Here is a 57,671-nt window from a genome sequence, read left to right as displayed (position 1 = left end):
CCCCTTGCGTTAAAAAATCCTTCTTTCTTCTGGTAGTCTGGTGCAGCGTCCCATTTTCCGAAGCTCCTGTCACTCCTTCCTAACTCTCGTCATATGTCCATGTCGGGATAATATATGAAGCGCTTTCATTGCGAGAACAAAAATAGACCTCCACATCGTGCCGTGCCGACCACGCTAAACCGAACTTCATCTTTTCTGGCTGCATCTCTTCATCCGTACAACGCTCTCATCTGTACTTGCCTGCGGATACCCAGTGACTTGTTTCTTCCGGTTGAACTGCCGTCTATTGCTCCGATATGAACGCCTTATTTTGCTGCTCTGATCCATCTGCTTCATCCACTTCGCGCTTCTTCGTAACCCATCGTTGACAACGACATGAACGTATTTTATGATGGATACAAGAAATGAATGAGTATTCATTCATAATTTTAACTGTATTCTAACATCGGGGTGAGCATATGACAAGTAAAAAAAATGAAAAATACTACCTTATTCTCCAGGGCGCCCTAAAAGTATTCGCCGAGAACGGCTACCACCGGTCCCAAGTATCCAAGATCGCCAAGGCCGCCGGCGTAGCTGACGGCACCATCTATTTATACTTTAAGAGGAAGGAGGATATCCTGATCCGCCTGTTCCAGGAGAAGCTTGGCGAGCTGGTCGGCAAATTCCACGAAAGCGTTGAAGGAACCACGGACGCCGTGGAAGCACTGCGGACGGTGTGCAGCATCCATTTCTCGGAGCTCGAGAGCAATCCTGAGCTTGCTTATGTCACGCAGATTGAGCTGCGGCAGAGCGATTTGGAGCTGCGCAAGGAAATCGGTAGCGCATTGAAGCCATATATTGTGCTGATCGAGAATATCCTGGAACAGGGCATCAAAGAACAGAAATTCCGTTCCGATCTGAACGTCAAACTGGTGCGCAACCTGATTTTTGGCGCGATGGATGAAGCGGTAACCTCTTGGCTGATCTCCGGCCATAAGTATTCTCTCTCCGATCAGGCGGATGAGACACTTAGCTTTTTCCTGAACGGTGTTTCCAGCGGACAATAAGTCCCGCTGATATTCATATTGAAGGGAGCGTTTAACCGATGAAGATTGTGGTATTGCTTAAACAGACCTTTGACACGGAGGAAAAAATTACGATTGAGAACGGATCGATTGCCGAGGATGGGGTGAAATTCGTAATCAATCCGTATGACGAATATGCGGTGGAAGAAGCCGTGAAACTTAGGGATGATCACGGCGGCAGCGTGACACTCCTGTCCGTCGGACCGGATCGTACGGCAGAGGCCCTGCGCACAGCACTGGCAATGGGCGCCGATGACGCGGTGTTGATCGCAGACGAGCGGATTCCGGACGATGAATATGCGGTATCCAAGGTGCTGAACGCATATTTGTCCAAGGAAAGCCCGGATCTGATCCTGGGCGGCAACTTCTCCGTGGACCGCGGTTCGGGTCAGGTGGCTATTCGCCTGGCGAGCCTTCTCGGTATTTCGCATACCGGCTCCATTACCAAGCTTACGCTGAACGGCACCACGGCTGAAGTGCATCGGGATGCCGAAGGCGATCTTGAAGTGCTGGAGGTTCAGCTCCCGGCGATCTTCACGGCACAGCAGGGATTGAACGAACCCCGCTATCCATCGCTGCCTGGCATCATGAAGGCCAAGAAGAAGCCTTTTCAGACGTTGACCCTGGATGATCTCGGGCTATCGGAAGCTGATATCCAGCCGGCAACAAAGCAAAACGAGCTGTCCCTGCCGCCGGAGCGAGGTGCCGGACGTATTCTGAAGGGTGAACCCGCCGAAGTGGCACATGAGCTGGTATCCTTGCTCCGCACCCAGTCGAAAGTGATCTAATGAACGGGTGTACGGTTGTACCCGTTTGACTCCCACTATTGAATGCGGTTACACGGTGCCGACAGAGGGCCATGTCATCATTCCTTATGTATTCTGATTGTATGGTTGACGGGATGTCCGTCATGCACGCTTTTCGCTTGGTACGTTTCGCAAATCCGGAGCAGCAGCGGTCGGAGGAAATCTCCTGAATTCGCTTAGGTTGCTCAGGCTGGTTAAATCGTCAGACTCTCTTCACTTCAATCTCAAATGGATCCTAGGAGGTTATGATATGAGCAAAACGATATTAGTGTATGCCGAGAACCGAGATGGGAAGCTGCGCCAGGTTGCCCTCGAGACGCTTGGTGCAGCTCGTTTGATTGCTGGTGACGGTGACAGCATCCGCATTCTGGTCGCAGGCTCGAATATTACCGAGGCCGTATCGGCCCTGAAAGCCTACGGTGCCGACACGATCTATACGGTTGAGCATGATGATCTGGAGAGCTATAATCCCGAAGCTTATATATCGGCCATTGAAGCGGTCATCGGTCAAGCGCAGCCCGATGCCGTCCTCTTCGGACATACGGCCATCGGCCGCGATTTAGCACCGCTTGTCGCCGCTTCCCTGAATGCCGGGCAAATTTCCGACGTAACCGCGATCGAGACTGAAGGTGGAGAAGCGGTGTTCACGCGTCCGCTCTATGCGGGTAAAGCTTTTGAGAAGCGCGTCTTCCAGAACGGACCGTGGGTGGTCACGGTGCGTCCGAACAATATTCCTGCAGCGGAAGCCATCGAAGGAACGAGCACCAGCATTGAGGATATCGCTTATCCGGCTCCGTCCCTTCGTTCCGTGGTAAAGGACGTCGTCCGCAAAACCACGGGGAAAATCGACCTCTCGGAAGCCAAAATCGTCATTTCCGGCGGTCGCGGCGTTAAGAGCGCGGAAGGCTTCCAGCCGCTGGAGGAGCTCGCGGACCTGCTCGGCGGGGCCGTCGGCGCATCGCGCGGAGCCTGTGATGCCGGCTACTGCGATTACGCGCTCCAGATCGGGCAGACCGGCAAAGTGGTCACGCCCGAGATCTATATTGCCTGCGGCATTAGCGGCGCCATCCAGCATCTGGCCGGCATGAGCCAATCGCGGGTCATTATTGCGATTAACAAAGACCCTGAGGCACCGATCTTCAAGGTAGCCGATTACGGCATCGTCGGCGATCTGTTCGATATCGTTCCGCTGCTAACGCAGGAATTCCGCAAAGTACTGGTACCCTAGCATGATTCCAGCTCATTAGAAGATGTAATATGAAAAGGCTGTACCCCAAGGTCGATTGGACCCTGTGGTGCAGCCTTTTACTGTTCCAAACCCTGACGTACCCTTTCGGCTTTCTGGCTATTACCATAACTCCTGCAATGCGCTATCCAGCCGGTTATGTATGTTGCCATTTACCATTCAATGACTCCGACCCACCATGCTGTTGATAGGAGTGGCCCCGCTTTCGTTCATTTTAAGAACCAAACCGCTTCAGCAGCTTCTGCTGATGAGCCGTAAATGCTTCTTCCAGCGAAATGCCATAGAGATCCGCCAACAGCGAAATGTTGCCGAGCACGTCGCCGATCTCCTCCACCAAATCCTGCTTGAGCTGTTCCTTGGATTGAACCTCCTCGTCTGGGCGGTCCCTGCCGATCTCATAAGCGCGGACGGCACGCGCCGTTTCCCCTGTCTCCTCCATCAAAAAGCCAACGCGAATAAAGGGGCCGTACTGGGTCCATCCTCGCTCCCCGTAAAACTGTTTAATCCATTGCTGCGCTTCATTCATATCCATGCTTGTCCTACCTCCGCAATTCCCTGGGATGACTTAACTATACTTTTTACATAATTCAAGAACAAACTCATGATAATGCTAACATGTATGCCATAATATAAGTAGGTGCCGTCTGATGAGCATTAACAATATAGTCCATCGATGCCATGACATAAATCACTATATATAGTATAATTACTCAAATGAAATATCAACATCTTGTCAAGGAGTGTGCGAATTGAAATCTATATGTGTATTTGCAGGATCGAACATGGGGGAACACCCAGACTATAAAGCGAAAGCTGCCGAGCTCGGCAGACACATTGCCCACAACCAATACAAGCTCGTATACGGCGGCTCCAAAATCGGATTGATGGGTGAAGTAGCTAATGCCGTTCTGCAGCATGGCGGTGAAGTTATCGGTGTGATGCCGAGCGGACTGTTTAAAGGTGAGATTGTACATACCGAGCTGACCCAGCTCATTGAAGTAGCGGATATGCATGAGCGCAAAGCGACGATGGCGAAGCTGTCCGACGGGTTTATCGCCATGCCGGGCGGTTTTGGAACCTTTGAGGAATTGTTCGAAGTATTGTGCTGGTCGCAAATTGGAATTCATCAGAAGCCGATCGGACTGCTGAATGTCCGGGAGTATTATGAACCGTTCATGAAGCTGATTCAGTACAGTATCACAGAAGGTTTCTCCAATGCCTCCCACTTAAACCTGATCAACATCTCCGATGACCCGCTCAAGCTGCTCGAGCTCATGGATAGCTATACACCTCCGACGCTGGACTTGAAGTGGAAGGACCTAGATTAAGGGACGTTTACGGAAAATAGCGATCATTCCCCCACATTCAGGGGAAGCCTCGTACTCACAAGTAGGTTGATGCGTATTTATGACCTTCTCCACGGATCGACCATATCCCGTAACGAAAGGCACCGGACCCCCGGTGCCTTTTTGTTTTTGCAATATTGACGAGTATTACACAAACCCGCCGTTCACGCGGATCGTTTGACCTGTGATCCATTTCGATTCTTCGCCGGCCAGAAAAAGGACGGCCCCTGCGACATCGTCCGGCTCCCCCAGACGTCCGAAAGCATTCGTGCTCACGATCCCCGCAATCTGTTCCTCCGACTTACCTACGGTAAAGAGCTCCGTATTAATCGGCCCCGGCGCCACCGCGTTAATTGTAATTCCTTTGGGTCCGAATTCTTTGGCTAACTGACGCGTAAACTGCTCCACAGCGCCCTTCGTGCCTGCATATACGCTGTATGCCGGGAACATTTGCCCAACTACAGACGTCGAGAAATTGATGATACGCCCGCCCGAATTCATATGGTGAAAAGCCTGCTGGATCGCAAAATAAGTCCCCTTCACATTAATCGCAAACTGCTGATCGAAATCTTCCTCCGTCATGGCCGCAATCGGCTTGGTTGTCATGATGCCGGCATTGTTCACGAGAATATCGATTCCGCCATAAGCCTCGATTGTTTCACTAAACAAACGTTCAATTGCTACTACCTGACTTATATCGGCTTGAATGGCCCGAGCTTCGCCGCCGCCTTGCTTAATGGCGCTCACCACTTCCTCTGCTTTAGCGGGGCTGCTCGCATAGTTTACAACCACCTTAGCCCCTTTTTCCGCAAGCATCTCCGCAATTTCACGCCCGATGCCTCTTGATGCTCCCGTTACGATAGCTACCTTGCCCGATAAACTCTTTGTCATGATACAACCTCCCGCATAGGAATTAGGTGAATTAGGTGTACGAATATCTCATCAGATGGATCCTCTGATCTGTACGTCTTTTTTGTAATTTGATTATATGTCTCCACATAACAAATTACAAGTGACAATTTTATATTTTTGTCATTTGTAATTGAATGAGAACAAAAAAGACGCTATCCCATGCGAGTATCGCCAAGAATAGCATCTTTTTAACGTAGGTGGTGATCTTACCGCGCTAGCTCCACGGAGCTTTTGCGGTATCGCATAACGGCGGCCGCGAGCACTGCTTAGTTCCCGCTTACTATTATTCTCGCCTGTTTACTGTTTCGTGATTCCAGATAACAATAGCGCCCACACCGAGTCAAAATCGGCTTCAATCTCCTTCGAGGTCCACTGAGAGGCATGCGCCGGATGGTGAAACAGGGACGTTGCCATGAAAAAAGCTTTTGCCACCGACTCCGACTGACCGGGCTTAAATTCACCGGCAAACATGCCATGATCGATGATCTGGGCAATCTGTCCGATTAACAGCTTCACATGCGTATCAATCACCTTGACGGCTTCCAGCGTCACGGTCGTATACATGGCAAACATCTCGGGATCCTCAAGGACATAAGCCCGTTTGGCCCGGATGAGGGTATCCGTCCATAGCCGCAAGCGATCAGCGGCGCTGCCTTCCGTTCCGTCTGCAATCTTCTGTAACGGATCCGCAATCCGCTGCAGCCATCGTTCCGTTACGGCTTCTCTCAGAGCGGCCTTGCTGGGAAAATGCCGGTATAGAGATCCATGGCTCACTTGAAGCGCCTTGGCAACATCGACAACCGAGGTCTTGTCAGGGCCATAGCGCCGAAGCGTCTGCTCGGCAGCGTCCAATATGGCTTCTTTCGTTAATGGTTGATCATGTGACATAGGTTCAATGAGCATAGAGACCTTGGATTTTCCTCCCAACTGCCCATCTTTACGCCCCCTCTCTGTTGAACACATTATAACAAACCATCATTCAATATCAATATTGAACTTTTGTTATTTGTTATAACTGGAATCCCGGCTTCATACCCTTGATTACACCCCCTCATGGATTGTTATAATAGCTTCATTAATCCGGATTTAACCTAAATAACATGAAGAAAGCGAGTGCTGTCCATGGCTAAGCTGGACTATCTGTTATCCATACTATGGCTGCTTCGATCCCATAAAAAAATGACAGCCGAGCAATTGGCGGAGAGACTTGAGCTAAGTGTCCGAACGGTCTACCGATATATCGATACGCTGGGTATGAGTGGGGTACCCATCATATCCGAATCCGGGCATGGCGGGGGATTCAGGCTGCCCGACTCTTTTTTAAGCGTGCCGCTGTTCTTCGAACTAACCGAGCTTAAAGCCATGGAACATAGTGTGCTTCTTGCCCGACAAGCCGACTATCCATTTACGGATGCTCTTGAAAAAGCACGAACTAAAATTGAACACCGTCTTCAAGAATCCCAATTGGAAGACTTGAGGCGTCATGTCGGCAGCATCCATATCCCCTCGCCATCCCAGAGTGCCTTGCTTCACCCTATGTTGCGCGAGTTAGAGCAAGCCATTGCCAGTCGGGAGACCCTGATCCTTCAATATGCGAAGTCCTTCAGAGGCTCCGCGGAAGAGCGCCACATTGATCCCTATGGGCTGATCTACCGGCTCGGCAAATGGTATTTGATTGCCTATTGCCATCAACGGGAAGCCCTCCGTGTATTCCGGGTAGACCGGATGAACAGCCTGTCCTTAACAGGCCGCACATTTGAAATGCCGGAGCATTTCTCGGTACATGATTACATGAGCCGTATTCATGAGTATCAGGATCAGAATACGAAGGAGAAGGAAACGACGTTGGTAACCGTTCGCCTTCAAGGTCTCACCGAGGTCCTGGACGCGATATGCAACCAGTGGTTCCTGCAGCCTTATCTTGTCACAAGAAGAACTGACGATGAAGCTGAATTCCGTATGCATCCGGATTGGATGCTGCAATACATGCCATATCTGCTGCTTTCTTATGGCAGAGGAGTTAATGTACTTGAGCCTCAGCAGCTGCGAACCATTCTCTCTGAGACGGCCCGAGACCTGGCCGCATATTACGAGGACTGATCCTTCGATAACTTCACTGACTCCTATGCAGTCAGTGAAGTTGGTTTATGATAGGCGTAAATCATGACCATAAAGGAGAGATTTACGTATGACCCTTCCTAAACTCGATCTGGCCAAAAGCGATAAAACCTACTACACAGCCGGGAACACCCCTGAGCTTGTGCAGTTTGATCCCTTGCCCTATCTGTCATTCGAAGGTCAAGGGGCACCCGAAAGCTCTCTTTTCGAGGATGCTACCGAGGCGTTGTATACCGTTGCCTATGGCGTTAAGGGACATTGCAAGGCGGAAATTCAGGATTTTACCATTCCTAAACTTGAAGGACAATGGTGGGTTAACTCGGATCGGTACGGTTTGGAGGTTCCGAAAGAAGAATGGCATTGGAAGCTGCTCATTCGGATGCCGGCGTTCGTCACCCCGGAGATCGTAAGTTCCGCGCGGGACAGGGCCTTCTCCAAAAAAAATCATCTGGAACCCATTCAGCAAGTGGTATTGGAAACGATCCATGAGGGACTATGCGTCCAAATCATGCATATCGGCCCCTACAGCACGGAGCCTGATACGTTGGCGAAAATGTATGCCTACATGGAACAGCATCATTACGTCCAGGACGGGCTGCATCATGAGATTTATTTGTCCGATCCACGAAAAGCCGCCTCCTCCTCCATGAAAACCATTCTCCGTGCTCCTGTAAGACAGGAGAATTAGAACAGACAGAGGATTAAAGAGCGTCCTCTCTGAAAAGGACATCCGCGCAAAAAGAGGGAGCCGGCATTGGCCGGCCCCCTCCCGTATTTACATTCATTCTATATCTTAATTTTATACGTCTGTCTATCTCTTACGAATGCTTAGCAGCGAATTGCCGTTCTTCATAAACTCATAAGGCACAGTGACTTCCGCTACCCGAAAGCCTTCTGCCTCCAGCTCATGAATCAAGCGGTCCAAATGGCCGTAACGACTCCCCGATAAATCGGTCAACGGGAAGATGCGCACCTCTTCCGAGGCCACTCGCAGCAGCTCCCGAATCGTCTGGACATGAAAGTCATAATCCAATCGGTCACTGTACATAAACAGAAAATGGGCGGACAGCACCAGGTGAAACTGTTCGTTAGCAAAAGGCAGCTCCGGCAGTACTGCAGCGACATAACGATCCGGAAACTCCCTCATATCCTGGACGCAGTCACGGAGCGCTTGCTCGCGATGCCGACGAAGCCCCTGCACATCTCCGTAATAGTCCCAAACATAATTACTCTTCGCCTGTTCCATCGTTTCCATCGCATGCCCGATATCCTGCAGCCCCTTGGCCTCCAGGTCATCCGGCTTGTGATCATAGGCAATATCACTGGCCGTGATATCGAGACCATGCTTCGAACCGTGAGCGGTGAACGAACACGCACCGGAAGGGCAATCCAATACCCTTTTGCCGGCAAGCTCCGACATTTCCAAATCAAACATATGCGTGTACTCTTCAAACGTGCGGCCAATAAATACAACCCGGTCCAATTCCTGTTTGGTCTTGCCTTGACTCTGCTCAGCTCTACTCATCTCTTCTCACCTCAGCTATTTATTGTGGGTGCGGGTGCGACAACTACTCCCCACATCCGCAAGTATATATTACCATATGGTGGAATGCCGGATAACCCTTATATTTATTCACAGAATCCCAAACTCCACTCCTCTTTTAACCGTTCTATTTATATTATAATATAGATAACTAACTTTCTTCGGAGGGGATTACCTTATGTTACCTTATCCTGCGGCTACGACCAGAGAAGAGAAAATGAACATCATTCATCAAATCAAAGACCGCCTGCTTCACTTGCACGGCGATGACATTCTGGCCATTGGCCTGTACGGTTCGATCGCGCAAGGGATTGATGGCCCTTACTCGGACATTGAACTTCAAGTTGTTACACAGGACGGAGTCTCCCTGACCGGACACGAATTCATATACCCCCCTTTCAAAATCGAAATCGGCATGGAACAAAAACAGGACATACTGAAGGCTGCCGCGTCTGTGGACGACTCATGGGCGATTACAGCCGGCCCTTATGTCCATCTACAGGAAATCTACGATCCGGCGAACCTGCTCGCTGAGATTCGGAAGCTGCCCCTCCAGGTTTCAGAGGAAGCCATCAAAGAAACGATGCGGGGATTCATGATCTGGGAACCCTACGAAACGATGGGCAAAATACGAAACAACGTCCAATCCGGTAACTTTAGCTACCTCCCGCTTGGCGCCAAAGATCTGACCTGGCAGGCGGCCAAGCTGATTGGACTTGCCAACCGAACATTTTACAATACAAGAGCCAAGACATTGGAGGAATCACTGTCCCTGAAATCCAGGCCTTCCGGATACGATGAACTGGCGCAATTGGTCATGCGGGGTCAGCTTCTCCAGATCGATCATGTATATGAGCTTTGTGAACAGCTCTGGACCGGACTGAATGCATGGTATGAAAAAATGAATATTGAATATAAATCTAAAGAGCTTCCATTCTGATGGAGGCTCTTGCTTTGTGTTATGCATGAAAAGCTGATCATTCTCAATCTTATATTGACACATGTCATATTCTGGAACTACGCTGTGTAAGAGCACGTTTCTTACATACGATGAAAGATCGCTTTACGAAACGCCTGAATGATCATAAAAGGAAGTGAGTATTTATCATGCAAATTCAATTGAGTAGACCGCCGGATTACAAACCTCCTTATTGGCTGCCGCTTACAACCATCCTCACCGTCATACTCTTTATCTCCCTCATGCTGTGGTTCGAGAAGCCGCCGCAGGCCAGTAGCATCGATGCACCCGCAACCGAATTCTCTGCCGAACGCGCGATGGCGCATGTCGAGCAGATCGCACAGCAGCCCCATCCGATGGGTTCGCCTGCCAATGCGGAAGTCAGAGCTTACTTGGTGGAACAGATGAAGCAACTCGGCTTGAACCCGGACGTTCAAGAATTTAATGACCGCCTGACAACCAAGCACATCGACACCGACATTCAGCTAACGAACATTCTGGGCGTCATTAAGGGCACCGAATCGGGCAAACCGCTCCTGCTTATGTCCCATTATGACTCGGTCCCTACCGGACCCGGAGCGAATGATGCTTCGGTAAGCGTAGCTTCATTGCTGGAGACGGCAAGAGCAATCCAGGCCGGGCCTCCACCGCAGAATGACATCTGGATTCTGCTGACAGACGGGGAGGAGAAGGGCCTGTTGGGGGCTGAAGTATTCTTCCGTGACCCACAGCATCGTGAGGTTGGCATGATTGCGAATTTTGAAGCCAGAGGATCAAAAGGCTCCTCCCTCATGTTCCAGACCAGCGACAGCAATAGTCGGATCATTGAAGAATACGCCAAGGCCGTATCCAATCCTGTCAGCAACTCGCTCTTGGTGGACCTCTACAAACAACTGCCGAACGATACCGATCTGACGGTGGCGCTGGAGCATGGTCTCCCGGGACTGAACTTTGCCTATGGCGATGGGTGGGTAGCCTATCATACCCCGATGGACAACACGGAGAACGTCTCCCTTGAAACCATGCAGCATCAAGGCGAGAATGCACTCGCCATGGCAAAGCATTTTGGCAATCTCGACTTGACTGACCTGACTTCAACAGACAACCGTATTTACTTCAATTTATTTGGCCTGCTGGTTCATTACCCTGCAAAATGGGCGGTCCCGATCACCGTGGTGTTCGCGGCGATATGGCTGGCTTTCGCGGTATTGTTTGCCCGCATCTCTAGACTCTCCCTAAAGGGAAGTTTGATCAGCTTGCTAACCCCGATTCTGGCCGTCGTGCTCTCGGCAGCGCTAAGCTTTGGCTTGTGGTCGCTGGTTGATACGTTGTGGGCCGGCAAAATGACGCAGCCCACAGGCGCAACCTATGATTCGTTTCTATACAGTGTCAGCTTTATACTGGTAACCTTCATCATTCATGTTGCGCTCACCCGCTGGATCGTGCGGAAAGTGAATGAATTGGAGATGCTGCTGGCGGGCGCATTCCTGTTCCTGCTGCTGCTTGTCGGTTCAACCTGGTTCCTGCCGGGCGCAAGCTATTTATTTGCGATTCCGCTGCTGGTCCAGTTCGCGGCATTGACATGGGCGGCATTTACCCGGGACCCGATCGAATCCTTAAACCATCCGGCTGTTGTACTGGGAACGTCCCTTATCCCTGTTCTGTTGTTCACTTCGGTCTTTCATATTGTGTTCCTCATGCTGCCGCCAGGGATTCACCTATTCAGCGTTGTACTGATCGGGCTGATACTTGCCATGATGTCCCCGGCTGTACGAATGCTCGCATATGCCTGGAAATGGGTACTGCCGGCTGCCTTCATCGCCATCGTCGTTCTGCTCGCCATCGGCTGGATCCAGGCCGAACCCGGACCGGATCGACCGATTTACGAGATGCGATAATTATTGCAGGCACCCTGCCTGCTGCTCAATGCTTGAGGGTGTGACACCCGATAAACGCACCGTTATGTCCATGCCAAACAAGCAAACGCGCGAGCTGCGTTTGCTTGTTTTTTTGGATGTGATATTGGATTGGTTTCGCCGCCGTTACTTCAACGATATCTTGCCAATGCGGGGGGAGCTCATACGTCTCCATATGTTTGTATTCCACCAGCTTGACCATACCGCCGGGAATCGTCGGAGCCACCTCAAACACAAGCCGGTCCTTTCCCACCGTAATATGAGGACCGACCGTCGGGCTGGCCTATAGAATCTGCCTATGAATGATATAGCATTTCCATCTTTCATTCTTTCCAATGAAAGATGGATAATAGACCCAGAGTAGCTTTTCTGTTCTTCCATAAAAAATCAGCCCAATTTAAAAGGAAGGAGTGAATGGATTATGGTTATTTCCAAAAGCGGGCGTGAATCGTATCTGACCTGTATTGACAATGAAACGGATCATATCTATTCGGACGTTACCGCTGACAAAGGAGGAAGCGGAAATCACTTCAGACCGCATGACCTCATCGAAATATCACTACACGAATGGTACTCGATGCCATGCGAATATCTTATGAAGAGGTTACCGTGAAAGTGGAATTGGACCGAAGCGACGAAACCAAAACGATTTTTAATTATCAGATTGATATTGCAGGCGATTTGGATGAAGCAAAGAAACAGATCGTATTGAATATGGTAAAAAACTGTCCTGTCAAAAAGACGCTGTCGAAACCGCTGGAATTTATTATGAATGAATCCATGTCATCTTAGGGCAGATACCAGCAAAAAATGCCGCCCTCTTCGTCATGAAGCTAGGCGGCATCTTTCTGCCGTTACCTTTGTATTCTATACATAAAGTTTGCGCCGTTCAGGATGAATCCGCAGCGTCTCGCCATAGTGCATCACCTTGATTCGTTCTTAGTCCAGCGGCTGCCCCTTCAACGTATGGATATAATGCCCGCGAACCGCCTCATCGATATGAGGAAGCAGAAATAACATCAGCATATACTGATATTGCAGCTGCGCACTATCTTTCTTCGGTGAAGAGTAGGTCCCCTCGGCATGGGACGGCAGCGGTAAACCCATAACCGTAACGACGGCAAGGATTAGGCTGACGAAGGGTTTGTCATATTTCTCTCTCGCCTCCTTGCTGCAGCTCTTTATATTTAGGCTACCCCAACCGATAGGATTGATGTAACACCCGCGAAACGAACGTGATCCGCGATATAGATTAATCAGGGTGTGTGCGATATGATAGGTGGAAGCAACGATCTCGTATCGGCATATGCCTTCCTTATCACCTTCATTCATCGTGGTCTACGGATACGGGGAGGATATACAATCAACATGAAAAAAAGGATTAAAATCATGTCAGCAGCTATCATCGCATTTCTAATTGTCATTATTATCGCAGCAAGCTTCTACTTCTATAATGTCGCTATTGCCCGCGCCGACAAGGGCTTTCTGAACGGTAACCCGGACCTGGAAGCCAACTCGAATATCGACAATCCCTTTGCGGACAGCAAGGATTGGTGGGCCCAGCAGAGCTTCGAGGAATGGAACCTTACTTCAGACGACGGTCTGAAGCTGCATGCTTATTTTTTACCTGCCAAAGTATCTACGGATAAAACCGTCATCATTGCCCACGGCTACTCCGGTCATTCGAAGCAGATGAGCGGATTCGCCCAAATGTACCATGAGGACCTGGGTTACAACGTGCTTCTGCCCGACGCGCGCGGCCATGGACGAAGCGAGGGCGATTACATCGGCTTCGGCTGGCCGGAGCGCAAGGATTATCTGAAATGGATTGATCAGGTCATCGGGCATACGGGTGAAGACACTCAAGTCGTCCTTCATGGCGTGTCCATGGGCGGTGCAACGGTCATGATGACCAGCGGCGAAGAGCTTCCTCACCAGGTAAAAGCCATTGTGGAGGACTGCGGGTATACCTCGGTCACGGATGAGCTGACCTATCAGCTGAAGCGCATGTATAAGCTTCCGTCCTTCCCGCTGGTTCAATCCACAAGCCTGTTGACCAAGATCCGCGCCGGATACTCCTTCGGCGAAGCATCCGCACTGGAGCAGGTCAGGAAATCCAAAACACCGACGCTGTTCATTCATGGCGGCGGCGATTTGTTCGTACCTACCGAGATGGTGTATGAGCTGTACGAGAATGGTCCGGAGCAAAAGAAGCTGTTCATCGTCCCCGAAGCAGGTCACGGCATGGCGCGCCAGTTCGATCCCAAATTGTGTTAGGTGGTAGTGTATTTTTTGATAAAATAAACTTTAGTTAGACTGAAGCAGCTCATTCACCATACGAATTCCCTCAGCATGCTCCGGGTCCAGCTCAACCGATTTTCGATAATGCTTCAGCGCAAGCGCGCGTTCACCCGCAAGCAGATACATCTCTCCAAGACTATCATGGATGTTCGAGGATTCCGGGAATATCTGCACGGACAGCTCGAGCAGCCGGATTCCCTCTTGAAGCCATCCGCCCCGCATCAGCGTATACGCACCTGCATTGAATTCGCCTTCAAGCACCAGGAAGCGTTCCGGGCACGACTGCTGAATCTCGTTATACTCCCTGACCGCTGCATCTACCCCAGACCTGATCGTAAGCTGTGATAAGTGATGGGCGAGTGATCTTTGTACATAAAGAACGTCATCCCCCAGCAAAACATCCAGAATTGCTGAACTGAGTATTTTGCCTCCAACATGATCGGCATTCATCATGAATACGATGCCCATTCCTTCATCTGGCAGCAGCATCAAGTTGCTGCGAAACCCGATATCCCGTCCCATATGGGACATGACACGGTGCCCTCGATATAACCCCATAAACCACCCTAGGCCGATGTCCTCCAGACCATCACCATAATCAGTTGAAGCCACACTGCACCACATCTCACTGTAGCTGCTAGCTTCAAGAATCGATTTCCTTGCTCCCCGAGGCGTACTGCTCCCACTTAAATGAGCCAATGCATAGTTGCACATATCCACCACATTGGAGTAAAGAGTTGAGCTTGGCGCATGGGCACGATGGTATGGGAATATGCTGCTGAATTCAGCTCCGTAGCCTCCCTGAAGCCCGAGCACATGGGGGCTTGCCAGAGGGTAGTCTGTTGCCTCTGCTCTTAGAAAAGTGCTATTTAACATGGAAGCAGGCCTCAGCAGCTTCTGTTTCATATATTGTTCAAACGGAAGGCCGGTGGCCTTCGCTATCACGTCGCCTAATATTTCGTAGCCGATGTTACTGTAATCGAAAGCCTGACCCGGCTCCCTTTGCAGCTTGTAATCCTTCAAGCTCCTTACATATCGCTCCAGGCTTTCCTCATCATATTCAGGACGGTCCCATGCAAAGTCACTTTCATCCGGCAGTCCCGATGTATGGCTTAAAAGCTGGCGTATCGTTAAATCCCGGGCTTCGCCATCCATCATTTCAAAATAAGGCAAGTAATCGGATACCCATCCGTCCAGCCTGATGATGCCCTCCTCAGCAAGCTGCATAATACCGGTGGCAACCAACGTTTTGGAGACCGAAGCCATGTGAAACAGAGTATGCTCCGTAACGGCTTCGCCACTCCGTATATGGGTTACCCCGAATCCCTTGGCATAGATCATCTGGTGATCATATACCACGCCAACGGCCAGGCCGGGCAACGGTTCATCTTGGATAAACTGGGGCAATATCCGATCTAAATTCTCTACAATCCGCTGTATCTCGCTCATTGTATCCTCCCATGGGTATGATATGAAATTATCAAACAGCATGAACATGCAATACAACGCGTTATACCAACGGTTTCACGTCCTTTCAAAAGCATCTGAATACATCTTACTTTATTTCTCTTCGCTTAAGCCGGTAATAATTAACTATAGCTGAACGCTACCCGTCTGCTAATATAATGAAGAGTTGGGCGCTACCTAGCGGTCCCTGGCTCTCTATCAAGGTCAAGGCGGTTCAAATTAGAAATGAAGCCCATATAATGAATAATGAAATGATAATCAGGATAATTTTGTTATTTTACGCGACACCATGCAAGTAGAGGAGGAATAAAGGTTATGAACGTTGGATCAGCACGCGCAGCGGCGACGGATTGGGTATTGCAGCATGCCAGCAGGGAGCCTGGATTTATGGGTGCCTATTTTAGTGGCTCCACGGTCGGAAAGCCGGATGAAGCAGAGATGGCTCCGTCCTCGGACATTGATGTCGTTATCGTTACCCAGGATGCGGAGCCCCCTCTTAAGCCGGGGAAGTTTATCTTCCAGGATGCTTTGATCGAAGCCACCTATCTGTCCTGGCGGGACCTCGCCTCGCCCGAGCAGGTATTAACGTCCTATCATCTTGCGGGCAGTTTCCGTGTGGATACCCTGATGTCCGATCCGACCGGGCAGCTGCGTAAGCTGCAGACGGAGGTTTCGCGTCATTTTGCCGACCGGATATGGGTCGCCCGCCGCTGTGAGAACGTGCGCGAACGAATCATAACCGGACTCCGCTCCATAGATCCTTCTGCCCCTTGGCATCGCCAGGTTACCTCCTGGCTGTTCCCTACCGGCGTAACCACCCATATGCTCCTGGTCGCCGCTCTTCGCAACCCCACGGTCAGGCTCCGCTATGCGGCGGTTCGCGATGTGCTCAAGGAATATGACCAAGAGGAAATCTACGAGGAACTGATAAGACTGCTGGGCTGTAAAGACATGAGTGCCGAACAGGCGCTCCATCATCTTAATGGACTGGCCCGAACCTTCGATGCCGCTGCTGCGATTGCGAAGACCCCCTTCTTCTTCAGCAGTGACATTACGCCCGATGCCAGGCCGATTGCCATTGACGGCAGCCGCGAGCTGATCCTAACCGGAAGCCATCGAGAAGCCGTCTTCTGGATGGTGGCCACCTTCGCTCGCTGCCACAACATATTGGAAGTCGACGGGACTCCTGAGTTTCAAGAGCAGTATGCCCCTGCTTTTGATGCGATCCTTGCGGATCTCGGCATTACCTCCTCCGATGACCTGATGCAGCGGGCCGACGAGGTTCTTCGGTTCCTGCCGAAACTATGGAGCGTCACGGAAGGCATTCTGGATGCCAATCCGAATGTAACAGACGGGCAAGAATCGACCTCATAACTCCTCATTTTATATAGAAAAAGACCACGTCAGGATTATTCCTTGACGTGGTCTTTGTATTAGCGGCCTTTCGGTTATAGAGACAGATAAAATCGGTGCTCCTCTTGGTCTTTGGCAAAGCCAACCGACTGATAGAGTGACAACGCCGCCTCATTGGCTGCCTTCACTTCAAGTTTTACCGAGGCGGATCCCTGATCCTGAAGATAGGACATGGCACGGTATAGCAGATATTTGGCGATTCCCCGTTGTCTCCACGGGTCTCTCACAAACACATCTTCAATCACGCCGACGTTCCCCTCATCCAGCCATGCCATGGTACTGCCGATTATCGTGTCCCCTTCCAGGACATTCGTCGCTGTCCAGCTAGAATGCTCTTTATATTCCCGTAATCGTTCAAGCCCCAGCGGCGTTTCCGGCCAAATCTCGGCCTCGAGCTTTAGATACATCTATTCCTCTTCAGCAGACTCCATCTTCCACAATCGATAGCGATAGCGATCATCTTCTAACGGCAAGGCATGTAAAGGCTCCTTAAGTGACCGCTTCATGGAATACAGCTTCTCCAGCGGCTGAAATCCGATTTCCTCTGTAAAAAAAACGTTATTGCCGATCTCATGGGCATAGTTGCCCACGCACAAATACGTCCCGTATGTCTCCGGCAACATCCTCTTTAACACAAGGGCACGTTCATAGAGCACCTTATACATTTCACCTAACAGATCATAATCCCGCTCCCGCTGCGGTACAGCCTTGAGGTTCACATAAATGTGATGCTTGCAGTTAGTCCCACATCCCGGCGGGATCACGTTAATAATGTCGACCTGTCCCTTGGCCACCATCTTCCCGTCTTCAATAGCACAGACCACGTTACCCCAATTCTCCTGGTCACCCACCCACCAGAACAGTGCATCCGCTGCGGATACCGCCTGATACAGCTCCCCCAGCAGAGGCATATCGTCCTGCTTAAAATTCCGTATGATTCTTTCACCCAAATGAATGTCACCAACCTTTGCGTTCATTGTAAGACGACCCGGGATGATAAACATAGATAAAAAACAACTATAGATAAATAAATCGCTTATTCATGTACCTATTTCCTTAATATCGATTTACAATGTCGGAATTACGTAATATAATAATTACGTAATAACATAATATTGATAAAGTGAGGTTGATGATTCCACATGACACGTGATCTGATCCAAGAGATGGATGTCTTAAAGAATCAAATGACGGAGCTGCAGCAGCTTGTTTATCAGGCACTTATGGAACGAAAACCTGCATCCGCATCAAACCAACACCGCCAAGAGATTGCAACAGCACCTACGATAAATGAAGCAAACCCCGAAGCTGGCTCCGTCTTCTACTCTGGTCAAGTGCACCTGAACGGACAAAACATCCGCTGGGAGCCGCAGGAACGGCGAATGGATCAATTGCTGGACATGAACACCGAGAAGGCTGCCAAAATCCTCGCAGCACTGGGCAACAAGCAGCGCCTGGATATTTTAAAGGTCGTCATGGCAGAGCCCCTATCCGGTTCCGAGCTGGTAGAACGGTTGAATATGGGAACAACGGGTCAGCTGTATCACCATCTCAAGGCGCTGCTCGGCGCGGATCTCCTTGTGCAGGAGCAGGGCGGCCGGTACGCTCTTCCTAAGCATCGGAGCCTGCCGTTCCTGTTGCTGCTGTCTGCTGCAGGCGATCTGCTCGATACAAGTGATTACCTGGAGATGACCGAAACCCGCAACAATGCGGGAATGTATTTCGGGACCTCGCACGGCTTCGATATTCATCAGTTGCTTTGGGCCGTGGTGGAAAATTCAATATTGGAGCACACGAGCGGGTATGGCGATCAGATTGGCATTTTCCTGCATGAGGATGGCAGCGTGACGGTTACCGATAACGGAAGAGGCATTCCCGTGCAAGCACTCCCGAATTCCAACGTCCCTGTTGTGCAGTCGATTCTAACCGATGTCCACCGGTTGAACGCCAGCGCACACTTTCTAGTCCCCGGCGCGGAGAAAGGCATCAGCATCGCCGTAGTCAATGCCCTCTCCAAGCAGCTGACCGTGGAAATTCGCCGTGACGGGAACATATACCGGCAGGAGTACAGGCACGGCATTCCACAGACCGGGCTTCTGATTGTCGGCATGACTCAGCAGACAGGTACCAGCGTGACATTCAAGCCTGAGCCAGAATTATTCAGCTCTGCCTTTGAATTTGACCGCATCATCGAGCGTAAGAGCCCAATTGCCGCGGACTATCCTGGACTCACCCTAACAATCCGCGATACCGCTGAATAAAGGGGCTGGAGAATTCGCGGCTTAGAGCTGCGCATCAAGCTTATTCATAACAGCACACTCAGATGCCACAACGTGGGCACTGCTCCCTGCGCACATGGTGCGTGGTCTGGGGTCCGGGGCATGCTTGGATGGCTGTCGACCGAACACATGTCTGGTGCTATACTGAGCTTGAACGAACGCTAATCGAGGTGATATAGAATGCTGGAACGTTCTATGGAGAATGTAATGGAATCAGAACAGGAAAGGGGATGGTGCGATTAAATAAAAAACGAAACGAGGACGATACACATGAGCATACAGAGTACGGTAATAAGCGAAGGATTTGCATTGAATGTTTCCATTCGTGGAAACGGCAGGCCTATTCTGGTGGTGGGAAGCAGTATTTACTACCCCCGCTTGTTTTCGGAACAACTCTACACTTCATTTCAACTGATTTTCCTGGACCATCGAGGCTTTGTGAAGCCCCCTCGGACACTGGAGCCGGAAGACTATGCGCTAGATAAGGTTCTGGATGATATCGAAGCGGCAAGGCAAACGCTGGAACTGGAGGATTTTATTATATTGGGGCATTCGGGCCATGCCTTTATGGCGCTGGAGTATGCCAAAAAATATCCGGAACATGTCCGGAAGGTGGTCCTGCTGAACACGGCCCCGACCAACAGCCCGGAGCGGAAGCAGCAGAGCATCGCTTTTTTCAATGAAACGGCAAGCCCAGAACGGAAACGGCAGTTTGAAGCGGATATCTCCCTGCTGGCGGGGGACATCCAGAGAGAGCCGGAACGTCGTTTTGCTCATATGTGCATCCGAATGGGAGCGCACAGCTTCTATGACTATGCTTATGATGCGGCTTGGATGTGGGAAGGGGTCTTCACCAGCATGCCCGTCATGGATCATTTATGGGGAGAAGCCTTCGCGCGGCTCAATCTGATCGATTCGTTGAAAGAGGTTGCCAAGCCCGTCCTCATCGGTCTTGGACGGTACGACTATTTGGTCAGTCCCGTATCACTCTGGGATGCTGTAGACGACTCGCAGGAACACGTGAAGAAGGTCATTTTTGAAAAAAGCGGCCATAATCCGATGTTCGAAGAGCCTGAGCTATTTGATGCCATATTAACGGATTGGATTCTTGAAACGGACAACTAACCCGTGAAGATACAACGCATGCCGTTACTGTAATGAAGAGGAGCCCTCAGCATTCCGCTGGGGGCTCCTTTTACGTCTACTTGCGTTTTAACCGGTAAACTCTCGCTTCATACGGCTTCAGTTTCACTTTCTATAACGATTCCGGCAAGAGGCAACGTTACTTCCGTTGCGTATGGGCATCCAAGCGTCGGCAATAACGACTTTAGCCAAGCCGAACAGAGCGGTATTGCGATGGAGAGATACCTTCCCTTTTACGGAACGCGCGCGAGAAATTATTCTCATCAACAAATCCAACCTGCTCGACGATTTCTTTAATGGACAGCGGCGTTGTTTCAAGCAGCTCCTTTGCTTTTTCGATCCGGATTTTCGAGACATATTGCATTAAAGGCAATCCGTTCTTGTTCTTGAAATAGCGCGTTACGTAAGACGGAGTCAACGAGAGCTCTTCAGCAATGGTCGAGAGACTGAGATTGCAGTCCATATACGATCGGGCCACGTACTCCAGCATGGCCGTATACAATCGGTCGTGACTCGAATCCTCCCCTAAGCTGTCTTGAATGCTGTGGGCGGCTTCAAACATATTGCCGCAAGCCTCGTCGATCGTCTTCGACTGGTATTCGGTAAGAGCATCCAGCTTGTATTTAATGGCTTCGCGATGCGAAAGCGGGATGTTATTGACAAGCTGGTTCAAGGTGAAGATCATTTGCTGGTACGTTAAGCGGAAGGCTGATGCATCTTCCAAAAACGTGAACCGTGCTTTAAGCTCGACGATTTGCCGCTCTAGGTTTTCAGGATCTTTGGAGCAGACTGCAGCATGAAGCGCATCTGCCAGCAGCGAAATTTGCCGCACGTCGCCCGTGCCGGCAGCTGCCTCACTCGCGATTCTCGGAGCGGCTGCCGAAGGCGTAATAATCGATTTTTTGCCGGCAAAAATCCGGTATTCCGAAAGTGAAGTCGCCGAATTAAACGATTGATGCAGTTCATTGGTTGGCTGCGGCTCGCCAACGGCACAGGACAAGGAAAGTGCGAAATGCCTTTCCATGAACGCCAAAATCTGCTCGGCAAACGCGCGGCTATGCTCCTCCCAGCGGTCTGCCTCGTCGGTATTCCACGATACGATACCGACAATACCATTGTCGATAGCCAAATCAAGCGCATAATTGGCGCCATGCTCGCCTGATAAGTTCTCAAAAACGTTGCAGATGGCATACTTCATCAACCATTGCTCGCTTAGCGGATCTTTGCTTACTTTGGCATTGTAGTCGTCAAACATAAACATCAGTACATTGCTTGTATTTCGCATGCCAAGCAGCTTGTCCAATGCATTCCGATTGGCCTCGGACGTATTATCTACGTTCAACTTCCCCATCAGTACAGCCAGCAACAGCTGGTTTCTTGTCAAAATTTCCTGATTATGCATCATGTGGGACAAGTGTAGGCTTTCATCTCTCATCTGCTCGATATATTGCGTTAACCGGGTCAGCTCATCCTGCTCGGTAACCTCGGCTTTATCCGTGAACCCGGAAAAACGGTTCGATAGCTCCTGGATCGGCTGATAGCTTTTGAAAGCCGAACGGAAGCAAAGCACCACACCAAGAACAAGCGAGAACAGGAATATTCCCAAGGAAATCGTGAGGGCGGCATAATACTCTTGGTTGTAGGCACTGCGTTGAATCGCGTTAATGACATGGAACTGTTGTTTTTCGGACGTTTCCTGCAGGAGAAGATAGCCTGGAATGCGCATCTTAGCATCATTGATGGCAAGGGCAAGCCTTCTCCAATCCAAGTCGCTATGACCTTTTAAATAGAAAATCGGTGTGCCGCTGCGGTCAAAAGCGATCAAACTGCTTTCGTTATCGGTTATTTGCCGGAAATTATTCAATAAAGCGGAATAGTCCAATTTATAAATCATCACCCCGCTGGAATATGGCGTACCATTGAGCGGGATCAACAATAGAAGAACCTGTTCCTTCCCCGGTTCTTCACTCGTATGGGTCAGCGAGGAAATAAACGCAGGCTCCTTCAGCTTATCCAGTACATCGTATAATTGCTCTGACGCTATTCGGTTATGGCCGATTAAACGAACATAGCTTTCCGGGGTATACATGCCCGTATCCGTAAATATCGTGTTCTCCAGCGAAGGATAAGAGGATTGACGATAGTAAAGGCCTATCGAATCGAGATTTGCTGAAGGCGCTTTCAAATTTGCCAGTTCATTCGCAATAGAATACGGATAAGCCACCTGCTCTTGCAATTGATAAGGGAGCAGCCTTGTATTTCGCGATACGGACAAGGTCAGCATCTGCAAATCGAATATTCGGGTATCGAGCAGTTCGGTCATGTGCGCCATCGATTTCTGCGTGTTGTCCATAAGCCGATTATAGGTGTTCGATAAAGAAATGATATTGGTCAATAAGAATAGAATTCCGGACACGGCCAATATGAGAAGGTACCGGAACAAAAATTTACGATACAGCTTGGACTGGATTGCTTTGCGCACCATCGTCACATCCTTGATGATTTAGGTCTATAGCGTATTTCGAGTATACGGATTTCATATAAGCATATCAATTCTTCTTCGCCAAAAAGCAAAAATTGACTGGGTGCTGAAAGATTTGCAGGGTGTTTTTATGGTTCGAATCGCAATTTTAGCGTGCAAAAGCCGATATCCGCTTGTTGTTGCAGGCCGTAAATTCACTTATTATCGAGCCATACGAAAGCGTTTCAGGCGCCGAACCGCTTTCGGCCACGAAGAAGGAGGCCCGTTAAATGGCTGCTACAGATAAGACTGCCACCTTTTCCGGATCACGGAGAAAAAGGTTTGCACTGCGGAAAAATTGGGACTATCTGATCTTCGTTATTCCGGTCGTCCTGTATTTCCTTATTTTTTGCTACGGCCCTATGTATGGGGTGCAGCTATCCTTTAAACGATTTAATCCAGCCACGGGGATTACCGACAGCCCTTGGATTGGCATGGATAACTTTACGAGGCTTTTTGATTCATACCAGTTTTCCCGAATTCTCACCAATACACTGGTCATTAATTTGTTTAAGACGCTGATCAGCTTTCCGATTCCAATCATCCTGGCTCTCATGTTTAATGAGATTAAACGCGAACGGTTGAAACGAACGTTCCAGACGATCACCTATGCGCCGTATTTTATATCAACGGTTGTATTTGTCGGCATTATTAATTTATTTCTTGCCGGAGAGAACGGATATATTAACCATATGCTGAATATGTTCGGTTTCGGTTCGATTCCGTTTCTGACCGATCCGCAATATTTTCCCGGCGTTTACATCGGGACCGACGTGTGGCGGAACGCAGGCTGGAATTCCATTATTTTTATCGCTGCATTGTCCAGTGTAGATCCGCAGCTGCATGAATCTGCGCAAATCGACGGGGCCAGCCGTTGGAAACGGATTCTTCATGTAAACTTGCCATGCCTTCTGCCAACCATCGTCATTCAATTTATTTTGCAGATGGGAAAAATGATGACACTCAGCTATGAGCGTATCCTGCTCATGCAAAACAGCTTGAATATCGAGTCGTCCGAGGTTATATCCACGTACGCTTATAAGATGGGTCTGATCAACATGGATTACGGATTTTCCACTGCCGTGGGGCTCTTTAACAATGTCATCAACATCATCCTGCTGCTTGCGGCCAACAAGCTCGCCAAAAAATACAGCAGCGGCAGCTTGTTCTAAAGGGAGGAATGACCATGCAGGCTGGTTCCAACAAAATTAAAGAGGCTTATGGAGACCGTTTATTTCTGACGGTTACGTATTCATTAATCGGTATTTTGGTATTAATCATTCTTTATCCGCTTATTCACGTCGTCAGTGCCTCTTTTAGCGATCCCAAGCTGGTCGTAACCGGCAAAATCGGGTTATTTCCGCAAGGGTTTAATTTGGAGGCTTACCGACGGGTATTTATGAACGAAGAAATATGGATCGGCTATCGTAATACAATCCTGTACACGGTTATCGGAACGATAGTGAACATTGCGCTGACGATGATGGGGGCTTACCCGTTGGCCCGCAAAAACTTCCCTTGGCGCAGAGGGTTCATGGTCTTTTTCACGATAACGATGTTTTTCAGCGGCGGTATCATTCCGATGTATTTGCTCGTTAAAAATTTGGGCCTGTACAATTCGATGTGGGCGTTGATTTTGCCAACCGCCATTAACGTGTACAATATGATCGTCGCTCGGACGTTCATCGAATCGACCATCGACGAGCAGATCTATGAATCGGCCTATATGGACGGCTGCAGCAATATACGGGCATTTTTCTCCATCGTACTGCCTTTATGCGCACCGATCATAGCCGTCCTTGTCCTGTTCTATGCCGTCTATCATTGGAACTCCTATTTCGAGGCGATGATTTATTTGAAAGACCGATCATTATATCCCTTGCAGCTGTTCCTCCGGGAAATTCTGGTTATGAATCAGTCGGATAACGTGATGATGGATTCCATTGAGACCGATTCGAGCAAGTTTCTTGTCGCTGAAGGGGTCAAATACGCCGTTATTATTGTATCAAGCGTGCCCATTTTAATGCTGTATCCGTTTCTTCAGAAATTTTTTGTCAAAGGCATGATGATCGGCGCTCTTAAAGGCTGAATAATAAAGGAGATGACAACGAATGACCCAGAAAAAATATGTTTTGCTCTTGTCTGCCTTGCTGAGCGTATCGCTGCTCATGATGAGCGCCTGCAGTAATGGCGGGAATAATACAGCGAATCCGGCGCCTGGCACAAATGAAGGCACAGCCACTATTAATAAAACGGGCATGCCGATTGCCAATGAGCCCGTCCATCTGAAAGGGCTGGTTGCAAAGTACGAGCTGGTCAAGGATTGGAACGAGCATAAGGGGCTGAAGGACTACGAGGCGAAGTCCAATGTCATCATTGATTGGGATTCCGTCCCGCAAAACACCTTCGAAGAGCGGAGAAATTTGCTGTTTGCATCCAATGACCTGCCGGATTTCGTCATGCGGGCGATGCTGTCGCCGCAATTAATAACTTCTTACGCGGCTTCCGGTCAAATCATCCCGCTTGACGATTACATCGAAGCCGGTTATGCGCCGAACCTCTCGGCGTTGATGGAAGCCAATGACGGGATTCGCAAATCCATTACGTCAGCCGACGGTCATATTTACTCACTTCCGAATATTAGCGAAGCAGACGGCCGGATTGCATCCTCGTGGATCAATAAGCAATGGCTGGACAAGCTGGGGCTTGCGATGCCAACAACGATGGACGAGTTCTATGAAGTATTGAAAGCGTTCAAAGAGCAAGACCCGAACGGAAACGGCAAAGCGGATGAACTGCCGATTTCCGGTTACAAGGAAAACAATAGCAGCGGCAATGAGTTTTTCAGATCGTTTTACGGCAGCTGGGGTTTCGGCGGCAATTCAGGCATTATCGCGCCTTATATGGATGTTGATGATGCGGGCAAGATTCGTTATATCGCAACAGACGATACGTTTAAGGATATGCTGACCTTCTTCAGCAAGTTGTGGGCGGAAGGGCTGATCGATAAAGAAATTTTCTCGCAGGATATGAACCAGGTGGTCTCCAAGGTCGATGAAGAACGGATTGGTTACGTAGCGAAAGGCAACAACAATCTTTGGATGGGAGACAATCGTGGCCATTACGTGCAAAATCCTGTTTTTAAAGCAATTGATGGGGACGTGTATTGGACAGGTGTCAGCCCGAAGGTTCGGGATATCGGCTCCTTTGTCATTACGAGCAAAAATCCGAATCCTGCAGCGACGCTTCGCTGGGCGGATTATTTCCTTAGTGAGGAAGGGACCGCGCTGGCACGGCTTGGCATCCAGGACGTTACTTACACGATTGATGGAGACGGCTTCTATAAGCTGAAGGATGAATTCGCCAACAATCCTAACGGGCTTACTGTAGATGAGGCGCTTTCGGAGTATACTATTTTTCAAGGCGGCAATATTCCGCAGCGCGTCACGCAAAATGTAGACCAAAGCGCGGCTGTCCTTCCCGAAATGATTGCCAATAAGGATGTCATTCGTTCATTCCTGGTACAGGACGAGAAGCTGATGATACCGAATTTCACGGAAGAAGAAAACATTCAGTTAAGCACATACGCAACAGATATCGAAGCGTTCACAGATGAACAAATCGTTAAATTTATCACGGGCGCAAGACCGATTGACGACTGGGAAAAATTTGTGGAGACGCTCGACAAGATGAAGCTGGATAAATACCTTGCCATCTATCAAGCGGCTTACGACCGTTGGAATCAGCAATAATAGATGAGAAACCGAGGGAAAGGGGAACAAGTCCATGATCTTTTACGGTACAAGCGCAGCTGAAGGAATTCCGAACCCGTTCTGTTCATGTTCTGTTTGCAGCAACGCTCGAACAAAGGGAGGGCGCGAAATTCGCCGCCGTTCCATGCTTCGGCTTGATGAACGGCTCTGCATCGACCTAGGGGCGGACGCCTTTCAGGAAGCGATCGAATACGGCGACTTTACCAAGCTGCAGCATGTGCTGGTGAGTCATACGCACGAGGATCATTTCAATTACATGATGATGAATGTAAGGAATATGTCGATCGAACGCACGACGGAGCCCTTGCACTATTATTTTACCGATCAAGCGTATGACATCGTTGATTTCTATCGGCAAAGCCGGCCGATTATGAAAGGAATGACTTCCGACCTGGAGGCGCGCGACATTGTCGCTTTTCATAAGCTGGCGTTTAATGATAAGGTTACAATCTCCGGCATGGAAGTGACGCCGCTCCGCGGCAATCACTTGGGCAACATGGGTGAGAGCTGCGCGAATTATTTAATTGAACGGCCGGACGGGCAGAAAATTTACTATGGCGTAGACACCGGTTGGTATTTGCCGGAGACGTTCCGGGCCCTGGAGAATGCGTCGTTGGACGTGCTGATTAGCGAATGCACCTTTGGCCTGACGCCTGGGCGCGGACCCCATCCGAATGGGCATCTGGACGCATTCAGCTGCATGGAATTATTTCACACACTGCTTGAACAAGGCACACTGCATGCCAATTCGCGTATCTACCTGACTCATATCAACCACTTTACCTCCAACCATGCTGAGCTCGTGGATTGGTTTGCAGACCAATCGTTCCCTTGTCCAATTACCGTTGCTTGGGACGGGCTAAGCATATAACAGATCGCTGAAGTTAAACCAAGCCCCCCTTCTAAAGGAGAGTTGGCTTGGTTTGTATTAACCGTCGTCTTCATTGGTCTTGGGCGGTACGATATTTGGTCAGTCCCGTATCGTTCTGGGATGCTGTAGAGGGCTCGCAAGAGAACGTGAAGAAAGTCATTTTTGAAAAGAGCGGCCATAATCCGATGTTCGAAGAGCCTGAGCTTTTTGATGCCATATTAACGGATTGGATTCATGAAACGGGTAACTAATCCGTTGAAGATGAAACGTGCCGCCACTATTCTAATAAAGAGGAGCCCGCAGCTTTCCCGCTGGGGCTCCTCTTGCATCTGCTTTTTAACCGGTAAACTCTCGCTTTATACGGCTTCAGAGGCATCGTCCGGATGTTCTTCTTGCTGAAAACCGCTCCTTTTTTAAGTCCATGCGGACACAGGAGCCGCTATTTGCTGATATTCCATCGTTTTTCAAGCCCATGCGGACACAGAATCCGTTATTTGCTGATATTCCATCGTTTTTCAAGCTCATGCGGACACAGAATCCGTTAATGTAACACAATCACGGATTAATCCCGGAATATTTTGCGAATAGCGGATCTCATGTCCTCAAACCACTACGAAAAGGCTAAAAACACAGAAATAGCGGAACCACTGTCCTTAAAAAGTCACGACCCATTCAAAAAAACCTAGATTTCTTGAATTTTTGATTTTTTGATTCTTTGAGTACGCGACCCTTGATACTTTCATTCCTCGATTCTCGGTTCCCGATATCCTGGTTAATCGCCTCTACTCTTGATTCCTTGATTCCTTAATTCCTTGGACTCAGCTCCCTAGATCCTTATATCCCTTGATCATGCTCCTATTTTACCTCGCAGGGTCATCGTACCAATTGCATCATGACGACAATAGCTCCTCACGCCCTCCCAACTCCATCTGACTCGCTCTTTGGGGTTTGGGAAACGGAGAGCTCCCTCATCAGAGTGATAACTTTCCCAGCCTGCGCGTCTCCTCCTCAATCCGGCTGGTATCGATCCGCTCAAACAAAAGCTCTACGTCATGGATCGGCCTGCCAGCCGGAACATGGTACCACTCCCACGCAGGCTGCTCCAGCGAGAGAAAGCTTCGTACCCTATCGCAAGAGAACGGAATAAACGGCTGCAGCAGGTTCGCCAGATTGGCTATGATCTGAACGCAGGTGTACAGCGTTGTTCCGCACGCTTCGCGATCCTCCTTGACCTGAATCCACGGCTTTCGTTCATCAAAATATTTGTTCGCCATGCGCACCACGCTGAAGATTGACTCCAACGCTTCCTTTAGCCGCCCTTCCTCAATGAGCGCCCCAGCCTCGCGGTACAATGCCTCAACCCTGCCCTGCCACTCTCCGGATATGCTGCCCTCGGGCACTTTCCCCTCAAACGATTTGTTCACAAACACCAAGGTACGGTTGACGAAATTCCCAAATGCGCCAAGCAATTCGCCATTATGGCTGTGAATGAACTCCCTCCAGGAGAAATCCGCATCCCGCTTCTCGGGGCCGTTCGCTATGAGAAAATAACGAATCGAGTCCGGCTGATAACGGCTTAACAAATCCGGCACCCATATAGCCCAGTTCCGGCTGGTCGAGAACTTCTTCCCTTCCAGCGTCATGTACTCGCAAGATATGATTCGGTCCGGCAGATGCAGGTCCCCTACCCCCTTCAGCAGCGCCGGCCAGATCAGCGTATGAAACGGGATGTTATCCTTCCCATGAACATAGTAAGCCGTAACCTCTCCCCGTCCCTTAAGCCAAAAGGATTCCCAATCGCCGCCCGTTTCCGCGGCCCACTGCTTGCTGGCGGATAAATAGCCGCTGACCGCTTCGATCCAGACATAGATTTTCTTATCCTCAAAGCCCGGAACGGGGACATCCACGCCCCAGGTCAGATCCCTCGTAGCCGCCCGGTCCTGAAGCCCTTCCTCCAAGTATCTTCTGGTCATTTGCACGGCATTATCCCGCCAGCCTCGGGCTTTATTCAAATCATCCGCCAGCTCAGCCTGGAAATGTGACAGCGATATATAAAAATGCTCGGTGGGCCGCTCCACCGGAGGGTTTCCGCAGATTTTGCAGGTCCTGTTCGTCAGGTCCGACGGATCAAGTATGGTGGAGCAGGCGTCGCACTGATCCCCACGGGCCCTGCTGCCGCATACGGGACAATCTCCTTCCACGTAGCGGTCCGGCAAAAACCGCTGATCGGTTTCGCAATACGTTTGCAGCACGGTTTTTCGATACAAATGGCCGTTTTCCAGCAGCTTCAAAAACAGTTCCTGCACCACGGCGTGATGAAACGTCTGGTCGGTTCGCGTATATAAGTCGTAGGAGAAACCCAGCCGTTCGAAGCAATCCACAAACTCCCCATGATATCGATCCGCAATATCCCCCGGAGCCACGCCCTCCTGAATGGCTTGAACCGCCACGGGCGTTCCATGACAATCACTGCCGGATACGTACAGGACTTGATCGCCTTTCGCGCGGAAATAACGGGCATACACGTCGCCTGGCAAGAGGCTTGCAAGCCTCCCCAAATGTAAGGACCCGTTGGCATATGGCCAGGCACCGCCGATAAAAATGTTCGTCATATCAATCATCCTCCTTTTTTTGGACAACAAAAAAAGCCCTCATCCCAAAAGGGACGAGAGCTTGCCGCTCACGTGGTACCACCCAATTTCATTCATGCCTTGCGGCATTCACCTCTTCGGATACGACGCCATATATCGCGTGTATACCCTAGCACGTTAACGGGTGCGGGATCCGGTACAGCCTACAACCCTCTGCAGGGTTTCGGTGCACAGCTCAGAGACCATATTCCCAAGGTTCTTTCCTTACCCCTTTTCACCAGCCAGGGCTCTCTGTTCAAAGACGTTACCAAGGTACTCTTTCTCTTCATTGCTTTTGTTTAACGTTATTCAAGTTACTGGAAATCATACCCGAACGCTGCTCAGGAAGTCAAGTGGGTGTGTAGTAAAAAGCCAGCCGGGGTTTAAAACCCCATTCCTTCGATTTTGGGAGCTGAGGTCCCGGAGGCCACGGCTTTGCAGTCTTTTCTTCCTTTATGTCGTATCGTTTTTACTCACTCTGTAAGATAAAAGCACTCATGCACTTTGACTCTATTAGAATATGGTGGGCTGAGTAAGGAGGAGAACTGGGCAGAATTTGGCTGTCGAGAAAGTCTCGATAGCCCGAAGAAGTACGTTCTTCTCGGAGAGACTAAATCTTACGTCTACGTTACAGCAATAGACTTGAGGAACGTTAAAAAAAGATGACCCCACAGGTGGAGTCATCTTTTTGACATGGATAGCTTAACTCCTGCTATCACTTCGATTAAAAGGTAATGGCGGCCGCTATGCCCCGTCCAGCAACAACATCATTAGGCTTTAGGCGCCAGCTCCGCCGCCTGACGGATCGCTTCCATCAAGCTTTTCTCGTCGGCGATGCCTTGACCGGCAATGTCGAATGCCGTACCGTGATCGACGCTGGTGCGGATAATCGGAAGGCCTACGGTAATGTTGACACCTGCATCCAAGCCAAGCACTTTGACGGGACCATGCCCCTGATCGTGATACATGGCCACTACTATGTCAAAGTCACCGCGAACCGTCCGGAAGAACAGCGTATCGGCCGGCAGCGGGCCTACGACCTGGATTCCTTCCGCCTGCGCCTTCTCGACGCCCGGTATAACTTTCTCTTCCTCTTCGCCATATCCGAACAATCCGTTCTCGCCTGCGTGAGGATTGATTCCGCAAACGGCAATCCGCGGAGCGGCGATGCCGGACTTCTGCAGTGTCTCATGAGCAAGCTTAATGACATGGTATACGCGCTCCGGATTTATCGAACGGACGGCGTCGATGATGCCGACATGCGTCGTAACGTGAATGACCTTCAAATTCGGCGCGGACAGCATCATGGAGTAGTCCGTGGTTCCGGTCAAATCTGCCAGAATCTCCGTATGGCCCGGATATTTATGGCCCCCTTTATGCAGGGCTTCCTTATTCAGCGGAGCGGTGCATATGGCCTGGATTTTATGGTTCTTTGCCAATTCGATGGCCGTCTCCAAAAATTTAAACGCGGCGTGTCCGGCTTCCGGGGCAACTCGTCCAATCGGCAAGTCCGCCGGCAGCAAATCCAGATCAAGCACATGAACCGTGCCAAAACGGTAGTCCACCTGCTCCAGCTCATCGGCAGTAATCGCTTGGATAGCCAAGTCACTGCCCACGAAGGACTTTGCCCGCTCCAATATCTTCAGATCCCCGATCACAACCGGGTGACTGATATGATACATCTCCTCATTCATGAGGCTCTTGAGTATAATTTCAGGACCTACGCCTGCGGCGTCTCCCATTGTAATCCCGATAACCGGTTTGTGCTGGCTCATGTTCTCACCTTTTTCTTATTTGTTATATAGTGCAGGGAATCTACCAGGGATTGATCATTTCCGAAGCCCCCGGCTTTGGTGACGGTCCAGTAACCTTTCTCCATGCCCTGAAGCCTTCCGAACGGCAAGCCGGGCTCTACTTCCGAATACAGCTGCATTTCTCCCATTCCAAGTTCCATACAGATAGCTTTAGCCGTATCACCGCCGGTTAATACCAACCCTTGGACCTCAGCGTATGCCTGTAAAATGGATTTTGTCATTCTTCCGAGTCCCAGCGAGATTGCTTCACTTACCTCGGTTGAAGATAATCCCCGCTCATCCCCTGCTTCTTTTGCAAGTCTGCGGTTTTCTTCCGAAGCGTCCACGTACAGGACCAAGTAGCGCTTGTCCATATCTCGAGCGATTTGTCGCAGGACATCCCCTGTGTCGTAAGTTTCACGAATCAACGCGGCCGGATCGATCTCCAGCATCAACGAGTCGGGCATATCTTCGACGGCACGAAGCTGCTGCCGGGTCGTTTGGGACAAGCTTCCTGATACGATCAGCGCCTTATCCGCCTGGGCCCAGTCTTGGCTCCCCTCCTCCACGGAAGTCAGGGACAGCGCCTCCGGCAAGTATTCGATTAATCCGGCAGAACCAGCCCATAAAATCTTCTTGTCCAGCTGTGAAAATAATGCCGATATCGCCTGTAAATCCGCTTCCGTCTCACTATCGCATACAAACCAGGTTTGACCTTCCGCTAGCTTGGATTGGAGCCATGGCAGAAATTGCGCCGCGGGCTGCCGCACTTGACTTGATGAGACCAGCACCGCCTCAGGCTCTCCTTCCTTCTGCAGCAGCTTCGGAATATAGCTTTCCATGACGGGCGTTTTGGGATCCTTAGCAAACTCCGTTTCGGTGATCAGCACACCTTGAACATAGTGATGCCCCTGTACCGTCGTGCGGTTCATTTTGGGAAAAGCCGGGGCGATCAGCACCAAGTCCGGCCGGAATACCTTCTGCACCGCCCGCAGTTCCTCTGCAACATTCCCGCGCAAAGTAGAGTCCAGCTTCTTGTAGATGTGGCGGCAGCCCTGCTCTTCAAGGAATTGAGCGGCTTCGTACGCCGCTTCATAGGCGTCCACGCTGCGTTTCGCCCTGCTATCCGTATCAACGATCAGCACTTCGGCACGGGTGTCCTGACGGTAATGGCGATGATCGAATACGACGGTGGAAACCAGTCCCTTCTTCGCCAATTGTACGCCCGAGTCATTCGCACCGGTCAGATCGTCCGCGATGATTCCAATTTGTTTTATCACATTTCATCACACCTTCTATGATTCGGCATCTGCTGTATTTGTATCAAATGAGTGCCCTTTCTTCTCTAGACGCTTCACTAAAAATCCGACATATAAAGGAAGCAGGATGGCGGTCGTTACGACGGACGCCGCAACCTGCACCGTCGCGATATCGGTAAATGCAGCAAAAGATGCATTCGCCGCCCCAATCGCAGCAGGCGTAGCCACGGCATTACCGGCTGTAGAGCCTTCCGCCGCCCCCACGATCGGGTTCCATTTCAACGCTTTAAACACAAAGTATCCTGCGGTACCTGTAACGAAAACCGTCAGCAGTCCAAGAATGATACCCGACAAGCCACCATCCACGATCGCTCCGAAGTCAATGCCCATTCCGAGCGCAAATGCAAAGAACGGAATCAGCATGGAGCTGCCTTTGTCCAAAAACTTCCGCATCTCTTCATCCAGATTACCCAGCACCATCCCTACAATAATCGGAAGAAGAACCGAGATAAAGGACACGAAGGAGAACATGCCGTCCACGAATCCCATGGCACCGAAGATCGATAACGCAACCATGGTGAGGAAAGGTCCGTCATTCAGGGCAAGCAGCGAATATGCGGCGCGGTCTTCCTTACTGCCGTATTGGCCTACCAAAGCTACGAACAATCCCCCATTACTGTTGGTCATCGCCGCAATGACGGCAATCGGAGCCAGACCCAGCCACAATCCGTTCTCTCCGGCAAACAGGTAAGCAATCAGACCGAACGCTGCGCCGACCACCCACTTCGTGACAAGCAGCGTGGCCCCTTTTCCGACGGAAACGCCAAAGGACTTGACGTTAATCTGTGCCCCCGTACAGAGGAGGAACAGCGCGATCAATGTACTTGAACCGTTTACAAATAAAGACTCCGTGAAATTCCCGATCCGGAGCAGGTCCGGAGCAAAGGTGTTGATGATTGCTGCAATAAGCAACGGTACTACCATCATACCTCCAGGAATCCGATCTAACGTCGCTTTAATCTTCATTATTGTAACACCCCTCTAATAATTGTTTCAATATTAAACAGTGATTTCATGTTGAAATCGCTTGCAGGATTTATTGTAAGTGCATTCAATTAAATTTGCAACATACCAAAGATTAATTGTTGCAAATTTAAACAATTAACTATTATAATGCCTCCAGCTTGTTGAAATATATTCCTACTCCCCTAATATCTGCCGAAACGGAGGGATCTATTGATCGCAAAACAAAAAAAAGCTGAAACTATTGTTTCAGCTTTCTCCACAGGGTCGAACGGTTGATACCGAGCCGTTCCGCAACCTTCGTCTGATTAAATTGTTCTTCCTCCATAATCGCGTCGATGATCCTCTTCTCGATCTCATCCAGCGTACCGCGAAGAAACTCAGGACTCATCGCCGCTGACGGATGTTCTTCCTTCTTGGCTAGAAGCCGGGTAATGAGCTGCTTGCCGATCACGTAGCCCTTCTCCTCCGTCACTGCGTCCTGGAGCAGGATTTTCAGTTCCGACACGTTGCCCGGCCAATCGTACTGGGTCAGCAGGAGAATCGCTTCATCCTTGATCTTGATCGGTGAAGTCCCTAGCGTCCCATGGTAGGACGCAATATAATAAGTCACCAATGGTTTGATATCGTCCCTGCGCTCGCGCAGAGCCGGCACGGTGATCCTTGCCGCCTCCTCATCCAGCAGGAGGGGATGATAATTCGAATCATCCTCTTCCAGCGAGAGAATGATCGTGAACCCCCGGTCCTTCATCTCGTTAATCCACTGCTTCAAATCCGTCATTTCTTGTGGAACGATCTCATCCAATCCATGGATGTATAGCGTGCGGATATCGTTGTCCCAAGCTTCTTTTTCGTCTTTTTTTAACAAGGTCATGGCCTGCTTTCCGGTAAGCCGAACATATAAACCTTGACCTTCGTTCTTTCGGTAATGAATATACCGGGAGAGCAGCTGCTTGCCTGTTCCGGCTTCGCCGATGAGAATCAGGACACGGCTGTCCAGATGGTCTTCGATCCGCTGCAGGCAATCGTGCATCGCCTCGCTTTGCGATATCATCATCGGCAATTGGGTCACCGCCTCGATATGATAGCCTGCGGCCTCCCCATTTTGCTTCACCTCGGAAAAAGTGTACAGGTAGTACCGTTTTCCCTGTATTACTTTCAGCGTCCTTTTCTGTTTCAGCTTCCGGGTTCCGTTTTCATGTATCAGGATGGAGGCTTCCGCCTCCCGGTTTAGCCGAAGATCGGCTTGTAAGGCTTCCACAGGGAGCGGACAGGAACCGAAATCCGGCCACTGTTCATATACAACCTCTCCCTCAGCATCCAATACGGTAAGGCTCGCGGCCGTTTCCTCCAGCAGTGCTTGTAGAAAGGATATTTCCCACTGCGTCCGTTCATGTAACCGAAACGCGGACTTGGCCTTTTGAAACGCATCGAAAATGGCCTCGCGCCCGGATTGGATCAGAATCCCTTCCAAGTGGTGCTTGGCGGCTGCCTCCATCGTCACCACATCGCCCATGATTAATTCGAAGCCCTTCGCCTTCAGATCCTCCAGCAGCCGGTCCACCTCTTGCGCCTTCTCTACCGTGAACACGTCAACCTCGATATCCAACACATCAGTAATGGCTTTGGCTCCAAGCGTAATATTGGAGAAGCCCACAATGGCTTTTTTGCCTGGAAAATGATTGGCCAACGTGAGCACGCGCAGCATATCATAGCCTGAAACATGGACATCGATAACGGGAATCCGCACCTCGGGTTCGATCAGCTTAGCCGTACCGCCCCGGCTAATGATCACGTCATATCCCAGGCGTTCGCCTTCCTTTGCCAGAGGAACTGCTTCTAGTAAATTACCGACCTCGACTCGGACTTCAAGCTCCGGCTCTTCCTTCCGGCATTCTTCTATTAAATGGCTCATAGCAGGATACGGAGCAATAAATAACGTTTTAATGGTCATGATTGTCACCTATATTTTCTTTGGTCAACCTTATTCTTGTTATTATTCTACCGTTTCTATATGAAATAACCAACTCTATATATGAAAAGGCACCCCTGCCTAGGCAGCCATCAACCGAAAGGCCGACGGCGCCGACTAGGGTGCCTTATCTTAGCTAACCTATAAACTATTACCTCAGAGTTACTCCTCTATTAAAACGGACACGGCGCTTTTCGGTGCAAGGCGGAGGTTAAGCTGCTCCGTTCCCTGCATGTGCAGTGCAGCATTCTCCTCTTGCTCGCTGTCGTTAAATAAAACAATGGCAATCGAGCCGTCCGTGTTCTTGAATGCTACCGAACGGATGGACTCATTGCTGGTAGAAGCAATGCGAACCGCTTTCGGACGGATCACCTTACTAAAATGCGCCAGCGCGTAATAATCCAGCGTATAGGTAAGCTCCTTCGTCTGCTGATTAACGGTGACAATGCCGCGGCAGGTGCTTTTTCCAAAGCCCGGAACAGTAGGACCGTTATTCTCGTCGAGCGCCATATTCCACAGCACATAGGATTTACTGTGATTGCGGAGAATCTCGATCCCGGTTCGCATCACATTGGAGAAGGCCTGCTCAAACGGCGGGATCCACTCCCCGCCCGATCCTTCCGTGAAATGAACCTCTTTTCCCGGGAATGCCTCGAACACTTCGGATTGGGCCGACGGCTTGCCGCCGTACCAGTGCCAAGCAACGCCATCCACGGCGTCACCCGCTTGCTCAAAAACGGTCAGCGGGTAGTCCGGCTTGTCCCAGTTATGGTCATAACAGAGAATTTTCGTATCGATATCGTTCTCCACGAATTGCGGCTTCAGATGATTCTTGATGAAATCGCTTTGCGCCTCGGGCAGCATGATCATGCCAGGGTAATGTCCTGGCGAATACAACGCCTCATTCTGCGGCGTGATCGCATAAATCGGCAGCCCGTTGGCTTCATACCCCTGAATGTAACGTACAAAATAATCAGCATACACCGCATAGTATTCCGACTTCAGCTCTCCGTCGATCATCGAACCGCTCGTCTTCATCCAGCCTGGCGGACTCCATGGGGAACCCATCAGCTTGATATCCGGATTCAATCGCAGCGCTTCTTTCAGGAGAGGAATGATGTCTTTCTCGTCATGCGCAATGGAGAACTGATTCAGCTCCACATCCGTCTGGCCCTCAGGCATATCATTGTAACTGTAGAAGTCACGTGCGTAATCGGATGCGCCCATCGGTTGGCGGAGTACAGATAACCCGATCCCTTCATTCGGATCAAACAGTCTTGTCATGAGCTCCGAACGCTGCTGCGTCTCCAGCACTTGATGGATCAGATAAGCAGCGGAGTCCGTGAAGGACGCGCCGAAGCCATCCATCTCCTGAAACATTTGCTCCTCATCAATAACAATTATATGCTGCTGCACATCCGTTGATCCGGGAGCTAGCTGCTCCTTGTCTTTCCTAACAAATAATTCCTCTTCCCCGTTTGACTGATAGATTGTCATGTTCAGCATGCTGTTTCCCTCCAGGTTTCTAATGGTCTTCTGGCTTTCCTATCCCGTTGTATATTGGAAGTTGACTTGGAAAGAGCCCCTTTCCTGTGTAGAAAGGGGCCCTCCCATCATGAAACGTTAACTTATTTCAGCCCCAGCTTCTCTTTGTTCGCCTTCATCTTCTCATTGCGGACTTCGATGATTTTATCCCAGTTGTTATCGTCCAGGAACTTTTTGTATTCGTTTAAGAGGTTGTCGAACGCTGCATCATCCTTGGAACGAATCATGCTGACGAGCGTGGAGTTCCATTTTGTATTGATGGCCGTCAGGGAGCGTGCTTCCGGTGTTCCTTGGTCCGGGTTGATATTCTCCAGAATAAAGTGCGGCGTCAGCTTGCCCTTACCCCATTCCTGCATTTGCTTGATCGCATCCGGGAATGCATCCCCGCTCAGCGCCTTGTGGCGGTCATGTCCGAAAAACATGAATTCACCCATGCGGTAATCCTTCTTGAAGGTATCCGGATTGTTCATCTGAAGATCCTTCACGGCAGGGAGGAACTCCACCGTTCCATCTGCATTCACTTGGTAGGTCTCGCCTTCGATGCCGTAGTTCATCAGCATTTGTCCTTCTTCACTTAACAGGTACGTGAAGAGCTGAATGGATTTGGCAGGATCTGCATTATTTTTCGTAATGAAGCTAATCATCCAGCCGGTGATGCCGGATTGATTCAACACCGGCTTACGTCCTGCCGTGCTTTGCGGCCCGTCAATTGCAATGTACTCTTTGCCTTTATTGTTGCTGTAGAAGCTTTGCAGGTTACCGCCCTGCTGCGGCGTTCCGTCCAGCATAATCGTTGCGTATTTGCCTGCTTTGACCTTCTCTTCAAAAGCCGTTCCGTCATCGGCAAAGCTGTCATCGCTAATCGCGCCGTCCCGGTACACGGTATTGAACGCTTTCACCCAAGTCAGATAATCTTCATCCAGGTTACGGTTATAGAAACCGCCATTCTCCTCCAGCGGCACGCCGATGAAATCCTGCAGCACGTCGCCAAGCGAGCCCGTTCCTTCGCCAATGGAGTTGAAGCCGAGTGGAATCAGAGCAGGGAATTGCTTCTTGATATCAGCGAGAACGGCCTGGAACTCTTCTGGCGTTCCCATGACCGGCTTACCTAACGCTTCGTAAACGTCCTTGCGGATAATAAATGCCGTTTTGGCCGGAATGTTACCGCTGTCATAGTCTTCCTGAGTATTGGAGTAGTTCGGATATCCGTAGGTTTTGCCATCCTTCAGTTGGAACCAGTTGAGCGTATCCTGTGCCGCTACCTTATTAAAGTAAGGGTCGTATTTCTCGGCCAGATCGTTCAGCGGCAGCGCCCATGTCGCCGCCTTCTGCACGACCGGGGAGTTGGAGTCAAACGTCGTAATCAGATCCGGCATTTCCCCACCGGCAAAAAACGTATTCAGCTTGGTGTCGTCACCCGTGATGAATTTGATATTAATGTTCAAGTCTTCCTTAATCTTCTTGGTTACAACATCCTTGCCGAAATCGGTATTCCACCAATCCGCATTTACGTACCACGTAAGCTCGGTTGTCTCTTCTTTTTTATCCAGCTGCCAAGCCGGTGTCTCGGCATTCGGTGTATAACGATCCTCAATTGAAACCCAGTTTTCCTTCTTGGACCCCGATTCCCCGCCCGATCCCCCGCAGCCACTCACAACCAGCACAACTGCCATCAGTGCCGTAATCAGCGTAAGTCCTTTCTTACCCCAAGCCTTGTTCATCAACATCATGTAACCCTCCTTTTTAAATAAAAGCGCTTACTTATTAGACCCCAATCTTTTACAGGCTTGCTTCTGTTCCACTCCTTTAAAGAGCAGCTACTCTACTCTTTAACAGCTCCGAGCATCATGCCGGAGATAAAATATCTCTGTAATATTGGATACATCACAACAATTGGCAGTGTCGTCACGACAATGGTTGCTAGTTGGACCCCTTTGGTTGTCGTCTGGATCGCGACGGACCCAATGTTTTGCATCGATTGCGTCTGGGACTGCACAATAATCTCATACAGCATCATCTGTAACGGATAGAGCGCTTGGTCCGTGATATACAATTTGGTGGTCATAAAATCATTCCATTGCCCGACCCCGTTAAACAGCGCGATGGTTGCCATGGCCGGCATGGAAAGAGGAATAAAAATGCTCAGGAAAATCCTCCAGTCGCCTCCGCCGTCGATCTTCGCCGACTCTTCCAGCGAATCCGGCACGTTTCGGAAGAAGTTCATCAGAATAATAACGTCGTAAAAGCTTAACAGAGCCGGAATAATATAAACCCAGAAGCTGTTTAGCAGCCCCAAGTCTTTGATCAACAAGTACGTCGGAATCATGCCGCCCGAGAAAAACATGGTGACGACACCCATTGCAACATAGAACTTGCGGCCGCGGACGTATTTTTTACTCAAGCCGTAACCCACCATGGCACAGAAGAACACGTGTGTGATGACACCGATCACGGTTTTGGCCACCGAGATGAAAAAGGCATTCCATATGTTTGCATCCCTGAACACGGCCTGATAATTCTCAAGCGAGAATTCCGTAGGCCAGAAGATGAACCCGCCCTCGGCAAGAGACCTGCCCGAGCTAAAGGATGAAACGACAACGTTCCATAACGGAACGACAATGATGATGGTAAACGTAACCAGTAAAATGATGTTGATCGTATCAAAGATCCGGCTATCGAGATCTCCTTTTGCTGCTTTCAAATTCACCGTAATACCTCCCTTTTGCATGACCTACAGGACGGATTGATTATCATTCAATTTACTGGTCACTTTGTTGGCCGTAACGAGCAGAATGACGGAGATGATGGATACACCCAAACCAACGGCGGTTGCATAAGAGAAATCGCCCTGCGTCATACCCATCCGGTACACGTACGAGTTAATGACTTCGGCTTTTTCCCGGTTCTGCGAATTCATGAGCACCAGAGTTTGATCCAGATTCGATCCCAATAAACCGCTTACAGTTAGGATCAGGTTCAAGCTGATAATCATCTTCATGTTCGGTAAGGTGATGTTCCAAATCTGTCTTAGTCGGCTAGCCCCGTCGATTCTTGCGGCCTCATAGTAGGTCGGATCAATCTTGGCCATGATCGCCAGGTACAGAATCGTTCCCCATCCGGCCTCTTTCCATATATCCGACAAGGTCGCGATCCACCAGTATTTGCTCGGGTCGAGCAAAATGTTTTGCGGCTGCGAGATCAGGCCCAGACTAAGCAATATCTCGTTGAACAAGCCGGATGTCGAGAACCAGGTAATAAGCATGCCGCCCAATACGATCCAGGACAAGAAGTGAGGCAGATACGACACGGTTTGGACGAATTTTTTGAAACGCCCCATGCCGACCTCATAAATCATAATGGCCAGAATGATCGGAATGACAAAGCCGATCGCCAATTTTAAGAAGCTAATGCCCAGCGTGTTAACGACGGAATCCCAAAAATACTTGTCCGACAAAATAATTTTGAAATTATCCAGGCCCACCCACGGAGCGGAATCCAGCGTATCGATAACGGTGTAGTTCTTAAACGCAATCGTCAAACCGTAAATCGGGATGTAGCAGAAGATAAACATGAAGATAACGCCGGGAATGATCATCGATTGAAGCTCCCATTGCCGCTTGTAATCGATGAAGAATTCCTTGATCCTCTGCCCCAACGGCTTCTTCCCGGTTGGTTGAACCGGGCTTGTGCCGGTTGACTGAACTGCAGCTGTTTTGTTCACCTCTTAGCCTCCTTTGATCAAAAACCGCATAAAAACGTTTTTATTTTTGGCGAAAAAACCCCTGATTTTTTAAAATCATTTTAAAAAAATCGACTTGTTGTGATTCGCTTTCTTCGCTTAAACCGATTCATTCCGATTCATCTTCACATGACTGGAACCGCGAACGACCAGTTCCCCTGGAAGCTTCTGAATCTTGCCCTTCTCTTTCTTCTGAATCATGCGCACCAGATGATCCACGACCAGAATCCCCTGTCTGGCAATCTGATTGCGTACGGTCGATAACGGCGGCGTAAAATACTGCGCGATATCGATATCATCGAAGCCCACGACACTGACGTCCTGCGGAACCTCGTATCCATGGGACTTCAAAGCCCGAATGCAGCCGATGGCACTCACGTCATTACCGGCAAGAAAAGCATCCGGCACTTTCCCGGGGTGTAAGTGAAGAAACGATTTGACGGCGTTATACGAACCTTCTTCCTCAAAATAGCCCTGCAGTATGTAGTCTCCGTCGATCGGGAACTGGCACTCCCTGAGCGCAGCCAGATATCCTTCCTTCCGCTGCACGCTGTCAAACATCGTATCCACGCCGGAAATGTAGGCGATCTTCTTATGCCCCAGGCTGATCAGGTACTTGGTTGCTTCATAACCGGCTACGTAAGAGTCGAATATGATGCTGCCCATCGTCTCATTCTGAACCTCGCGATCCAGGAAAACGGCCTTAATCTTGTCCTTCTCCATGGCGGCGATGTCTCTATCGTCGATCTTCAGCTCTTCGAAGATAATGACGCCATCCACCCGGCCGCCCATAATATTGCTCATAATCACCTGTTTATCCTTCGTCACAAACACGTTCAATCCATAACCCAGACGGTCACATTCCCGTGACATCGACTCCACCAATGTGTAGAAGTAAGGCCCTGACACGCTTGTTGTAAAGAAGCCCAGCATCTTGGTCTTCCCCGACTTCAACAGCTTTCCGTTCAGGTTAGGTACATAATTGAGCCGTTCCGCCACCTTCAGCACATGGGATTTGGTCTCCGGGTTCAATACATCTACATCATTTAATGCATTCGAAACCGTAGAAATGGAGACTCCGGCTTCTCTTGCCACATCCTTGATTGTTACTTTACCCATATAACCATTCCATTCTTCCTTTGCGATAAAAACGTTTTTATGTACATAAGTTACCATACATGTGAGGTGAACACAATGCTTTTTTGGAAGGGGTTTCAAATATTTTTTCGATTAGTCCCAACCCTCGGTAGTCAGACATATTGAAAAAACAGGCACTCTTCAAAGCGGTACCCTTCATCGGTACCACTCTTGAAAGTGTGCCTGCAGGAATTGAATCTCTTTTTCGTAATGGGCCACATGCCCCTCATCGATCATTCTCTGGTATGCCTTGTTGCCTTGTGCCGCACCGGTTGTAAGTGTATCGCATAATGCCTCGATGCGTCTTACAGTCCAATCTTTCATGTTGGGAGGCGGTGCTATACCATAAGACTTAAAGAACAGCGATATTCTGTGAGTGCGATCCGCAGCATGGTATTCCGATCGATAAGGTATCGATGTCCCTGTATTGGAATCTATTGCAAAGCTTGCTAGCGGGACTGAGGTGTACAGCATATAAACCATGTCCCAGATTCGTGGACCTGGTGCAGCCAAATCAAAATCGATCAGCGCAATCGGTACTTCGTCTCTAAACACGATATTGTACAAAGCGGCATCATTGTGACAGATCACTTCATCGTCCCATTCCTCCGAAGCCTGAGAGTTATGTGCAGACTCCGGTTGGATTGAAGTTGTTGCAAAGCCTTGTACGGCGTCATGATAACGCCGTAACAATGCTGCACTCTGGATAAGGGCCTGGTCCGACCATATATAGGGTTTAAAATCAGGATATTGGTTTCCCGGCACCTCTCCCGGAATAAAGGACAAGATCTCTCGACCGCTACTATCAATGCCTATGAACTTGGGGGCGCCTTCAAAGCCCTGCTTATCCAAATGTCGAAGCAAATCATGCACGAAAGAACTCCAATTTGTAGTACGGTGAACATTATTTCCGATACGTACGACTTCGTTAACATTCCCACCGGGAAGTATTTCTTCCTTGTCACACATCCGTAGCTCCCTTTCCCGCTGCTCCATGTGCCATTCCCAGCACCTCAGCCAGTCCTTCCAGATCCAGTCCGTCGGCGGCAAAAGCGGTGCGAACGAGCTTCGGCGGAACGAACTCGTCATATTTGCCGAGATAGGGCGCCTCATCCGGATCGAGGAGCGCGCCGGCGTCCTCGCAATCCATCAGTTCCTTCTTGATTTCCTCCATCAGCGTTTCGTTATCGACCTTACCCGCGACAACCATGTAATACGGCTCCATCGGCACGATAGATCGGAGGGGCAACCGCTCGGACAAGTTATGCTTCAGCAATCGCTCCAGCGTGCGGAACTGCTTGCTGCCCGCCCAAGGCAGGATGAACAGGGAATCGCCGCCCGCCGGTAGGACCACCTGCTTCAGCAGCCCGCTTTCTCGGGCAAGACGGCGAGCCCGCTCCAGACGATTCACCGCGCCAGGCGCCAGATACGGATAAATGGCGCTGTCGGCCAGCACCTCCCGCATCTTCTGCACCACCCGAGTATGCACATCGCCGCCTGCGCCAAGCCACAACGTATCGACCTTGCCCTTGGCCGACTTCACATACAGGGCCTTATGCTTCGTATCGACTTCCTCCACCTTCCACAGCTTGCCCGCGAGCGAAAAGCAGTAGCCCGGCGGCGGCACGGTCGTAATCGATCCGATTTCTTCGGACCCATTGTATACGACATGCTCTTCATCGTCCTTAAACACCGCGTAGAAGCGGTAGTTGTTCACGATCTTCTCCCCGCCAAGGCCAATGATCAAACTGCCTTCTTCCGTCCGCTGGATATGATCGGTTTGGAGCAAATACTGCAAGAACTCCTTATATTCCTCCGGCTCAATGCCGCGGAAAGCCGGCAGCGTCAACACCGCTCTCGCCAAATCCGGCGGCTCAGCCTCGCCCATGCTCTTGAGTGTGCTCATCGTTTGATGATAAAGCACACCCACCGGCTTCTTCCGCAGGGCCAGCGGTTCGACCCACTTCTCGCGAATATACAGCTCAATGACCGCAATGGCCCGGAGCAGCATCCATGGCATGCGCGCAGGCAGCATGGCCTCCTCGTCCTCGTCCTCCGGACAGAGGAACATCATCTCGGAGGCCTGATCCCCGCGCCGGCCGGAGCGGCCGAGCCGCTGAACGAAGCTGGAGCAGCTGTACGGCGCGCCAAGCTGGATCACCCGCTCCAGCTCGCCAAGATCGATGCCGAGCTCCAGCGTCAGGGTGGCAGCCGCAACCGCTGGCCCCGGGCCTTCGCGGAGCGCGGCCTCGGCTTCCTCGCGCAGCATCGCGGAGATGCTTCCATGGTGCACATGGAAGACATCCCGTTGCTCGCGCTTGGCGGCAATCCGCCGCAGCTCGAGCGTGGTCAGCTCTGCATCCGAGCGGCTGTTCGTGAAGACCAGCGCTTTTTTCAGATGCGTGTTGTCGTACACGAAATCGTAATAGGCTTTACGAGCAAGCTCCAGCTGCTCCGCCTGCTTCTCATCCCGCGCATCCGGGAAGGAGAAATGCTCGACCGACAGCCGCAGCTTCCGTCCTCCTTGCGGGGCGATGACTTCGACCGCGTTCTTCGTGCCCGCACCCAGCCAGCCGGCTGCGGTCTCATAGTCGCTAAGCGTTGCCGACAACCCGATACGGCGAGGCGAGCAGGAAGCCATCCGCTCGATCCGGGTCAGCTGGCTCAGCACCTGAATGCCGCGGTCGGCCCCCATAAAGGCATGAACCTCGTCAATGATGACATACCGCAAGTCCTGGAACAGCGCCGGGATGGCGTTCGGCCGGTTCATCAGCAGCCCCTCAAGCGACTCCGGCGTAATCTGCAGCACGCCGGACGGCTTCTGCATCAGCTTGGTTTTCTCAGCCTGGGACACATCGCCATGCCAATGCCAGACCGGCACCTGGCCCTCCTTCAACAAATCGGTGATGCGCTCAAATTGGTCGTTGATCAGCGCTTTAAGCGGGCCAATATACAAGATTCCTACCGAGCTTGAAGGCTCGTTATACAGCTCCGTCAGCGCCGGGAAGAATGCGGCTTCGGTCTTGCCCGAAGCCGTACCGGAAGCGATCAGCAGATGATTGTGCGTATCGAACAGGACGCGGCAGGCTTCCACCTGCGCCTCGCGAAGCGTGTCCCATCTTTTTTTATAGATAAACTCCTGAATGAACGGGGCCAGTCTGGAAAAAGGATTCGTACTCATAATTCAAACTCCGCCAGCAGATCGTCCAAATCGTCCGAAGCCGTTTCGTTCGTCCCTTTGCCCTGCGGCTGTGCCGTAGCGCGTTCACCCAGCAAATCATCAAACGTGGCCTCCGGATGCTGATGCAGCGTATGCAGCAGATCCATGAAATCCCGCACTACCTCGCGTGTGGTAAGCAGTTCTTCAGCCCCCAGCCGGTTTACGGCCGTCTGCATGAATGCGATGAGCTGATCATCCGTCAACTGCGCTTCATATTTGAAGTGCAGGGCGTGGATGTCCCGCAGCTTTTGCAGGAGGATCAAAATCTCCTCATACGACAGCATGTCCAGCTTCAAAATGGGCGAGGTGTAGGTTTTCAGCGAACCACTGCCGTAACGCCCGTCAATCAGGCGGGAGCGCAGTGCGTCATAACTGAACAGCCCCCGGCGCTCATCCTCGACAAACTGCGGCGTTCCGCCCATATAAATGCCCAAATGCTCCGCTTTACCCTGCATCGTGTCGTTGAACATGGTCAGCAGCTTCTCGTAGTTGCTCTGACGAGACACGCTGTTGGTGATTTTATAGAGGTTGACCCCTTCGTCAATGAACAGCAGCAATCCCTTATAACCGATGGCCGCCGTAAATTCCGACCACAGCTTCATATAATCATACCAGTTGTCGTCATCGATAATGACCCCGACGCCAAGGTCCTTGCGGGCCTCCGTCTTCGTCGGGACTTCCCCGCGGAGCCAGCGCAGCGCCGCCCCTTTGCGGTCATCATCACCAAGCTTATAGCCGTTCCAGTAAGCAGCCAGCACCTTCGCAAAATCAAACCCGTGCACCAGATTCTGCATGCCGTTGGTCACCGCATAGATCTGCAGATCCACCCGATCGTTCAGGGCAGGATCATCCGGGCGCATACCCGTCTCCTGCATGATGTCCTGCTGGATCGCCGCGATCCATTTCTGCAAAATGGCCTCCAGTGCGCCTCCGTCCGGACGCGTCCTTGTGGACAGTTGGGTCATCAGCTCACGGTAAGTCGCAAGCCCTTGCCCTTTCGTGCCCACCAGCCGCCGCTCCGGCGAAAGATCCGCATCCGCCACCACGAAATCGCGGTCCATCGCATAGTTGCGGATGATCTGCAGCAGGAAGCTTTTCCCGCTTCCGTAGCGGCCCGTAATCAGGCGGAAGGCAGCGCCGCCCTCGGCGATATTATCCATATCGCGCAGGATGGACTCCACCTCCGGCTTCCGGCCGACAGCGATGAACTCAAGCCCCACCCGCGGCACAACCCCTGCCGTTAAAGAGTTTACGAGGGCCGTTGTGAGCCGTTTCGGTATTTTTAATTCCGTCATAGTTCCACCTCTTTCAAGCATCTTACAAGCATCTCTAAAGCATAACGAGTCAAATCGATTTCAATCCATCCGATTACACGGGCTTTAATGTTTCCAGCATATCTATATAATCATCCGCAATGGCCTCTCCATCGATCAGAAGATCACCGATGGTATCCATCGCGGCCTCATTGATCTCATCGAGCAGTAACGCCGGCATAGAACCGGCCTTCTCTGCAATCTGCTGCAGCCCCGGACGGTTCGGTCCCGTCTTGAGGGAATGGAGAACTTCCAGGTGGATGGGATTGAGACGCTCTGCGAGCTCCTGCCATTCCTCATCCTCTACCTCCCATTGCCATGACTGCTCTCCTGCTATAGGCATCACTGTATAGATCTCTTCATCTACGACATGCGGGTCCATAACATGGATCCCCCCAGCTTCAGATGAATGCTCTTCTAGAGAACCCATGGATTGCATCAAGCTATCATCAGCGCTCCCTGACGGCTCCATAAACCTTCCGTTATCTGCTTCTGATTGTTCCGTGTTCACGGAACGAACGATGCCATTTGCTTCATCAAGCTGATCACGCACCTCTATAGTGCCCGGCTCATAAGGGTCCGCATCAAAATCCATCACCGCCTGGAACACGTCCGGTTTCTTCGCTGCCGTTTTTCGGGAGGACCGGCCTTTGGAAGGCGAAGCCATGTTAGTACTTGTTCCCGCATCTTCGGAGTGGCCTGAAGAAGCTCCAACTGACGGAGCAGGCTCCAGTGCCGGCTGGCTGTTGATCACCTCAGCCTGCTGCCCGGCTTCCTCCGTAAGCAGCATGTCGCGGACCTGGTCCGACTCCCGCTGTAATCTGCGCAGCTTCCCTGTGTCGATCTGAACCTCAGGTATCGCCTGTTTGCGCTGAGCCTCCAGCTGCTCCTGAATCTCTTTTTTCAGATAACGGGTGATGATCACTTCCACTTCGGGCTCCACCGCATCCGCGCCGCGCAGCCGTCCCTTAAAACCTCTCAATTCCCGCAGCTTATTCTCGGTCAAGCGAACCAGCCCCGTTATATAGGAACGCAGAGGAGCGTATTCGCTTAAGGACACCACCGTCAGCACGACGTTTCGCCCGTATAACCCATGATCGTACACCGCGCTGCGGAATAAATACCGTTTCACCTGCCGGGGCCGTGGCTGAAAGCGATCGATGAAGCGCTGCCCCTTCATTTTGGCCCAATAGCTGTCTACGAGCGCAATCACCTTCGGGGCATACCGTTCCAAGTCCTTGCGGCCATTCTCTTGGTAAAAACGGCTCTTCTCCACATCATAATCCAGCAAATCCAACAGCAGCTCCCACGTCAGCTCCACGGGCTGGAGAGAGAACCGGCGCTTCCATTCCTTCTCCTTCAGCTCAGCGGACAAGACGCGCGGAAAGCGCTGGTACGTTTCCCGGATCGGCATATCCAGGCTATGCACGATCATAAAATCATATAGCCACTCCCGCAGGTACGTATCCAGCTTGGCATAACGCTTTCGGTAGGCCGTCCACGCCTGCTCCATCAATGCATAGCCCTGCAGGGGATCGCTCCAGCCGACGCCATGGATCAGCTCGTAAAAATAGACAAACAAATAGGATAAGTCCGTATCCGGGTACCGCCCGGACCTTACTTCCTCCCGCCAGTAAAAATACCATTTGAACTGGTCGCTGGCCATCTGGTCGTAGGTAGGCCAATAGCTTTTGAAGGCAACAAAAGGGCACTCTCCCTCCACATGCCATGCGAGCTCCCTTGCCTTCTGCACGAATTGCTGCTCCTTGGTCACGTAGCGGAAGTCCTCGCCCCAATTCATATCCAGCGGCTGCTGAGGCTTCACAATCAGGGATTCCTTCGTTTGTGCAGCAGAATCAACGGGTTCCTGCCCCTGATGATCTGATGGCTTGTCCAGTAACGAGACGTCCTGCTCGTCGCCGGCCAGCTCGAATTCAGCAAAACGAATCCCTTGGTCATTTACAAGCGTAGTATGTCTTATATGTTCTATGTGATTGTCGTTGTTAGGCTTATCGTTTTTCATCGAATATGAACCTCCGTCACAACTTCAATTATACCATTTAACCTATAGGGACTAACCGGTTTTCACATGTTTCTCATCTGTATTATAATGGACGGAATGATAGTCTAGCGAATGACTTTATGCTGAAAGGACCTTCGAATGAATAAATGGCTGAAAGCATTGTTATTTCTTGTGGGCGCGGCTATTCTGACAAGGCTGATCCCCTTCTCTTCCTGGTTCCGTATCCTGGATACGATGATCCATGAGCTGGGGCATGCCGCCATGACCCTTCTCATGTCAGGGCGCGTGCTCAGCATCGAGCTGAATCCCGATCACAGCGGCGTAACCTATTCCATGCTGGCTTCAGGCGGCTGGAGTCCGATTGTGGTCTCGCTTGCAGGCTATATGTCGGCATCCCTGTTCGCCATTCTGATGTTCTACGGCTATGCCAAGAGAAAACAGGCCACCGGCCTGATCACCATTACCGTGCTTGCCCTCATTATGATCATCTTCTTCGTTCGCGCCGGCTATGGATTATGGTGGCTCATTATTTTTATGATCGTGAATCTGATCTTCTATTTCCTCGGCGAAAAGGTCCGTAATTTCTACTACCTGCTGCTCGCCTTTCTCGTGCTGGAAGAGTCCGTGGTCGGTCCGCTAACCCTCCTGACCATGGCGCTAACCCAGCCCAAGCAAGCGGGCGATGCCTCCAACCTGGCCAACATGACCGTGCTCCCGGCCTTCGTCTGGGCGCTGCTGTTCCTGCTGTTCTCCCTATGGTGCGCGAAGATGGCGCTGCAGCTGTTCTGGAAGAAGCGGTGAAACAGGTTAGTCGGAAGACAGGCAAAAGAAGCCAGTGTTATCCAACCTTCGGATGACGCTGGCTTTTTTATAAGGCTTGATTTTCATTTGAAGCAACCTTGTCGGAGATGGAGCAGGATTGGCCTCCTCTTTGTCTAATATAGTTGTATGTGTGCATTCCTGGAAAAGACGTTATCTGAAATCAATGCAAGTACAAATGAAATAAGGGGTCAGATTAAATGCACTCAGAAATTATATTGAAAAATAATTCCAACATACCTATAGAGGATAAGATTGACCAGATCAAAGCTTGTATTAAATCTATACATGGAAATTCAGCTGTTGAACTTGTGTCAATAACTTGTGAGGATATTGGTTATAGGACTCCAAACTTCACAACTTCTGGTATATTTCGTTTGCATGGGTTGGTAAAGCTATATAACGAATTGAAACCGTGGTACGTTATCTTAAAAATCATTAAGCCAGACACACCCGAGAAAGATAACTTTGAACATCACAACTATTGGAGACGTGAAGCACTTGTATTGGAGTCAGGAGTTTTAAGAGAACTTCCTGATTCTATTTATAGTGCAGAGTGCTATTTAGTTGAAGAACAACAAGATGGTACCATATGGATCTGGATGGAATATGTTAAGGGCGTATACCCAAAAACAGTTGAGCAATTTTCATACATCGCCCGACAATTAGGTCGTTTTAATGGGGCCTATCTTAAAGGAATAAAAATGATGCCTGAATATGAGTGGATATGCAGAGCTTGGCTCAAGTCTTGGTCAACTGCATGCCGCATGTACGCTCCTAAGATGGAGGAGTATGTAAGTCGAATATCTACAGACAATGTGCAAAGTACTTGGGCTTGGTATCAAGAGATGCTCGAAAACATTGACTCTTCAATAGACTCGCTCCAACAGCTACCGCGTGTACTGGCACATCAAGATTTGAGCCAGATGAATATGTTGCTCGTTAAAAAAGAAGCGAGCGAAAGTCAACTCGTTCTAATCGACTGGCAGTTCATGAGTATATCTGGTATTGGCGAAGACTTGGGTAAGTTATATGGGGTGAACATAAGTCTTGGAATTATTCCGCCTGAACAATACATAAGATTTCAAAGTTCTTTATATAATGCATACCTAGAGGGGTTGCGAGATATGGGATGGCAGGGTGACATGGGATTAGTGAGATATGGTTTCTGTTTAAGCATTGCCCTAAGAAGTGTGTGGGAGGTCCCACAATTCTTTTCCATTATGGCTCAGTTAGAAGACGAGCCTAATAATATAAAACTCGAAGAAAGACTTACCCGCCTTGATTCCATTATTACAGTACATAAACAAATGGCTGAGGAAGCGAGTAGACTATTGAAGTTCTTTGAAAAGAGGAAGATCGAATCGAAATACATAGTATAAATGTAATGATGAAGGATCAAAGAGATAGTTAAGTATTCTAGATGCAGAATCAAATCTATAAACCCTATTAAAGTTCATATAAGAACGCTTGTACGTAGATGTAAACAAAGGTAAAATATAACTACAATTGAATCTTGGGTGGGCATGGTTTCCCTTCGAAAGGAGGTGAAGCCATGGAAGTAAAAGATGCATTAACGATTATGTTCCTTTTTGGAACGTTCATTCTTGCTCTTTTAACATACATCAATAATAACAACAAGAACAAGTAAAACCCACCCTAAGATTGAAAGCCGAAGGTGGGTTTTATTCCTTATATGACCTAGAAGGGATAACCATCCAAGCCAATTGTACTGACCAAGTGTGAGCGCACTTGGTCTTTATTACATATATACTATCATATTAGAAAAAATGAATCAAAGCTTGGAATAAATGAAGAATTATCGAAAACAAACAACGCTACATCTTCGCTATGGGGCATTCGCCCCTTGGTTGTCAGAAGTAACCTCGGATTTGTAAAAATTAGCGAGAGATATCATTATTAATCACATTCAGGAGCCAACTAATGAATAACAATTGGAATAAAATTATTTATAAAATCTGGTCTCCCATTTACGATAAAATTTTCAATTCAAACATTTTTCTCCATGCACGTAAACAAATATTTCAAGAGACTCCTTTCAATAACACACAAAAGATACTTTTTGTCGGCGTAGGCACAGGAGCTGATTTAGAGTTATTGAACCATTATGATTTAGATATAACGGCTATAGATTTCTCACCAGATATGTTGAGAAAAGCAAGAGCGAAATTCAAGAATTCTCGCATTAAGTTTTTAGAAATGGACGCTCAAAATATGGCATTTAACGATATGTCGTTTGACTATGTGGTTGGAAGTCTAATTCTTTCCGTAGTACCCGATGCTGACAAGTGTTTTCAAGAAATAGGTAGAGTTTTAAAACAAGAAGGAAGGATCGTTATTTTCGATAAGTTTACCCCTAGTAACCATAAACTCTCGTTATCAAAAAAGTTGTTTAGACCACTCATTAAAGTCTTAGGAACAGATATTGGATTGAATTTTGAAGAGTTGTACCTAAGAAATAGGGGGAATTTAATAATAGAAGAAGATAAACCGGTCATGCTGAATGGGATGTATAGAAAAATAGTTCTTAGAAAAATCAGTTAACATCTTATACAAGATTATTCTTGATCGGTGGTTGAGTTTATGGGAGAGGCTCGGAAGCACTTGATTGCCCTGATTGTGAGCAAGAAAAGCTCGTGGTGAATTTTTATATGGATTGGGATCAAGAAAAAAAGAATGAGGGATATCAATGAAGCTTATAGATTTGACTCACATGATCCAAAGTCAGCTAACTGTGTATCCTGGTGACAGTGAGATGGAATTAATACAAACAAAAAACCTGATGACAGACGGTTACTGTAATCATCAATTAACCATCAATATGCATACTGGAACACATATTGATGGTCCTATGCATTTAATTGATTCAGATCAATACTTATGTGATTTCCCGTTAGAATCATTTATTGGGAGAGGAACATTGTTGAATGTCTCTGGAATGAATCGAATCGATTATAAGGATGAATACGAGCATTTGATAAATGAAGGAACAATATTGATTCTTTATACAGGACACAGTATCTACTTCAGGCAAGAGAAGTATTTTACTGAATATCCAACTTTAACGAAAGAGTTTGCTGAATTGGTGGTTCGAAAGAAGATAAAAATGATTGGGTTGGATACACCCTCACCTGATAAATTTCCATTTGAAATTCATAAATATTTATTTGATAATCAGGTACTTATAGCTGAGAATCTAGTGAATGTTGATCAGTTATTGAATTTAAAATCTTTTGAGATTATAGCATTACCGCTACTTATAAAGACAGATTCTGCGATTGCTCGTATTGTTGCACGCACAGACTAAGTGAGGAATGAGAGCGGCGTTATTTTCAAAGAAGGCGAGAATACCCGATAACACCATATTTCCACCTCAAGGCTATCAAGTCGAAAAATCTCCATACAAAATGGGCTGCCCGGCACGTAGTTATTCACTACAAATGGACAGCCCACTTACTATTATACTTTACATCAATGGTTTATTTGCCATGATCACTGGCACCGCACCAGCAAATCGATCGGATAGCGGCCTGCATTCCGACCATACAGACTGATGCCGCCTTCCTCGGCCCGCAGCTCCAGTTGGAAGCTGCGCTTGCGGTCAAGCTCTGCCGCGAGTCTTCCCGGTACCTGCGCCTGGCACAGGTATCCGTACGAACCGGCTTCTTCCAGAAGGTTGTGGACCGGCTGATAGTGCCACGACAGTACACCCCGGCTATCGGCAGGGTCATCCGTGAGCACAGCCTCGCCGATTTGGACATCGTCCACCCATACGGATATACGGGATTCATGCAGCTCTTCATCCGTCATATAATAAGTGCTTGGGTTATACTCCACGTCTGCCGACGCCCCGTGCATAAAGTCGATGCCGTGCGTGCGATGCCGCGCACCCTCGATATTTCTGGCCAATAAACGTTTCGCGCCAGCCTCGAAGAAAATCTCGATATCGCGGATCAATGTCTGTTCGTCATGATCCGGCAGCTGCACCTCATAGACGAATCGGCCTTCTCCGCCACCATTCACTTTGGAGCCTTGAAGGGCCTCCCACATATAGGCGAAGCTTTGCTTGCGGAATGTGTTAACCGGGATGCTTACGGTTCTGCCTTCCACTCCACCGTTCCCCTGTCCCTCTCCGCCACGCACGTCAAACGTCGTAAAGTTGCGCGTTACCACACCGTTCGCTGCATTCAAAAGACGAACTCCGAGGATCGCAACCGCACCGGTCTTCGGCATGCGAAGCTTGAGTTCCGTTAGTGGCGCAACACCATAGCCGTCCCAAGCCACTTCCAGGGTCCCTTGATCAGCGACAACCTTGGTTCCGAGCTGATCATAGGATAATTCCCAAGCCAGAATAAGCTTCTGTCCATGGTATTGATCCGAATAACTGGAGCGCAGCAGCGGTATGACGGCCTCAGCCCCTTGCTCCAGCGTCTGGCAAGGCGGTGCGTCAATCACGATAAAGTCCGGCGTGTGCAGGTCGGCAATCGTCATGCCCGGCACAAAATCCTCATACCCGAATTTTTTGTCCGTCCCATCCAGACGGTAGTAGCCGTTGAATTCGTTTGTCACGTCACGGAATTCCGTAAATACGAAACCGCACAGCTTATCATGGCGCCGGAATTCGTTCAGCATGTAATGGTAATGCCACGCGAGATCGCTGTCCCCGGCTCCCCCGTCAATTCCCCACACATTTCCGCATTCACTGTTCATGAGCGGAGCGTCGCCTTGCTGATTGCCGCCGATATAGTTATGTTCGGATCCCGGGTGAGTCTTCTGGACAATCTCCTCCATATGATTGCGCAGCGGTTCATAACCGTTGATGTAAAAATGCCAGGTGTTGATATCCGTCTCCACATGATCGTATGCGCATGGAGAATTGTCTTCCACAATCCGGGTCGGATCCAGCTCCTTGGCCCATCTGTATTTCTCCCTTACCCACTCCTGCGTCTCGGGAAGGTAATAGCTGTGCTGCTCCTCTCCACCCGTTAAACCCGTCGTCTTACTGTCGGTACGGAGCCCCCAAGTTTCGTTAAACATGACCCATGAAAAAATCGACGGATGATTCCGGTCACGCTCAATCACTTCCAGCGCCTCGCGCTCATATGCGGAACGCGCCGTTTCATCCGGATTACCCCAGAAGCATGGCATATCCTCCATCACCAGAATCCCGAGTTTATCCGCCCAATACAGCTTGCGGGGCTCCTCCGGCTTAATATGAATCCGCACGAAGTTCAGTCCAAGCCGTTTCATCAGATAGATCTCGTCCCGCATCTCCGTATCCGTCGGGTAGGTGAAGAATCCCGTCTGGTGGTAGGATTGGTCCAGCGTCCCGTTTAAATAGACCGGCTTTCCGTTGAGCGTAATCCAGCGATAATCCCGTCCGTCGAACTTCGCCGTTCCGATCTCGCGTATGCCAAAATAAGTATGGATGACATCTTCGCTGGATGAACCGGCCAGACGCAGCTCCCCTTCGTATAAATGAGGGGTTTCGGGGCTCCACAGCCGCGGGTCGTGGACTTTGAACACCGTTGTCCGTTCATTCGCGCCTTCTTGCAGCTCCCACTCCACCTGATGCGTAACCGAGCCCTCCGCAAACGAGAGTTGGAGTGTCACTGGGCCTGCTTCTTGAGCCTGGATCTTGGATTTCAATTCGATCTGACCGTCAATGGAGGTTGTAAAGATGGCTTGCTCCAAGTAGGTTTGGGGTCTGGCCTCCAGCCAAACCGGCTGCCAAATGCCCCTGATCTCGCCATACCCCTGCTTCCCTCGGGCTTGGTAATTGTGGTCGAAGTCCTCTGTACGCACAACGATTGTATTATCTTGTGCCGAATCCCACACCGTTGTCACGTCAAATTCAAAGGCTCCGTAACCGCCTTGATGCGAGCCGACATGCTTACCATTGACCCATACATCACACAGATAATCCACGGCGCCAAACCGCAGAAAGATTCGGGACTGCTTCTTCGCCGGCTCCCATTTCACGGACCGACGATACCAGCCTACCCCCTTCTCGTTACGCTCAATACCGGACAAGGGGCTGACCCAAGAGAACGGCACCGTAATCTCTGAGGTAAAAAGGCTGGTGTCTCCACCCTGCAAGCCAGTAGCGTCATCACCGGCGCTCGTACCCGCTTGCTGTCGTACATCATCTGATCCTTCCGTCTCGAGCCGGAACGACCACTGGCCGTTCAAATTCAACCAGTCTTTTCGTTCAAAATCCGGTCTGGGGTACTCCGCGCGCGGAATTTCCGTGTGAATGGAGGGTGCTACAGGAGTCTTCATGAAGCGAACACAACCTTTCCTTTTTCTGAATTTTCCCCTATTCTAGCACCTGTATATAATAAATGCAATGTACATTATATTTTTACAATATAACGAATTTATTGTACACTTGGAGTCACTACAACTCTTCAGTAAAGGAAGGGAATTATGAACGAATCGAAGCTGGAAACCAACCGTTATCCGGCATCCCGGATCGTGGAAGTAGCCAAAGCCCTATCTAGTGATGTCCGTGTCCGCATCCTTGAAGCGCTCGGCGATAAACCGATGAGTGTCGGTCAGTTGGCGGAGGCGCTTGGGATTGCGCAGCCTACGGTGTCCATTAATGTCCAGATGCTGGAGCAAGCGGATCTGATCGTCTCTTCGCAAGGAGCGAATCGGGAAAAAATCTGCGCCGTCACCTGCCGCTCCATTTTTCTCGAACTCCCCTCGAAGCCCGGCGAGGGGCTGCAGCGCACGGAAGAAATCCACATGCCGATTGGCATGTTCTCCCACTGCTTAATCGAGCCAACCTGCGGTATGGCAGCTCGGGACGGATCTCTGATCGGATCGCCTGACGATCCGCGCGCCTTTTACATGCCGGAACGAACGGAGGCTGCGCTGCTCTGGTTCTCGGGATCAGGATATATCGAATATTATTTTGCGAACCCTATGCCGCCCGGAGCGGCTCTTGATGAGCTGCGCATCCGCGCGGAGCTTAGCTCCGAGGCGCCTTCCTTCCAGCAGGATTGGCCATCCGACATCACCGTTAGCATCAACGACCTCCCTGTAGGTACTTGGACAAGTCCCGGTGATTTTGGTGATCGCAAGGGGAAACTCACCCCGGATAAATGGAGGAGCGGCAGTGAGTACGGCATGCTGACGGAATGGCGCGTAACCAAGCAGGGCAGCCAGGTCAATGGCCACGAATCCAGTGCTACGACCATCGATTCGCTGGAGCTTGCCTTTAACCGGCCAATCCGCATCCGCTTTGAGGTGAAGAAAGACGCCGAGCACCCGAACGGCCTGAATCTATATGGTTCGGGTTTCGGAGATCATCCGCAGGATATCATCCTGTCTTTTGTGCGGTACACGGAAGCCTAACGACTGACTACAGCCAGAAGAAGCAAAGCGAGGCAAATCTAATAATATAATCAACCGAATGAAGACAAATCGAGTAGGCCCATGCGCAATTGCATGGGCCTCTCACAGATCCGGACGTCAGGCTGTCTAACAATT

General features: G+C 50.0%; 48 protein-coding genes, 1 pseudogene and 1 other annotated feature. Of the genes and pseudogenes, 24 read left to right on the top strand and 25 right to left on the bottom strand.

The features are described 5' to 3' along the window. Nucleotides 1-458 precede the first annotated feature (458 nt). The 3 genes from J7E85_RS25150 to J7E85_RS25140 all read left to right on the top strand — a co-directional run bounded on the left by J7E85_RS25150 (nt 459) and on the right by J7E85_RS25140 (nt 3,101). The gene (locus tag J7E85_RS25150; RefSeq protein WP_215162728.1) at nt 459-1,049 is read left to right on the top strand and encodes a fatty acid metabolism transcriptional regulator FadR; all 591 of its coding nucleotides are present in this window, start codon (nt 459-461) and stop codon (nt 1,047-1,049) included. A 38-nt stretch (nt 1,050-1,087) separates the two neighbouring features. After that, nucleotides 1,088-1,855: an electron transfer flavoprotein subunit beta/FixA family protein gene (locus J7E85_RS25145; protein WP_215162726.1), complete on the top strand. Its 768-nt coding sequence runs from the start codon at nt 1,088-1,090 to the stop codon at nt 1,853-1,855. Between the two features lie 268 nt (nt 1,856-2,123). Next, nucleotides 2,124-3,101 carry an electron transfer flavoprotein subunit alpha/FixB family protein gene (locus J7E85_RS25140; protein ID WP_215162724.1) on the top strand — a complete coding sequence of 326 codons (978 nt, stop codon included), beginning with the start codon at nt 2,124-2,126 and terminating at the stop codon, nt 3,099-3,101. 232 nt (nt 3,102-3,333) lie between these two features. Here J7E85_RS25140 and J7E85_RS25135 read toward each other — a convergent pair whose 3' ends face one another. After that, nucleotides 3,334-3,651, bottom strand: a complete 318-nt coding sequence (locus J7E85_RS25135; protein WP_098741415.1) for a MazG nucleotide pyrophosphohydrolase domain-containing protein — start codon at nt 3,649-3,651, stop codon at nt 3,334-3,336. Nucleotides 3,652-3,868: 217 nt separating this feature from the next. Between J7E85_RS25135 and J7E85_RS25130 the strand changes: the two genes are divergently transcribed. Then, complete coding sequence (locus J7E85_RS25130; protein WP_215162722.1) at nt 3,869-4,447, top strand: LOG family protein; 579 nt, start codon at nt 3,869-3,871, stop codon at nt 4,445-4,447. Between the two features lie 165 nt (nt 4,448-4,612). Here J7E85_RS25130 and J7E85_RS25125 read toward each other — a convergent pair whose 3' ends face one another. Both J7E85_RS25125 and J7E85_RS25120 read right to left on the bottom strand, forming a co-directional pair. Beyond that, nucleotides 4,613-5,356, bottom strand: a complete 744-nt coding sequence (locus tag J7E85_RS25125; protein ID WP_215162715.1) for an SDR family oxidoreductase — start codon at nt 5,354-5,356, stop codon at nt 4,613-4,615. 318 nt (nt 5,357-5,674) lie between these two features. Then, entirely contained in the window at nt 5,675-6,265 is a 591-nt protein-coding gene (locus J7E85_RS25120) for a TetR/AcrR family transcriptional regulator (RefSeq protein WP_251036035.1), read from the bottom strand. A 234-nt stretch (nt 6,266-6,499) separates the two neighbouring features. Between J7E85_RS25120 and J7E85_RS25115 the strand changes: the two genes are divergently transcribed. After that, on the top strand, nt 6,500-7,477 hold the full coding sequence (locus tag J7E85_RS25115; protein WP_215162713.1) for a helix-turn-helix transcriptional regulator: 978 nt from the start codon (nt 6,500-6,502) through the stop codon (nt 7,475-7,477). An 88-nt stretch (nt 7,478-7,565) separates the two neighbouring features. Further along, the gene (locus tag J7E85_RS25110; protein WP_215162711.1) at nt 7,566-8,183 is read left to right on the top strand and encodes a GyrI-like domain-containing protein; all 618 of its coding nucleotides are present in this window, start codon (nt 7,566-7,568) and stop codon (nt 8,181-8,183) included. A gap of 123 nt (nt 8,184-8,306) precedes the next feature. Here the strand turns inward: J7E85_RS25110 and J7E85_RS25105 are convergent, their stop codons facing one another. Further along, nucleotides 8,307-9,020, bottom strand: a complete 714-nt coding sequence (locus tag J7E85_RS25105; RefSeq protein ID WP_215162686.1) for a class I SAM-dependent methyltransferase — start codon at nt 9,018-9,020, stop codon at nt 8,307-8,309. Nucleotides 9,021-9,216: 196 nt separating this feature from the next. Here J7E85_RS25105 and J7E85_RS25100 point away from each other — a divergent pair, with 196 nt between their 5' ends. Both J7E85_RS25100 and J7E85_RS25095 read left to right on the top strand, forming a co-directional pair. Then, entirely contained in the window at nt 9,217-9,978 is a 762-nt protein-coding gene (locus tag J7E85_RS25100) for a kanamycin nucleotidyltransferase C-terminal domain-containing protein (RefSeq protein ID WP_215162684.1), read from the top strand. Between the two features lie 167 nt (nt 9,979-10,145). After that, nucleotides 10,146-11,894 (top strand): M28 family peptidase, encoded by a 1,749-nt coding sequence (locus J7E85_RS25095; RefSeq protein ID WP_215162682.1) that lies wholly within the window; start codon nt 10,146-10,148, stop codon nt 11,892-11,894. Nucleotides 11,895-11,919: 25 nt separating this feature from the next. Here the strand turns inward: J7E85_RS25095 and J7E85_RS25090 are convergent, their stop codons facing one another. Beyond that, a complete protein-coding gene (locus tag J7E85_RS25090) occupies nt 11,920-12,165 on the bottom strand; it encodes a hypothetical protein (protein WP_483311342.1) in 246 nt (81 codons plus the stop codon). Nucleotides 12,166-12,494: 329 nt separating this feature from the next. Between J7E85_RS25090 and J7E85_RS25085 the strand changes: the two genes are divergently transcribed. Then, nucleotides 12,495-12,704 (top strand): OsmC family protein, encoded by a 210-nt coding sequence (locus tag J7E85_RS25085; RefSeq protein WP_215162680.1) that lies wholly within the window; start codon nt 12,495-12,497, stop codon nt 12,702-12,704. Between the two features lie 147 nt (nt 12,705-12,851). On the opposite strand, the gene J7E85_RS34285 is transcribed toward J7E85_RS25085, so the two are convergent. Further along, entirely contained in the window at nt 12,852-13,244 is a 393-nt protein-coding gene (locus J7E85_RS34285; protein WP_251036034.1) for a DUF3888 domain-containing protein, read from the bottom strand. Nucleotides 13,245-13,280: 36 nt separating this feature from the next. Here J7E85_RS34285 and J7E85_RS25075 point away from each other — a divergent pair, with 36 nt between their 5' ends. Next, a complete protein-coding gene (locus tag J7E85_RS25075; RefSeq protein WP_215162678.1) occupies nt 13,281-14,189 on the top strand; it encodes an alpha/beta hydrolase in 909 nt (302 codons plus the stop codon). Between the two features lie 30 nt (nt 14,190-14,219). On the opposite strand, the gene J7E85_RS25070 is transcribed toward J7E85_RS25075, so the two are convergent. Further along, on the bottom strand, nt 14,220-15,662 hold the full coding sequence (locus J7E85_RS25070; protein ID WP_215162670.1) for a serine hydrolase: 1,443 nt from the start codon (nt 15,660-15,662) through the stop codon (nt 14,220-14,222). A gap of 333 nt (nt 15,663-15,995) precedes the next feature. Here J7E85_RS25070 and J7E85_RS25065 point away from each other — a divergent pair, with 333 nt between their 5' ends. Then, nucleotides 15,996-17,054, top strand: coding sequence for a hypothetical protein (locus tag J7E85_RS25065; protein ID WP_215162663.1), 1,059 nt, complete (start codon nt 15,996-15,998; stop codon nt 17,052-17,054). A gap of 74 nt (nt 17,055-17,128) precedes the next feature. Here the strand turns inward: J7E85_RS25065 and J7E85_RS34920 are convergent, their stop codons facing one another. After that, nucleotides 17,129-17,500, bottom strand: coding sequence for a GNAT family N-acetyltransferase (locus J7E85_RS34920; RefSeq protein WP_353049557.1), 372 nt, complete (start codon nt 17,498-17,500; stop codon nt 17,129-17,131). After that, complete coding sequence (locus J7E85_RS34915; RefSeq protein WP_353049556.1) at nt 17,501-18,070, bottom strand: hypothetical protein; 570 nt, start codon at nt 18,068-18,070, stop codon at nt 17,501-17,503. 165 nt (nt 18,071-18,235) lie between these two features. Between J7E85_RS34915 and J7E85_RS25055 the strand changes: the two genes are divergently transcribed. Next, nucleotides 18,236-19,354 (top strand): ATP-binding protein, encoded by a 1,119-nt coding sequence (locus J7E85_RS25055; protein WP_215162661.1) that lies wholly within the window; start codon nt 18,236-18,238, stop codon nt 19,352-19,354. A 288-nt stretch (nt 19,355-19,642) separates the two neighbouring features. After that, on the top strand, nt 19,643-20,497 hold the full coding sequence (locus J7E85_RS25050; protein ID WP_215162659.1) for an alpha/beta fold hydrolase: 855 nt from the start codon (nt 19,643-19,645) through the stop codon (nt 20,495-20,497). Nucleotides 20,498-20,699: 202 nt separating this feature from the next. Here the strand turns inward: J7E85_RS25050 and J7E85_RS25045 are convergent, their stop codons facing one another. Further along, the gene (locus J7E85_RS25045; protein WP_215162657.1) at nt 20,700-23,000 is read right to left on the bottom strand and encodes a helix-turn-helix transcriptional regulator; all 2,301 of its coding nucleotides are present in this window, start codon (nt 22,998-23,000) and stop codon (nt 20,700-20,702) included. A gap of 266 nt (nt 23,001-23,266) precedes the next feature. Between J7E85_RS25045 and J7E85_RS25040 the strand changes: the two genes are divergently transcribed. The 5 genes and pseudogenes from J7E85_RS25040 to J7E85_RS25020 form a co-directional block, all read left to right on the top strand. Further along, a complete protein-coding gene (locus J7E85_RS25040; RefSeq protein ID WP_215162655.1) occupies nt 23,267-24,208 on the top strand; it encodes an ABC transporter permease in 942 nt (313 codons plus the stop codon). Nucleotides 24,209-24,222: 14 nt separating this feature from the next. Beyond that, nucleotides 24,223-25,125: a carbohydrate ABC transporter permease gene (locus J7E85_RS25035; RefSeq protein ID WP_098741393.1), complete on the top strand. Its 903-nt coding sequence runs from the start codon at nt 24,223-24,225 to the stop codon at nt 25,123-25,125. Between the two features lie 22 nt (nt 25,126-25,147). Continuing rightward, nucleotides 25,148-26,788 carry an extracellular solute-binding protein gene (locus J7E85_RS25030; RefSeq protein WP_215162647.1) on the top strand — a complete coding sequence of 547 codons (1,641 nt, stop codon included), beginning with the start codon at nt 25,148-25,150 and terminating at the stop codon, nt 26,786-26,788. 34 nt (nt 26,789-26,822) lie between these two features. Beyond that, complete coding sequence (locus tag J7E85_RS25025) at nt 26,823-27,680, top strand: MBL fold metallo-hydrolase (protein ID WP_215162645.1); 858 nt, start codon at nt 26,823-26,825, stop codon at nt 27,678-27,680. A gap of 66 nt (nt 27,681-27,746) precedes the next feature. After that, nucleotides 27,747-27,931: pseudogene (locus tag J7E85_RS25020) on the top strand (alpha/beta fold hydrolase); the annotation flags it as partial. Nucleotides 27,932-28,651: 720 nt separating this feature from the next. Here the strand turns inward: J7E85_RS25020 and metG are convergent. From metG to J7E85_RS24950, 14 genes are all read right to left on the bottom strand, one after another. Continuing rightward, nucleotides 28,652-30,292 carry a methionine--tRNA ligase gene (gene metG / locus J7E85_RS25015; RefSeq protein ID WP_215162643.1) on the bottom strand — a complete coding sequence of 547 codons (1,641 nt, stop codon included), beginning with the start codon at nt 30,290-30,292 and terminating at the stop codon, nt 28,652-28,654. A 46-nt stretch (nt 30,293-30,338) separates the two neighbouring features. Continuing rightward, nucleotides 30,339-30,609 (bottom strand) — a binding site (T-box leader). A gap of 471 nt (nt 30,610-31,080) precedes the next feature. Beyond that, the gene (gene pdxA, locus J7E85_RS25010; protein ID WP_215162641.1) at nt 31,081-32,085 is read right to left on the bottom strand and encodes a 4-hydroxythreonine-4-phosphate dehydrogenase PdxA; all 1,005 of its coding nucleotides are present in this window, start codon (nt 32,083-32,085) and stop codon (nt 31,081-31,083) included. Continuing rightward, nucleotides 32,082-33,383, bottom strand: a complete 1,302-nt coding sequence (locus tag J7E85_RS34910; RefSeq protein ID WP_215162639.1) for a four-carbon acid sugar kinase family protein — start codon at nt 33,381-33,383, stop codon at nt 32,082-32,084. The genes pdxA and J7E85_RS34910 overlap by 4 nt, the downstream gene beginning before the upstream one ends. Before the next feature lie 15 nt (nt 33,384-33,398). Then, entirely contained in the window at nt 33,399-34,388 is a 990-nt protein-coding gene (locus tag J7E85_RS25000; protein WP_215162637.1) for a 2-keto-3-deoxygluconate permease, read from the bottom strand. Between the two features lie 238 nt (nt 34,389-34,626). Next, nucleotides 34,627-36,300: a sigma-54-dependent Fis family transcriptional regulator gene (locus J7E85_RS24995; RefSeq protein WP_251036033.1), complete on the bottom strand. Its 1,674-nt coding sequence runs from the start codon at nt 36,298-36,300 to the stop codon at nt 34,627-34,629. 219 nt (nt 36,301-36,519) lie between these two features. Beyond that, nucleotides 36,520-37,863: a glycoside hydrolase family 30 protein gene (locus J7E85_RS24990; RefSeq protein WP_215162633.1), complete on the bottom strand. Its 1,344-nt coding sequence runs from the start codon at nt 37,861-37,863 to the stop codon at nt 36,520-36,522. Between the two features lie 122 nt (nt 37,864-37,985). Then, nucleotides 37,986-39,629: a type 2 periplasmic-binding domain-containing protein gene (locus J7E85_RS24985; RefSeq protein WP_215162631.1), complete on the bottom strand. Its 1,644-nt coding sequence runs from the start codon at nt 39,627-39,629 to the stop codon at nt 37,986-37,988. Between the two features lie 95 nt (nt 39,630-39,724). Beyond that, the gene (locus J7E85_RS24980) at nt 39,725-40,609 is read right to left on the bottom strand and encodes a carbohydrate ABC transporter permease (RefSeq protein WP_083659649.1); all 885 of its coding nucleotides are present in this window, start codon (nt 40,607-40,609) and stop codon (nt 39,725-39,727) included. Between the two features lie 24 nt (nt 40,610-40,633). Further along, nucleotides 40,634-41,623: an ABC transporter permease gene (locus tag J7E85_RS24975; RefSeq protein ID WP_215162629.1), complete on the bottom strand. Its 990-nt coding sequence runs from the start codon at nt 41,621-41,623 to the stop codon at nt 40,634-40,636. A gap of 117 nt (nt 41,624-41,740) precedes the next feature. Further along, nucleotides 41,741-42,760: a LacI family DNA-binding transcriptional regulator gene (locus J7E85_RS24970; protein WP_215162627.1), complete on the bottom strand. Its 1,020-nt coding sequence runs from the start codon at nt 42,758-42,760 to the stop codon at nt 41,741-41,743. 174 nt (nt 42,761-42,934) lie between these two features. Continuing rightward, nucleotides 42,935-43,651: a phosphotransferase gene (locus tag J7E85_RS24965; RefSeq protein WP_353049555.1), complete on the bottom strand. Its 717-nt coding sequence runs from the start codon at nt 43,649-43,651 to the stop codon at nt 42,935-42,937. An 88-nt stretch (nt 43,652-43,739) separates the two neighbouring features. Further along, a complete protein-coding gene (locus J7E85_RS24960; protein WP_215162625.1) occupies nt 43,740-45,959 on the bottom strand; it encodes a DEAD/DEAH box helicase in 2,220 nt (739 codons plus the stop codon). Then, a complete protein-coding gene (locus J7E85_RS24955; RefSeq protein ID WP_215162623.1) occupies nt 45,956-47,293 on the bottom strand; it encodes an ATP-binding protein in 1,338 nt (445 codons plus the stop codon). Before J7E85_RS24955 ends, J7E85_RS24960 begins: the two co-directional genes overlap by 4 nt. Nucleotides 47,294-47,366: 73 nt before the next feature. Continuing rightward, nucleotides 47,367-49,334, bottom strand: coding sequence for a TerB N-terminal domain-containing protein (locus J7E85_RS24950; RefSeq protein ID WP_215162621.1), 1,968 nt, complete (start codon nt 49,332-49,334; stop codon nt 47,367-47,369). A gap of 138 nt (nt 49,335-49,472) precedes the next feature. On the opposite strand from J7E85_RS24950, the gene J7E85_RS24945 reads away from it, so the two are divergent. The 5 genes from J7E85_RS24945 to J7E85_RS24930 all read left to right on the top strand — a co-directional run bounded on the left by J7E85_RS24945 (nt 49,473) and on the right by J7E85_RS24930 (nt 53,481). Continuing rightward, nucleotides 49,473-50,135, top strand: coding sequence for a M50 family metallopeptidase (locus J7E85_RS24945; RefSeq protein WP_215162620.1), 663 nt, complete (start codon nt 49,473-49,475; stop codon nt 50,133-50,135). 218 nt (nt 50,136-50,353) lie between these two features. Further along, a complete protein-coding gene (locus J7E85_RS24940; RefSeq protein WP_215162618.1) occupies nt 50,354-51,535 on the top strand; it encodes a phosphotransferase in 1,182 nt (393 codons plus the stop codon). A gap of 173 nt (nt 51,536-51,708) precedes the next feature. Beyond that, on the top strand, nt 51,709-51,804 hold the full coding sequence (comI, locus tag J7E85_RS34280) for a competence inhibitor ComI (RefSeq protein ID WP_251036032.1): 96 nt from the start codon (nt 51,709-51,711) through the stop codon (nt 51,802-51,804). 293 nt (nt 51,805-52,097) lie between these two features. Next, on the top strand, nt 52,098-52,718 hold the full coding sequence (locus J7E85_RS24935) for a class I SAM-dependent methyltransferase (protein ID WP_215162616.1): 621 nt from the start codon (nt 52,098-52,100) through the stop codon (nt 52,716-52,718). A 145-nt stretch (nt 52,719-52,863) separates the two neighbouring features. Beyond that, a complete protein-coding gene (locus tag J7E85_RS24930) occupies nt 52,864-53,481 on the top strand; it encodes a cyclase family protein (protein WP_215162614.1) in 618 nt (205 codons plus the stop codon). A 185-nt stretch (nt 53,482-53,666) separates the two neighbouring features. Here the strand turns inward: J7E85_RS24930 and J7E85_RS24925 are convergent, their stop codons facing one another. After that, complete coding sequence (locus J7E85_RS24925) at nt 53,667-56,456, bottom strand: glycoside hydrolase family 2 protein (protein ID WP_215162612.1); 2,790 nt, start codon at nt 56,454-56,456, stop codon at nt 53,667-53,669. A gap of 147 nt (nt 56,457-56,603) precedes the next feature. Here J7E85_RS24925 and J7E85_RS24920 point away from each other — a divergent pair, with 147 nt between their 5' ends. After that, complete coding sequence (locus J7E85_RS24920) at nt 56,604-57,536, top strand: ArsR/SmtB family transcription factor (RefSeq protein ID WP_215162610.1); 933 nt, start codon at nt 56,604-56,606, stop codon at nt 57,534-57,536. The last annotated feature ends 135 nt before the right edge of the window (nt 57,537-57,671 follow it).

This window comes from Paenibacillus sp. ISL-20 (genome assembly GCF_018613005.1).
In the GTDB taxonomy this organism is placed as follows: domain Bacteria; phylum Bacillota; class Bacilli; order Paenibacillales; family Paenibacillaceae; genus Paenibacillus_AQ.
Note: the sequence above shows the minus strand (reverse complement) of the source record. Positions and strands in the feature narration are given on the sequence as shown.

What these genes read in the sequence shown, in the direction of transcription:
- J7E85_RS25150 (WP_215162728.1), top strand. Translation starts at nt 459, where the DNA reads ATGACAAGTAAAAAAAATGAAAAATACTACCTTATTCTCCAGGGCGCC.
- J7E85_RS25145 (WP_215162726.1), top strand. Translation starts at nt 1,088, where the DNA reads ATGAAGATTGTGGTATTGCTTAAACAGACCTTTGACACGGAGGAAAAA.
- J7E85_RS25140 (WP_215162724.1), top strand. Translation starts at nt 2,124, where the DNA reads ATGAGCAAAACGATATTAGTGTATGCCGAGAACCGAGATGGGAAGCTG.
- J7E85_RS25135 (WP_098741415.1), bottom strand. Translation starts at nt 3,651, where the DNA reads ATGGATATGAATGAAGCGCAGCAATGGATTAAACAGTTTTACGGGGAG.
- J7E85_RS25125 (WP_215162715.1), bottom strand. Translation starts at nt 5,356, where the DNA reads ATGACAAAGAGTTTATCGGGCAAGGTAGCTATCGTAACGGGAGCATCA.
- J7E85_RS25120 (WP_251036035.1), bottom strand. Translation starts at nt 6,265, where the DNA reads ATGTCACATGATCAACCATTAACGAAAGAAGCCATATTGGACGCTGCC.
- J7E85_RS25115 (WP_215162713.1), top strand. Translation starts at nt 6,500, where the DNA reads ATGGCTAAGCTGGACTATCTGTTATCCATACTATGGCTGCTTCGATCC.
- J7E85_RS25110 (WP_215162711.1), top strand. Translation starts at nt 7,566, where the DNA reads ATGACCCTTCCTAAACTCGATCTGGCCAAAAGCGATAAAACCTACTAC.
- J7E85_RS25105 (WP_215162686.1), bottom strand. Translation starts at nt 9,020, where the DNA reads ATGAGTAGAGCTGAGCAGAGTCAAGGCAAGACCAAACAGGAATTGGAC.
- J7E85_RS25100 (WP_215162684.1), top strand. Translation starts at nt 9,217, where the DNA reads ATGTTACCTTATCCTGCGGCTACGACCAGAGAAGAGAAAATGAACATC.
- J7E85_RS25095 (WP_215162682.1), top strand. Translation starts at nt 10,146, where the DNA reads ATGCAAATTCAATTGAGTAGACCGCCGGATTACAAACCTCCTTATTGG.
- J7E85_RS25085 (WP_215162680.1), top strand. Translation starts at nt 12,495, where the DNA reads ATGCGAATATCTTATGAAGAGGTTACCGTGAAAGTGGAATTGGACCGA.
- J7E85_RS34285 (WP_251036034.1), bottom strand. Translation starts at nt 13,244, where the DNA reads ATGAATGAAGGTGATAAGGAAGGCATATGCCGATACGAGATCGTTGCT.
- J7E85_RS25075 (WP_215162678.1), top strand. Translation starts at nt 13,281, where the DNA reads ATGAAAAAAAGGATTAAAATCATGTCAGCAGCTATCATCGCATTTCTA.
- J7E85_RS25070 (WP_215162670.1), bottom strand. Translation starts at nt 15,662, where the DNA reads ATGAGCGAGATACAGCGGATTGTAGAGAATTTAGATCGGATATTGCCC.
- J7E85_RS25065 (WP_215162663.1), top strand. Translation starts at nt 15,996, where the DNA reads ATGAACGTTGGATCAGCACGCGCAGCGGCGACGGATTGGGTATTGCAG.
- J7E85_RS34920 (WP_353049557.1), bottom strand. Translation starts at nt 17,500, where the DNA reads ATGTATCTAAAGCTCGAGGCCGAGATTTGGCCGGAAACGCCGCTGGGG.
- J7E85_RS34915 (WP_353049556.1), bottom strand. Translation starts at nt 18,070, where the DNA reads ATGAACGCAAAGGTTGGTGACATTCATTTGGGTGAAAGAATCATACGG.
- J7E85_RS25055 (WP_215162661.1), top strand. Translation starts at nt 18,236, where the DNA reads ATGACACGTGATCTGATCCAAGAGATGGATGTCTTAAAGAATCAAATG.
- J7E85_RS25050 (WP_215162659.1), top strand. Translation starts at nt 19,643, where the DNA reads ATGAGCATACAGAGTACGGTAATAAGCGAAGGATTTGCATTGAATGTT.
- J7E85_RS25045 (WP_215162657.1), bottom strand. Translation starts at nt 23,000, where the DNA reads ATGGTGCGCAAAGCAATCCAGTCCAAGCTGTATCGTAAATTTTTGTTC.
- J7E85_RS25040 (WP_215162655.1), top strand. Translation starts at nt 23,267, where the DNA reads ATGGCTGCTACAGATAAGACTGCCACCTTTTCCGGATCACGGAGAAAA.
- J7E85_RS25035 (WP_098741393.1), top strand. Translation starts at nt 24,223, where the DNA reads ATGCAGGCTGGTTCCAACAAAATTAAAGAGGCTTATGGAGACCGTTTA.
- J7E85_RS25030 (WP_215162647.1), top strand. Translation starts at nt 25,148, where the DNA reads ATGACCCAGAAAAAATATGTTTTGCTCTTGTCTGCCTTGCTGAGCGTA.
- J7E85_RS25025 (WP_215162645.1), top strand. Translation starts at nt 26,823, where the DNA reads ATGATCTTTTACGGTACAAGCGCAGCTGAAGGAATTCCGAACCCGTTC.
- metG (WP_215162643.1), bottom strand. Translation starts at nt 30,292, where the DNA reads ATGACGAACATTTTTATCGGCGGTGCCTGGCCATATGCCAACGGGTCC.
- pdxA (WP_215162641.1), bottom strand. Translation starts at nt 32,085, where the DNA reads ATGAGCCAGCACAAACCGGTTATCGGGATTACAATGGGAGACGCCGCA.
- J7E85_RS25000 (WP_215162637.1), bottom strand. Translation starts at nt 34,388, where the DNA reads ATGAAGATTAAAGCGACGTTAGATCGGATTCCTGGAGGTATGATGGTA.
- J7E85_RS24995 (WP_251036033.1), bottom strand. Translation starts at nt 36,300, where the DNA reads ATGAGCCATTTAATAGAAGAATGCCGGAAGGAAGAGCCGGAGCTTGAA.
- J7E85_RS24990 (WP_215162633.1), bottom strand. Translation starts at nt 37,863, where the DNA reads ATGCTGAACATGACAATCTATCAGTCAAACGGGGAAGAGGAATTATTT.
- J7E85_RS24985 (WP_215162631.1), bottom strand. Translation starts at nt 39,629, where the DNA reads ATGTTGATGAACAAGGCTTGGGGTAAGAAAGGACTTACGCTGATTACG.
- J7E85_RS24970 (WP_215162627.1), bottom strand. Translation starts at nt 42,760, where the DNA reads ATGGGTAAAGTAACAATCAAGGATGTGGCAAGAGAAGCCGGAGTCTCC.
- J7E85_RS24960 (WP_215162625.1), bottom strand. Translation starts at nt 45,959, where the DNA reads ATGAGTACGAATCCTTTTTCCAGACTGGCCCCGTTCATTCAGGAGTTT.
- J7E85_RS24955 (WP_215162623.1), bottom strand. Translation starts at nt 47,293, where the DNA reads ATGACGGAATTAAAAATACCGAAACGGCTCACAACGGCCCTCGTAAAC.
- J7E85_RS24950 (WP_215162621.1), bottom strand. Translation starts at nt 49,334, where the DNA reads ATGAAAAACGATAAGCCTAACAACGACAATCACATAGAACATATAAGA.
- J7E85_RS24945 (WP_215162620.1), top strand. Translation starts at nt 49,473, where the DNA reads ATGAATAAATGGCTGAAAGCATTGTTATTTCTTGTGGGCGCGGCTATT.
- J7E85_RS24940 (WP_215162618.1), top strand. Translation starts at nt 50,354, where the DNA reads ATGCACTCAGAAATTATATTGAAAAATAATTCCAACATACCTATAGAG.
- comI (WP_251036032.1), top strand. Translation starts at nt 51,709, where the DNA reads ATGGAAGTAAAAGATGCATTAACGATTATGTTCCTTTTTGGAACGTTC.
- J7E85_RS24935 (WP_215162616.1), top strand. Translation starts at nt 52,098, where the DNA reads ATGAATAACAATTGGAATAAAATTATTTATAAAATCTGGTCTCCCATT.
- J7E85_RS24930 (WP_215162614.1), top strand. Translation starts at nt 52,864, where the DNA reads ATGAAGCTTATAGATTTGACTCACATGATCCAAAGTCAGCTAACTGTG.
- J7E85_RS24925 (WP_215162612.1), bottom strand. Translation starts at nt 56,456, where the DNA reads ATGAAGACTCCTGTAGCACCCTCCATTCACACGGAAATTCCGCGCGCG.
- J7E85_RS24920 (WP_215162610.1), top strand. Translation starts at nt 56,604, where the DNA reads ATGAACGAATCGAAGCTGGAAACCAACCGTTATCCGGCATCCCGGATC.